At 70.1% G+C, this 57671-nt stretch carries 41 protein-coding genes and 1 pseudogene (2 of these 42 running past the window's edge); 24 read left to right on the top strand and 18 right to left on the bottom strand.

Going from position 1 to position 57671, the window contains the following annotated elements:
* Positions 1-350 carry the beginning of an NADPH-dependent 2,4-dienoyl-CoA reductase gene (locus OG206_RS03800; protein WP_327122175.1) on the bottom strand. It extends 1666 nt beyond the left edge of the window, so only the first 350 of its 2016 coding nucleotides appear in the window; its start codon is at positions 348-350; its stop codon lies beyond the left edge, outside the window.
* A gap of 249 nt (positions 351-599) precedes the next feature.
* On the opposite strand from OG206_RS03800, the gene OG206_RS03795 reads away from it, so the two are divergent.
* Together OG206_RS03795 and OG206_RS03790 are read left to right on the top strand one after the other, a co-directional pair.
* Positions 600-1145, top strand: a complete 546-nt coding sequence (locus OG206_RS03795; protein ID WP_327112143.1) for a DoxX family protein — start codon at positions 600-602, stop codon at positions 1143-1145.
* 90 nt (positions 1146-1235) lie between these two features.
* Entirely contained in the window at positions 1236-2078 is an 843-nt protein-coding gene (locus tag OG206_RS03790; RefSeq protein WP_327112141.1) for a DUF1206 domain-containing protein, read from the top strand.
* Positions 2079-2099: 21 nt separating this feature from the next.
* Here the strand turns inward: OG206_RS03790 and OG206_RS03785 are convergent, their stop codons facing one another.
* Positions 2100-3479, bottom strand: coding sequence for a cryptochrome/photolyase family protein (locus OG206_RS03785; protein WP_327112139.1), 1380 nt, complete (start codon positions 3477-3479; stop codon positions 2100-2102).
* On the bottom strand, positions 3476-5005 hold the full coding sequence (locus tag OG206_RS03780; protein WP_327112137.1) for an SDR family oxidoreductase: 1530 nt from the start codon (positions 5003-5005) through the stop codon (positions 3476-3478). Before OG206_RS03780 ends, OG206_RS03785 begins: the two co-directional genes overlap by 4 nt.
* 337 nt (positions 5006-5342) lie before the next feature.
* Here OG206_RS03780 and OG206_RS03775 point away from each other — a divergent pair, with 337 nt between their 5' ends.
* From OG206_RS03775 to OG206_RS03755, 5 genes are all read left to right on the top strand, one after another.
* Positions 5343-5837, top strand: a complete 495-nt coding sequence (locus OG206_RS03775) for a MarR family winged helix-turn-helix transcriptional regulator (protein ID WP_327112135.1) — start codon at positions 5343-5345, stop codon at positions 5835-5837.
* A gap of 105 nt (positions 5838-5942) precedes the next feature.
* A complete protein-coding gene (locus tag OG206_RS03770) occupies positions 5943-8078 on the top strand; it encodes an MMPL family transporter (RefSeq protein WP_327112133.1) in 2136 nt (711 codons plus the stop codon).
* Between the two features lie 9 nt (positions 8079-8087).
* Positions 8088-9056 (top strand): adenosine deaminase, encoded by a 969-nt coding sequence (gene add, locus OG206_RS03765; protein ID WP_327112131.1) that lies wholly within the window; start codon positions 8088-8090, stop codon positions 9054-9056.
* Positions 9057-9396: 340 nt separating this feature from the next.
* Positions 9397-10173, top strand: coding sequence for an SDR family NAD(P)-dependent oxidoreductase (locus OG206_RS03760; RefSeq protein ID WP_327112129.1), 777 nt, complete (start codon positions 9397-9399; stop codon positions 10171-10173).
* Between the two features lie 63 nt (positions 10174-10236).
* Positions 10237-11277: an NAD(P)-dependent alcohol dehydrogenase gene (locus tag OG206_RS03755; protein WP_327112127.1), complete on the top strand. Its 1041-nt coding sequence runs from the start codon at positions 10237-10239 to the stop codon at positions 11275-11277.
* A 129-nt stretch (positions 11278-11406) separates the two neighbouring features.
* Here the strand turns inward: OG206_RS03755 and OG206_RS03750 are convergent, their stop codons facing one another.
* Together OG206_RS03750 and OG206_RS03745 are read right to left on the bottom strand one after the other, a co-directional pair.
* A complete protein-coding gene (locus OG206_RS03750; protein WP_327112125.1) occupies positions 11407-12891 on the bottom strand; it encodes a SulP family inorganic anion transporter in 1485 nt (494 codons plus the stop codon).
* A 264-nt stretch (positions 12892-13155) separates the two neighbouring features.
* Positions 13156-13557, bottom strand: coding sequence for a hypothetical protein (locus OG206_RS03745; protein WP_327112123.1), 402 nt, complete (start codon positions 13555-13557; stop codon positions 13156-13158).
* A 535-nt stretch (positions 13558-14092) separates the two neighbouring features.
* Between OG206_RS03745 and OG206_RS03740 the strand changes: the two genes are divergently transcribed.
* The 6 genes from OG206_RS03740 (at position 14093) to OG206_RS03715 (ending at position 20039) form a co-directional block, all read left to right on the top strand.
* Positions 14093-14512, top strand: coding sequence for a helix-turn-helix transcriptional regulator (locus OG206_RS03740; protein ID WP_327112121.1), 420 nt, complete (start codon positions 14093-14095; stop codon positions 14510-14512).
* 10 nt (positions 14513-14522) lie between these two features.
* Entirely contained in the window at positions 14523-14939 is a 417-nt protein-coding gene (locus OG206_RS03735; RefSeq protein ID WP_327112119.1) for a VOC family protein, read from the top strand.
* 204 nt (positions 14940-15143) lie between these two features.
* The gene (locus OG206_RS03730; protein WP_327112117.1) at positions 15144-17528 is read left to right on the top strand and encodes an excinuclease ABC subunit UvrA; all 2385 of its coding nucleotides are present in this window, start codon (positions 15144-15146) and stop codon (positions 17526-17528) included.
* A 386-nt stretch (positions 17529-17914) separates the two neighbouring features.
* On the top strand, positions 17915-18322 hold the full coding sequence (locus OG206_RS03725; protein WP_327112115.1) for a PPOX class F420-dependent oxidoreductase: 408 nt from the start codon (positions 17915-17917) through the stop codon (positions 18320-18322).
* Positions 18323-18540: 218 nt separating this feature from the next.
* Positions 18541-18969 carry a universal stress protein gene (locus OG206_RS03720; RefSeq protein WP_327122174.1) on the top strand — a complete coding sequence of 143 codons (429 nt, stop codon included), beginning with the start codon at positions 18541-18543 and terminating at the stop codon, positions 18967-18969.
* Positions 18966-20039, top strand: a complete 1074-nt coding sequence (locus OG206_RS03715) for an adenylate/guanylate cyclase domain-containing protein (RefSeq protein ID WP_327112113.1) — start codon at positions 18966-18968, stop codon at positions 20037-20039. The genes OG206_RS03720 and OG206_RS03715 overlap by 4 nt, the downstream gene beginning before the upstream one ends.
* On the opposite strand, the gene OG206_RS03710 is transcribed toward OG206_RS03715, so the two are convergent.
* A complete protein-coding gene (locus tag OG206_RS03710; RefSeq protein ID WP_327112111.1) occupies positions 20028-20576 on the bottom strand; it encodes a GNAT family N-acetyltransferase in 549 nt (182 codons plus the stop codon). The genes OG206_RS03715 and OG206_RS03710 overlap by 12 nt on opposite strands.
* Before the next feature lie 797 nt (positions 20577-21373).
* On the opposite strand from OG206_RS03710, the gene OG206_RS03705 reads away from it, so the two are divergent.
* Both OG206_RS03705 and OG206_RS03700 read left to right on the top strand, forming a co-directional pair.
* Entirely contained in the window at positions 21374-23656 is a 2283-nt protein-coding gene (locus OG206_RS03705; protein ID WP_442805792.1) for a M4 family metallopeptidase, read from the top strand.
* A gap of 77 nt (positions 23657-23733) precedes the next feature.
* On the top strand, positions 23734-27630 hold the full coding sequence (locus OG206_RS03700; protein WP_327112109.1) for a S8 family serine peptidase: 3897 nt from the start codon (positions 23734-23736) through the stop codon (positions 27628-27630).
* A gap of 1041 nt (positions 27631-28671) precedes the next feature.
* Here OG206_RS03700 and OG206_RS03695 read toward each other — a convergent pair.
* Positions 28672-32091: a glycosyl hydrolase gene (locus tag OG206_RS03695; RefSeq protein ID WP_327112107.1), complete on the bottom strand. Its 3420-nt coding sequence runs from the start codon at positions 32089-32091 to the stop codon at positions 28672-28674.
* A 284-nt stretch (positions 32092-32375) separates the two neighbouring features.
* On the opposite strand from OG206_RS03695, the gene OG206_RS03690 reads away from it, so the two are divergent.
* The 6 genes from OG206_RS03690 to OG206_RS03665 all read left to right on the top strand — a co-directional run bounded on the left by OG206_RS03690 (position 32376) and on the right by OG206_RS03665 (position 39441).
* Entirely contained in the window at positions 32376-33425 is a 1050-nt protein-coding gene (locus OG206_RS03690; RefSeq protein WP_327112105.1) for a LacI family DNA-binding transcriptional regulator, read from the top strand.
* Complete coding sequence (locus OG206_RS03685; RefSeq protein WP_327112103.1) at positions 33373-34014, top strand: substrate-binding domain-containing protein; 642 nt, start codon at positions 33373-33375, stop codon at positions 34012-34014. The genes OG206_RS03690 and OG206_RS03685 overlap by 53 nt, the downstream gene beginning before the upstream one ends.
* 143 nt (positions 34015-34157) lie before the next feature.
* Positions 34158-35609 (top strand): L-fucose/L-arabinose isomerase family protein, encoded by a 1452-nt coding sequence (locus OG206_RS03680; RefSeq protein ID WP_327112101.1) that lies wholly within the window; start codon positions 34158-34160, stop codon positions 35607-35609.
* Positions 35610-35691: 82 nt separating this feature from the next.
* The gene (locus tag OG206_RS03675) at positions 35692-37839 is read left to right on the top strand and encodes a family 43 glycosylhydrolase (RefSeq protein WP_327112099.1); all 2148 of its coding nucleotides are present in this window, start codon (positions 35692-35694) and stop codon (positions 37837-37839) included.
* A gap of 785 nt (positions 37840-38624) precedes the next feature.
* Complete coding sequence (panD, locus tag OG206_RS03670; RefSeq protein ID WP_327112097.1) at positions 38625-39050, top strand: aspartate 1-decarboxylase; 426 nt, start codon at positions 38625-38627, stop codon at positions 39048-39050.
* Between the two features lie 34 nt (positions 39051-39084).
* Positions 39085-39441, top strand: coding sequence for a GNAT family N-acetyltransferase (locus OG206_RS03665; RefSeq protein ID WP_327112096.1), 357 nt, complete (start codon positions 39085-39087; stop codon positions 39439-39441).
* A 322-nt stretch (positions 39442-39763) separates the two neighbouring features.
* Here the strand turns inward: OG206_RS03665 and OG206_RS03660 are convergent, their stop codons facing one another.
* From OG206_RS03660 to OG206_RS03635, 6 genes and pseudogenes are all read right to left on the bottom strand, one after another.
* Complete coding sequence (locus tag OG206_RS03660) at positions 39764-41056, bottom strand: diaminopimelate decarboxylase (RefSeq protein ID WP_442805936.1); 1293 nt, start codon at positions 41054-41056, stop codon at positions 39764-39766.
* A gap of 138 nt (positions 41057-41194) precedes the next feature.
* A complete protein-coding gene (locus tag OG206_RS03655; protein ID WP_327112092.1) occupies positions 41195-41992 on the bottom strand; it encodes a family 1 encapsulin nanocompartment shell protein in 798 nt (265 codons plus the stop codon).
* Entirely contained in the window at positions 41992-43059 is a 1068-nt protein-coding gene (locus tag OG206_RS03650; protein WP_327112090.1) for a Dyp-type peroxidase, read from the bottom strand. The genes OG206_RS03655 and OG206_RS03650 overlap by 1 nt, the downstream gene beginning before the upstream one ends.
* A gap of 148 nt (positions 43060-43207) precedes the next feature.
* A pseudogene (locus OG206_RS03645) lies at positions 43208-44260 on the bottom strand (LLM class flavin-dependent oxidoreductase); the annotation flags it as partial.
* A 420-nt stretch (positions 44261-44680) separates the two neighbouring features.
* On the bottom strand, positions 44681-46525 hold the full coding sequence (locus OG206_RS03640; RefSeq protein WP_327112088.1) for an ABC transporter ATP-binding protein: 1845 nt from the start codon (positions 46523-46525) through the stop codon (positions 44681-44683).
* Between the two features lie 481 nt (positions 46526-47006).
* Positions 47007-47465: a DUF5709 domain-containing protein gene (locus tag OG206_RS03635; RefSeq protein WP_327112086.1), complete on the bottom strand. Its 459-nt coding sequence runs from the start codon at positions 47463-47465 to the stop codon at positions 47007-47009.
* A 503-nt stretch (positions 47466-47968) separates the two neighbouring features.
* On the opposite strand from OG206_RS03635, the gene OG206_RS03630 reads away from it, so the two are divergent.
* Positions 47969-49471 (top strand): UDP-N-acetylmuramoyl-L-alanyl-D-glutamate--2,6-diaminopimelate ligase, encoded by a 1503-nt coding sequence (locus OG206_RS03630; protein ID WP_327112084.1) that lies wholly within the window; start codon positions 47969-47971, stop codon positions 49469-49471.
* Positions 49472-49542: 71 nt separating this feature from the next.
* Here OG206_RS03630 and OG206_RS03625 read toward each other — a convergent pair whose 3' ends face one another.
* Positions 49543-50190, bottom strand: coding sequence for an HD domain-containing protein (locus OG206_RS03625; RefSeq protein ID WP_327112081.1), 648 nt, complete (start codon positions 50188-50190; stop codon positions 49543-49545).
* 518 nt (positions 50191-50708) lie between these two features.
* On the opposite strand from OG206_RS03625, the gene OG206_RS03620 reads away from it, so the two are divergent.
* Both OG206_RS03620 and OG206_RS03615 read left to right on the top strand, forming a co-directional pair.
* On the top strand, positions 50709-51845 hold the full coding sequence (locus tag OG206_RS03620) for a S1 family peptidase (RefSeq protein WP_327122172.1): 1137 nt from the start codon (positions 50709-50711) through the stop codon (positions 51843-51845).
* A 753-nt stretch (positions 51846-52598) separates the two neighbouring features.
* Positions 52599-53738 (top strand): DUF1996 domain-containing protein, encoded by a 1140-nt coding sequence (locus OG206_RS03615; RefSeq protein WP_327112079.1) that lies wholly within the window; start codon positions 52599-52601, stop codon positions 53736-53738.
* 235 nt (positions 53739-53973) lie between these two features.
* Here the strand turns inward: OG206_RS03615 and OG206_RS03610 are convergent, their stop codons facing one another.
* The 4 genes from OG206_RS03610 to OG206_RS03595 all read right to left on the bottom strand — a co-directional run.
* Positions 53974-54363: a hypothetical protein gene (locus OG206_RS03610; RefSeq protein WP_327112077.1), complete on the bottom strand. Its 390-nt coding sequence runs from the start codon at positions 54361-54363 to the stop codon at positions 53974-53976.
* Between the two features lie 151 nt (positions 54364-54514).
* Positions 54515-55873, bottom strand: coding sequence for a GH1 family beta-glucosidase (locus tag OG206_RS03605; protein ID WP_327112075.1), 1359 nt, complete (start codon positions 55871-55873; stop codon positions 54515-54517).
* A 20-nt stretch (positions 55874-55893) separates the two neighbouring features.
* Complete coding sequence (locus OG206_RS03600; RefSeq protein WP_327122171.1) at positions 55894-56733, bottom strand: carbohydrate ABC transporter permease; 840 nt, start codon at positions 56731-56733, stop codon at positions 55894-55896.
* 28 nt (positions 56734-56761) lie between these two features.
* Positions 56762-57671, bottom strand: partial view of a carbohydrate ABC transporter permease gene (locus OG206_RS03595; protein WP_327112073.1) — the 3' portion only. Its footprint extends 98 nt past the window's final position; 910 of the gene's 1008 nt are visible here — the last part of the coding sequence; its start codon lies off the right edge, out of view; it ends in the stop codon at positions 56762-56764.

The raw sequence follows: 57671 nt of genomic DNA, 5'->3' as shown, positions 1-57671 counted from the left end.
GCCACCAGGTCCGGGTGGTGGGCGTACCGTCCGAAGTGCAGGATCTGCATCGCGATCCGGCCGCCTGCCGCGTGGACGGCCGCGGTGACCTGCGCGTGCTGTTCCGCCTCCGCCTCGGTGGTCATCCTGGCCCCGCCGGGGAAGGAGCACGCCCGGTCGCTGGGCGCGATCCCACCGGTGACGATGAGGCCCACCCCGCCGCGCGCGCGGGCCGCGTAGAAGGCGGCCATGCGCTCGAAACCGCGCTCGACCTCCTCGAGGCCGATGTGCATCGACCCCATCAGCAACCGGTTGGGGAGCGTGGTGAATCCGAGGTCGAGCGGGCTCAGCAGGGTGGGATACGGGCTCATCCGGGTCTCCTCGCAGGTGTCGTCGAGCCAGTTGTAGACCACCCGAACGGCCTTATGCAACTAGTTGCACAATGACGTACGTCGCAGTCACCGCACGGCTGATTCGCAGTCGCCGCAGGACTGCGTCCCGGTCCTCGCAAGGGCGGCCCACGAATGGAGTAACACTTTCGGACTCCCGAGCCCAGGCCGAGGAGAGTGGATCGCGTACGGCTCGGCGCCGTTACTCCTCCTCGTCGACAGGAGAAACCCATGACTTGCAGCTGCATCAACCGGCGTGATCTCGGACTCCTCGTGCTCAGGGCCGGTACGGGCGCCGTCCTGGCCGTCCACGGCGCCCAGAAGCTGAGCCACCTTTTCGGCGGCGGAGGAATCGAGGGGACCACCGCGGCCATGGAAGCCATGGGCTTCCACCCGCCGAAGCACAGCGCCCTGGCGGCCGGGCTGGGCGAGGCGGGCGGAGGAGTCCTGCTGGCCCTCGGTCTCGCCACTCCCGCGGCGGGTGCCGCGGCAGCCGGCACGATGGCGGGAGCCGTCGCCGTGCACGCGCCCGCGGGCTTCTTCTCGACCGGCGGGGGATACGAGTACCCGGCCTTCCTGGGCTTCACCGCCGCCGCCATCGGGCTGACGGGCGCCGGACGATACTCCCTGGACCATGCCACCCGGCACGTGTTCGACCAGTCGTGGTTCGTGGCTCTCGCGTTCGCGGGCAGCGCTCTCGCCGCTGCCGCCGTGGTCGGCCGCCGGGCCAAGGGGCAGGCGGCGCAGGCGCAGGCGGCCACCGACGAAGACGCGTGATCAGGCGTGTGACCTCCGAGGCGGACGTGCGGCACTCCCACGCGGTGGCTCTGCTGCATTGATCGCCGTTTCAGGGGCATCAGGCAGTGCATGAATGCGAACGCACTGTCGACGAACGCGCGAGGTCAGGCGAGAAGAGCCGCGCGGAGCCGCGCCATGGACGTCGGGGCCCGCGCGGGCTTCGTCGCGCGCGGCGTGATCTACCTCCTGGTGGGGGTCCTGGCCCTGCGCATCGCCTTCTCCGACGGGGGAGGAAAGCAGGCCGACCGCGGCGGCGCCATCGCGGAGATAGCCGAGAAGCCTTTCGGGAACGTGCTGCTCTGGGCGCTCGGTGTGGCGCTGGTGGGGATGGCCCTGTGGCGCCTCTCCGAAGCGCTGTTCGGCCAGGCCGGCGCCGACGGAGACAAGCCCGGGAAGCGCGCCATGGCTGCGGCGCGGTTCGTCTTCTACGCCTTCGTCTCCTACTCCGTCCTGTCCTACGCTGCCGGCGACAAGTCGAGCGGCAGCGGGTCCAGCGACCGCCAGACCGACGACGTCACCGCGCGTGTCCTCGAATGGACCGGCGGCCAGTGGATCGTGGGGATCGCCGGAGCCGTGGTGACGGGCGTGGGCCTCTGGATGGCCTTCCGCGCTCTCGCACGCAAGTACCACAAGCATCTGAAGATGGCCGAGATGTCGAAGAGGACCCGTCAGGCGGTCGACGTCGTAGGCGTGTTCGGCGGCACCGTCCGGGGCGCGGTCTTCGCCACGGCGGGCGGATTCGCCATCGCCGCGGCCATCCAGCACGAGCCGGGCCGGGCCAAGGGCATGGACGACACCCTGCGCTCCTTCACCGAGACGCCCGCGGGCCCCTGGCTGCTCGTCCTCATCGCGCTCGGGCTGGCCGCCTTCGGCCTGTTCTCCTGGGCCAACGCCCGCTGGCGCAAGGTCTGACCGGAAGGCGGCTCCGGCCCGTCAGTCGAGGCCCCTGGCCTCCTTGAAGCGGGCCAGCCCCTCCGACAGCCCGACGACCGGCTCCGGATAACCGGAGCCGGACCGCTCCCTCGCCGGCCGTTTCCAGGGCTCGAACACCGCGGAACCGGAAACCCCGGCCAACTCGGGTACCCAGCGCCGCACGTATGCGCCGTCCGGGTCGTACCGCCTGGCCTGCGTCACGGGATTCAGTACCCGGTTGGGCCGGCTGTCCGTCCCGGTGCCCGCCACCCACTGCCAGTTGAGCTGGTTGTTGGCGATGTCCCCGTCGACGAGCAGGTCCAGGAAGTGACGTGCTCCGGTCCGCCAGTCCACGTACAGCGTCTTGGCGAGGAAACTCGCCGCGAGCAGCCGTCCACGGTTGTGCATCCACCCCTCATGGCGCAGTTGCCGCATCGCAGCGTCCACCAGCGGGTAGCCCGTGCGGCCCTCCTTCCAGGCGTCCGTGTCGCCCGCCACCGCGTTGTCCGTGCGCCAACGGTCATGCCGGGGGCGGTAGTCCGTCCGGGACGCGCCGGGGCGGGCGGAGAGAACCTGATGGTGGAAGTCCCGCCAGCACAGTTGCCGTACGAACGCCTCCGCGCCGGCGCCTCCGGCGGCGCGGGCGAGGTGCACCAGCTCGACGGACGACAGGGTCCCGAAGTGCAGGTGGGGCGAGAGCCGTGAGGTCGCGTCTCCCGCGAGGTCGTCGTGGAGGTCCTCGTACGCGGTGATTCCGCTGCGGCGCCACGCGTTGACACGCTTGCGGCCCGCCACCTCGCCGCCCTCGGCCAGGCCGGGGGAGAGCCCCTTGACACCGGTCCGGGAAGGCAGCGCGAGTGACCCGGGGCCCTCCGGCACGCGCACGGTGCGAGGGGCCCGGAACGGCTCGCGCAGCCCTTCGGCGGACCACTTGCGGAAGTAGGGCGTGAACACACCGAAGTGGTCCTTCCCGGAGCCCGAGGGAACCAGGGCTCCGGGGGCGACCGCGGTGATCACAGCATCGTGCACCCGCACACTGCAGCCCGTGGACCCGAGCGCCTCGCGGAGCCGTTCCTCGCGGCGATGGGCGTAGGCGCTCACGCCTGCCGCCATGTGCACCGAGCCCGCGCCGGTCTCGGTGACGACGCGGCCCACCTCCTCGGCCACGTCGCCCTTCCGCACGATCAGCCGCCCACCGCGCTCGCGGAGCCCCGCGTCCAGGTCGCGAAGACAGTCGGCGAGGAACGCACGCCGGTTGGGGGCGTCGAACCCGGCGGCCTTCACGGCCTCGTCGAGGACGAACAGCGGCACCACCTCGTCGGCGGACGCGAGCGCGGCGTGCAGCGGCGGATGGTCGTGGAGACGAAGGTCGGAGGTGAACAGGACGACGGCGGTGGTCATGCCGGACCACCCGACCTTCCCTGATTCGCCGCCCGCGCGATGTTGCGGGCCATCCCGCCGAAGACCACGGCGTGGAACGGCGAGACGCTCCACCAGTAGGCGTGGCCGAGGAGCCCGAGAGGATGGAAGATGGCCCTCTGCCGGTAGTGCGACCGGCCGTCCTCGCTCGTCTCCGCGTACATCTCCAGCCAGGCCAGGCCGGGCAGCCGCATCTCGGCGCGCAGCCGGAGCAGACGGCCAGGCTCGATCTCCTCGACCCGCCAGAAGTCCAGCGAGTCCCCGACCCGCAGCCGCTGGGCGTCGCGCCTGCCCCGGCGCAGCCCCACACCACCGACCAGCCGGTCCAGCCATCCTCTGAGGGCCCAGGCAAGGGGGAAGGAGTACCACCCGTTGACCCCGCCGATGCCCTCGATGACCCGCCACAGGGCCTCGGGCGAAGCGTCCACGTCGAGTTCGCGGACGTCCGTGTAGAGGCTGCCTCCCGCCCAGTCCGGGTCGGTGGGGAGCGGATCGCTGGGAATGCCCGGGGTGGAGGCGGAGGACCACCGCGTGGTCACGTTGGCCTCGCGCACCCGCTTCAGAGCCAGGGTCAGGGCCTTGTCGAAGGAGAACGGCTGCCCGGGGCCGTCCGGGACGTACTGGGCGATGTCGTGTTCGTTGCACACCACCTCGTACCTCAGCGACTCGGCGAGTGGACGGGCGAGCTGACGGGGGACGGGGGTGACCGCGCCGATCCAGATGCTTGACAGCCCCGGACTCAGCATCGGCACCGGCAGGATCACCCGGCGGAGACCGGCCACCCGTGCGTACTGCTCCATCATGTGGCGGTACGTGAGGACGTCGGGACCGCCGACGTCGAAAGCGCGGTTCACATCGGCGGGCATGTGCGCGCTGCCGACGAGGTACCGCAGGACATCCTCCACCGAGATCGGCTGGATCCGGGTGGAGACCCAGCTGGGGGTCACCATCACCGGCAGTCGTTCGGTGAGGTAGCGCAGCATCTCGAAGGACGCCGAGCCCGAACCGAGAATGACCGCCGCGCGCAGCACGGTCGTCGGCACGCCGGAGTCGAGCAGGATGCGCCCGACCTCCGCGCGCGAACGCAGGTGAGGGGACAGCTCCCGCGCCGGTACGTCGTCGGGGGTGAGCCCGCCGAGGTACACGATGCGTCCGACGCCCGCTGCCCGCGCCTGTTCACCGAAGATGCGGGCGGCCTCGCGGTCGGTCTTCTCGAAGCCCGGCCCGCCGGCCAGCGCGTGCACCAGGTAGTAGGCGACGTCGATGTCGCGCATCGCCGCGGCGACGGAGTCCGCGTCGGTGACATCCCCCTTGGTCACTTCCGCGTCCCCCGCCCACGGGTAGTCGCGGAGCTTCTCCGGGCTGCGTGCCAGGCAGCGCACCCGGTGGCCGGCCTCCAGGAGCTCGGGCACGAGCCGGCCCCCGATGTATCCCGACGCGCCTGTCACCAGACACCGCAATACGCCGCTGTCGTCCTTGCCGCTGTCGTCCTTGCTCTCGCTCTCCATGACCCCTCGCTCCGGCTGGTGTGTCCTGCGTCCACCGTGTCCCGGTACTGAGTATTCCGCTTGTCGATGGCACTCCAACACGCCGAAGCCCACCCCAGGGATGGCGGAGTGGACATCAGTGCGGGCGGGGAGGGTGGCGGGCTCGCGGGTCCTCCTTCTTGAACACCATCGTGGCGTTCACTCCTTCTTCCGTACGCGGGAACGCGTTCGGCCGTTCTTCTAGGCGGCTGTCGAAACGTAAAGGCCGGATGAGCTGCGCAAGCGGTCTTCGCGTGATCTCCGTATGCGTCCTGCCGAGGAAGTCCGGAAGTCATCGCACCCGGCCTAGAATGAGGCGGTGGACAGAGCAGACGACGCTCGCGACGTATCGCGCTCGGAAGCGACGGGAGTGTCGGACCTTCAGGCCCTCGCCGTGGAGCTGCGCCGGATGAACGGCGAGATCAACCGTCTGGTCCACGCCTTCGCGCATGCCCAAGGTCTCCACGCCACCGACGTGCAGGCGCTCGGCGCGATCCTCGACTCGGAGGAGCCCCTGACCCCCGGCCGGCTGCGCGAACACCTAGGCCTGACCTCCGGTGCGGTTACCGCGTGCCTGGACCGGCTCGAACGCGCCGGCCATATCCGGCGCGCGCGCGAGAGTGCGGACCGGCGGGTCGTGCATCTCCATTACGAGTCCGGGGCCAAGGCGGCCGCACGCTCGTTCTTCATGCCCCTCGCCCAAGCGGCTGCGGGTGCGCGCTCCCGGTCCGAACCGCAGGAGCTCGCGGCGGCGCTGCGTTTTCTCGGTCGTATGAACGAAGAACTTTCCGGGATGCAGGTCCCCCGGCGCTGAGTCGGGGCCATTCGGGTAGGCGGTGGAGAACGACTCGGTTCGGCATGTAATCTCAATCATTGAGATACATCACTATTGAGAGATCGCGGCCGACCCTGGAGTGCCATGTCCACCGCATCGAAGCCGGTTCGCCGGCTGATTCTTGTACCCGTCTTCCTCGTCCTCGCCTGGCTGGTCGTCGGGGGAGCGTTCGGCTCGTACGCCGGGAAGCTCGGGGAGGTCGCCACCAACGACCAGGCGGCGTTCCTGCCGCAGAGCGCCGAATCCACCCGTGTCATCGGCGCCCAGAAGGCGTTCAGCAAGCAGGAGACCGTACCCGCGATCGTCGTCTGGACGTCCGAGGAGGACGGCGAGCCGCTCGGCGCGGCGCAGCGGAAGGCTGCGACCGCCGCGCTCACCTCGGTCGAGGGCGGGCCCGGAGTGGCCGGCAAGGTCAGCCCCGCGCTGCCGTCCAAGGACGGCAAGGCGCTGGAGGGCGTCGTCCAGCTCCGGCCGGACCTCGGGGACGAACTCCCCGACGCACTCGCGGACATCCGGACCGCTGCCGAGCGCGTCCCGGGGACGGTGGTCCAACTCGCAGGCCCCGCCGCCTCCCAGGCGGACCTGTCTGACGCCTTCGCAGGCATCGACGGACTGCTGCTCGGAGTCGCCCTGGTCACCGTGCTCGTCATCCTGCTCCTGGTCTACCGGAGTGTCCTGCTCCCCCTGATCATCATCATCGGTGCGGTCTTCGCACTCGGTGTCGCCTGCGCGATCGTCTATGTACTGGCGGATCACGATGTCGTCCGGGTCGACGGGCAGGTCCAGGGCATCCTGTCGATCCTCGTCATCGGTGCCGCGACCGACTACGCCCTGCTGCTCACCGCCCGGTTCCGCGAGGAGCTCGGACGACTGCCCGACCGGTGGACCGCGATGCGCGCCGCACTCCGCGAGTCCGCCGGCCCGATCGTGGCCAGCGCCGCGACCGTGGCACTGGGACTGCTCGCCCTCCTGCTCAGCGACCTGACGAACAACCGGGCATTGGGGCCGGTGGGTGCGATCGGCATCGTGTGCTCCGTCCTGAGTGCTCTCACCTTCCTGCCTGCCGTGCTCGTCCTGCTCGGCCGGGCTGCGTACTGGCCCTCCGGCCCGAAGAAGGGGGAGACGCAGCCCGATTCCGGTTCGACGGGGATCTGGTCGCGGATCGCGGCGCTGGTCGACCGTGCCCCGCGCAAGGTGTGGGCCGTCACGCTGATCGGCCTGCTCGCCTGCGCGGCGTTCATGCCGACCCTGAACTCCAAGGGCGTGCCGCTGGAGGAGATCTTCGTCAACGACGCACCGTCCGTCGCCGCGCAGGAGACCTTGAGCCGGCACTTCCCCGGCGGCTCGGGCAACCCCGCCGTCGTCATCGCCGACGCGAACCGGTCGCAACAGGTCGTCGAGGCCGCCGAGAAGGTGAACGGCGTCGCGAGTGCCTCCGTGCTGACGACCTCGGGCCGCCCGGGTGGTGGGGAACCGCTCGTCGTGGACGGCCGGGTGCGCATCGACGCCACGCTGTCCGCCGCGGCGGACAGCGACGCCGCCAAGGAGACGGTCACACGACTCCGCGAGGCGGTACACGCCGTACCCGGGGCCGAGGCGCTCGTCGGTGGCTACACGGCGCAGCAGTACGACACGCAGAGGACCGCCGAACACGACCGCAACATCATCGTGCCGGTCGTGCTCGTCATCATCCTCGTCATCCTGATCGGCCTGCTGCGGTCCCTGCTGATGCCGGTGCTCCTGGTGGCGACGGTAGCCCTCAACTTCCTCGCCACCCTCGGAATCTCGTCGCTGGTGTTCCGCCATGTCTTCGGGTTCAGCGGCACGGACTCCTCCGTCCCGCTGTACGGATTCGTCTTCCTGGTCGCGCTCGGCGTCGACTACAACATCTTCCTGATGTCCAGGGTCCGGGAGGAGTCCCTGATCCACGGCACCAGGCAAGGTGTGCTGAGGGGACTGACCACCACGGGTGGAGTCATCACGTCCGCCGGTGTCGTCCTGGCGGCGACCTTCGCCGCCCTTGGCGTCATTCCGCTCGCCTTCCTGGTCCAGATCGCGTTCATCGTCGCCTTCGGTGTCCTCCTGGACACCCTCGTCGTGCGGTCCCTTCTGGTGCCCGCTCTGGTCAGGGACATCGGGCGCACCGCATGGTGGCCCGGCGCACTGAGCCGGGACGACAAGGAGACGCAGGCACCTGACGGAGTGAAACCTGTGGCATAGCCTGGCCCGATGCCGACCGGGAAGATCGAACTGCACGTCCATCTCGAGGGTGCGATACGTCCGGCCGCGCTGCTGGAGATCGCCCGGCGCAACGGGGAGGCTCTTCCGGCGGACACGGTCGAGGGCCTCACCGCGCTCTACACGTTCACCGACTTCCGGCACTTTCTCGACGTGTGGCGGATGACCACCAACTGCCTGCGCAGGGCTGACGACTTCCGCCAGGTGGTGGTGGACTACGCACGAGAGGCGAGCGGCCACGGCGCCGTGTACATCGAGGCAATCTTCTCGCCGGCCGAGCGGATGGAGTCCCACGGCATCGCGTGGGACGAGATGTACACGGGCTACGCCGAGGGGGCGGTCGAGGCGCGGGAGAGGTTCGGGGTGACGGTGACGTTCACCCCGGACCTCTACCGCGGCTGCCCGGTCGAACTGGCTGAGGAGTGTGCCGTGGTGTCCGCGCGCTACCGGGACCGGGGAGTCGTCGGAATCGGCATCGGCGGGGATGAACGGCGAAGCGCGCTCGCCCCGTACACCACCGCCATACGGATCGCGCGGGACGGCGGCCTCGCGTTCGTCCCGCACGCGGGGGAGACCGACGGGCCGGAGTCCGTGCGGGAGGCGCTCGCCCTGGGCGCAGCCAGGGTGCGGCACGGATTTCGGGCGGCCGAGGATCCGCACCTGCTTGCGGAGATCGCCGAGCGTGGTGTCGTGCTCGATGTCTGTCCGACGTCCAACCTCCGCACCGGTGTGGTCGCGGACCTCTCCGGGCATCCGCTGCCCCGGCTGCGCGCAGCCGGAGTGCACTGCTCGATCAACACGGACGACCCCGCCATGTTCGGCACCGATCTCGGCCGTGAGTACGAACGTGCCGCACGGTTGGGTGTGACCGCCCAGGACGCCTATGCGGCTGGCCTCGCCGGAGCGTTGTGCGACGACGGCACCCGGCAGAGGCTCCGGCGCGGGGGAGCCGCGACCTGACCGTACTCCGCGGAGCACAGGCCCTTCCGCGACGCGGCGGAACATGACCGGGGCGCTGCGCAAGTGAGGTGCGGGGCTCAGCAGGTCCGTGCGGTTGCGTTCGTCGTTGCTCATGAGCCAACCGTGACAGTGGCGTGCGCGCCGTACCTCCCCAGCGAGTGGGACGCGTCTCCCTCCGGCGGGGGAGGCCCCGGCGGAGGACGACCGAGAGCATTGACCAAGAAGCTCCCGCCGCTCTTCCCGAATGCGTCGTACAAGCCTTCGACGCTCTCTCCGTGAACCTGCGGGAATCCGCGCAGGCCGGGTCCGCGCCGCACAGCACCGAGCAAGGAACTACCTGATGACCACCAACCTTCCCACCGCTCAGCAGGCGGAGTTCGACGGCAGAATCGCCCTCGTCACCGGCGGCGCCTCCGGTATCGGCCTGGCCCTCTCCCGTCGGCTCGCCGCGAGCGGCGCGACCGTCGTCGTCGCCGATCACAACGAGGTGAGCGCCCGCAAGGCGGCCGATGGTCTGGTGGCCGCGGGCGCCCGTGCGGCCGCCGTCGTCCTCGACGTCACCGACCCCGCCTCCGTCGAGGCCGGCGTGCAGTTCACCGTCGACACCTTCGGAGCCCTGCACCTCGCCGTGAACAACGCGGGCGTCGGCGGTCCCGCCCAGCCCACCGGCGCGTACGGCATCGAGGACTGGAACAGGGTCGTCGCCACCAACCTCAGCGGCGTCTTCTACTCGATGCGCTACGAGATCCCCGCCATCCTGGCCGCCGGAGGCGGCGCCGTCGTCAACATGTCCTCGATCCTCGGCACCAACGGCTTCGCGAACTCCCCGGCATACGTCGCCGCCAAGCACGGTGTCGTCGGTCTCACGAAGACCGCCGCACTCGAATACGCGGCCCACAACATCCGCATCAACGCGGTGGGGCCCGGCTTCATCGACACCCCCCTGTTGCGTGACACCGACGGTCCGGCCCGCGAGCACCTGATATCCCTGCACCCCGCGGGCCGCCTCGGAACCTCGGAGGAGGTCGCCGAGCTCGCCGCGTTCCTGCTCTCCGACCGGGCGTCCTTCATCCACGGCAGTTACCACCTCGTCGACGGCGGCTACTCCGCCTCCTGAGCCCCGAGTGGCACGCCGCCGTCACGGGGGTCACAAAGGAAGCACGGAGAACGAAGGAGAGTCATGAAGGCCGTCCAGTACCGCACCGTCGGCGCAGCCCCCGAGGTCGTCGACATACCGGAACCCGTAGCGGGCCCGGGACAGATCCTGCTCAAGGTCAGCGCGGCGGGTGTCTGTCACTCCGACATCGCCGTGATGAGCTGGCCCGCCGAGGGGTTCCCCTACGACCTTCCGCTCACGCTCGGTCATGAAGGGGTCGGCACGGTCACCGCGCTCGGTGAGGGTGCCGTCGGTGTGTCGGTCGGCGACGCCGTCGCCGTCTACGGCCCCTGGGGCTGTGGCACCTGCGTGAACTGTGCGGAGGGCCGGGAGAACTACTGCCTGCGGGCCGCGGACCTCGGCATTCACCCACCCGGGCTGGGCAGTCCGGGTGCCATGGCCGAATACATGATCGTCGATGACGTCCGTCATCTGGTGCCGATCGGCGGCCTCGACCCGGTCAGGACGGTCTCCCTGACCGACGCGGGACTCACGCCTTACCACGCCATCAAGCGCTCGCTGCCGAAACTGTGTCCGGGTGCCACAGCGGTGGTCATCGGCACCGGCGGCCTCGGCCACGTCGCCATCCAGCTGCTGCGGGTCATGACGGCGGTACGGGTCATCGCCCTCGACGTCACCGAGGAGAAGCTCGCACTCGCGCGCGCCGTCGGCGCCCACGAGACCGTGCTCTCCGACGAGAACGCCGCCGCCGCGGTCCGCGAGCTCACGGGCAGCATCGGTGCGGAGGTGGTCCTCGACTTCGTCGGCGCCGAGCCGACGGTGAAGACGGCGGGCGCGGTCGCCTCCATCGACAGCGACGTGACCATCGTCGGGATCGGTGGCGGGCTGCTGCCCGTCGGATTCGGAGTCCTGCCCTTCGCCACGTCGGTCAGCGCGCCGTACTGGGGGTCGCGCAGGGAACTCGCCGAGGTCATCGAGCTCGCCCACGCCGGCTCCGTCGAGGTGCACGTCGAGACGTACTCCATCGACGAGGCCCCGCTCGCCTACGAGCGGCTGCACGCGGGCAAGATCAACGGCCGCGCGGTGATCCTGCCCAACGGCTGATCGCGGACCGACAGCCCGCCGGGCTCCCTTCAGGGCCTCCCGGCGGGCCGTTCGTCTGCCCGCACACTGCTGGTGCAGCCGTCACCCTGCCCGCCGGCTCAGGGGCTGCCGTCATCGCATCGGTCCGGGTCAGGGGGCTGTCGTCACCGCATCGGTCCGGGTCAGTCGCACCGGCTCGGTCCCGGACGCACTGTGCCGTTCCGCCCAGTTCTCCAGGGCCGTGCGGCAGGCATGGTCCAGGTGACTCAGGCCGGACAGGTCAAGTGAGATGGGCCGGTCGTCGGGGAGGGCCTCCAGGCTGTCGAGTATCTTCGGCAGGCGCAGGAAGGTGGCGTTGCCGGACAGCCGTGCCCGAATGCAGCCGTCGCTGCGGTCGACGACCTCCAGCTTGATGTGCGAGGCGTCCCAGGCGGCCTTGGCGACCGATAGTGCCAGTCCGGTCAGAACCCCCTCGAACATGTTGACCGCAACGATCGCCACGGCGGTGACGACGAGGATCAGCGCCTCGCCCCGGTGCTCGCGCCACAGCGTCACGATCGCGCGCAGCGGGATCAGCTTCCATCCGGCGTGGATGAGGATGCCGGCCAGCGCCGGAAGGGGGATGAGCTCCAGCGCGGAGGGAAGCAGGGCTGCGAAAAGGAGCAGCCAGACACCGTGCAGCACGCGTGAGGCCTTGGTCCGCGCACCTGCCCGCACGTTGGCCGAACTACGGACGATCACGGCGGTCATCGGGAGTGCGCCCAGCAGCCCGCACACCGTGTTTCCGGCACCCTGGGCCATCAGTTCCTTGTCGTACCGGGTGCGGGGTCCGTCGTGCAGCCGGTCCACCGCGGCCGCGCTGAACAGGCTCTCGGCCGAGGCGATCAGTGTGAACGCGGCGATGGTTCCCAGGAGCCCGAACATCGCCGCCCCGCCGAGCTCGTCGAAAGCGGGGAGTTGGACGGCGTCGAGCACGCCCTGGACCCGCACGGTGGCGACGGGCAGACCGAACACCAGCGTGAGCACCGTGGCCAGGGCGACCGCGGCGAGTGCGCCCGGAACGGCGCGTACTCGCTTCGGCGTCCTGTTCCACGCCGCCACCAGGACGATGGTCCCGGCACCCATCGCCAAGGACGTGAGTGCGGCTGTGCTGGACGCCGCCTCCGCGACCATGCCGGGAAGCCCGGTGATCTTGCCGGTTCCGGTGCGCGGGGCCACGACGCCGGCGGCGGCGTAGAGCTGGCCTGCGATGAGGACGAGGCCGATGCCCGCCAGCATGCCCTCCACGACGGAGACGGAGATGGCCCGGAACCAGCGGCCGAGCCGCATCGCACCCATGGCGAGTTGCAGCAGCCCCGTCGCCAGCACGATGACACCGAGTGCGGCCGGCCCGAAGGACTGCACCGCCTCGAAGACGAGCACGGTCAGGCCGGCGGCAGGCCCCGAGACCTGCAGACTGCTGCCACGCATGACGCCCGTGACGAGCCCGCCCACGATGCCGGTGATCAGCCCCAGCTCAGCGGGAACCCCGGACGCCACGGCCACGCCCACGCACAGGGGCAGCGCGACGAGGAAGACGACGACGGACGCGGCGAAGTCCTGCCGCAGATAGGGAAACTTCGTTTCACGGTCCATGGCGGCGCTCACCCCGTGGGGCGGGGCGCCGGGCGGACGTCGCCGGGCGGGCGCGCCCAGGCAGCGGTGTCGCTGAAGCGTGGGACCTCTGAGGTTGAGGGATCGACGAGATGTTGCATACCAGTGGTTCCTCCTGGCGCGCCGAAGGACGGCACGTCGGTGTACGTACGAACTGGGGCTCGGGAGGGCCGCAAGACACGGCTCCGCGCCGACGTGTCACAGGGGACGCCGGCAGGAGCGGGTCTTCGAGCGCCTCGGGTCAGCTCAGCAGCGGAACACTTGGAGTACGTGCGAGGAGTGCGCGGTCGAGGATCTGGAGGTGTGCTGCGCGTTGCCCATCGCCGCGACGGCGGCGGGAGCGAGCAGGCCGGCGGTGTCATCCGCGACGGCGGACCGCGCCGGTGTGTCGACGGCGGATGCGGTGGTGGACCGATGGCGGTCCCGGTGGCGCAGGAGGCCGTTCGGCTCGCCCCGGCGATCGGGCGCGCCGCACGTGCCGTATTCCCGGTTCGGCTTCTCGGGAGCCGTTTCCGGGATCCGGTCCGCGTCAATTCCCTGAGCGGAGGCGTGGCTATGGGGGCCGGATGTACCGGCGAGCGGGAGTTGCGGCGCGAGGAGGAGGCTCATAAGGAGCGCGAGTACGAACCGGACTGCCGCTGCCCGCACTTTTCTCCTCCTCCCTCGCTCCGCACCTTCCATGCCTACTTCGTGACGCTAACAGGCGGAAGCGCTTATGGAGTTAACCCTTTGTGAAGAGTCCGGAAGTCGACGCGCGAACGAGTTGGCACGTGCGCCGGGGTGCCGATGGCCTGCGCAAGTACCACCGGCCGCGCCCTCGGTCCGCGACGACGCCTGAGACCGGCGGCGATGTGCGTGGTCACTGAATCCGGAGGTGTGTGCGGAATGCGTGATATTCGCACATCGGTTCGGTGGCACGTAGGGGGCAGTGGGCGCGACATGGCGCAAACGGAATGAAGAGCCGGTGGTCCGGAACACCTGAAGCCGAATTCGCCGTCGAATATTGGCCGCAAGGTGGAGTGCTGTGGCCGGAAATGCATGTCGGTGGGGTTCGCGTCGAGTACGTCCCTTCCTCGGCGCCCTCGGCGGGCCGATACGGGGGGCGACTGAGTTTCGCGGCCACAGCCCTCAGGCCCTGTGGGATGGCGGCCACAGCCCTCAGGCCCTGTGGGATGCTGGGCGTGTGAACCTGGAGGACCTCGTCCGGCTCCGTCGGGCCCGTGACCGGATGGACCGTGACTACGCGGGCCCGCTGGACGTGCCCGCCCTCGCGCGCACGGCCCTGATGTCGCCCGGTCACTTCTCCCGCAGCTTCCGGGCTGCTTACGGGGAGACGCCGTACAGCTACCTGATGACGCGCAGGATCGAGCGGGCCAAGGCACTGCTCCGGCGGGGTGACCTGTCGGTGACGGACGTCTGCTTCGCGGTCGGATGTACATCGCTGGGATCGTTCAGCTCCCGGTTCACCGAGCTCGTCGGCGAGAGCCCCAGCGCCTACCGGGCCCGCGACCACGTCGACGGCGCCGCCATCCCGGCTTGCGTCGCCAAGATCCGCACGCGACCGGTCAGGAATGGAGAAGCAAAACCCGAACCCCGCCCGTAGCGTGACGTGCATGGACATCAAGCTCTCGCAGTGTTTCATCGCCGTCGACGACCACGACAAGGCACTCGCTTTCTACCGGGACGTTCTCGGCCTGGAGGTGCGCAACGACGTCGGGTTCGAGGGAATGCGCTGGGTGACCGTCGGGCCGCCGACGCAGCCGGGCGTCGAGATCGTCCTCGAGCCGCCGCTCGCGGACCCCAACGCGTCGGCCGCCGACAAGGAGGTCATGGCGGAACTCCTGGCCAAGGGCCTGCTGCGCGGTGTCATCTTCAGCACCGACGACGTCGACGCCACCTTCGAGCGGATCCGCGCCGCCGGCGCCGACGTGCTGCAGGAACCGATCGACCAGCCCTACGGCGTCCGCGACTGTGCGTTCCGCGACCCCGCGGGCAACATGCTGCGCTTCAACCAGCCCCGCGAGCGGTGATTCCTCGCCCCGCAGGGGGGCGGGCGCTACGCTTCCGGGCCTGAACGCCCGGGCGGCGCCCCCGTGCACACCCCCGGGCGTCCTGGGAAAGGGACGCACGGAATCGGACGAGCCGTGCCCGGTGCGGGTCCCGCACCGGGCACGGGGCTGTATCTGCGGAGACCGCTGCCGCGGCCCCGCGTGACGGATGGAGACAGGAAGAGCATGGCCACGAGGACGGGCACGCCTACGCCCGAGCTGGACGCCGCCGACAGCCACGATCTGATCCGTGTGCACGGCGCGCGGGTGAACAACCTCCAGGACGTCAGCGTCGACATTCCGAAACGGCGGCTGACGGTGTTCACCGGAGTTTCCGGATCGGGCAAGAGCTCCCTGGTGTTCGGCACCATCGCCGCCGAGTCGCAGCGGCTGATCAACGAGACCTACAGCGCCTTCGTGCAGGGTTTCATGCCGACACTGGGACGTCCCGAGGCCGATGTGCTGGACGGGCTGACGACCGCGATCACCGTCGACCAGCAGCGGATGGGCGCCGACCCCCGCTCCACGGTCGGCACCGCGACGGACGCCAACGCGATGCTCCGCATCCTCTTCAGCCGTCTCGGCAAGCCGCACATCGGACCGCCCAGCGCCTACGCCTTCAATGTCCCGTCGGTCCGGGCGAGCGGTGCGATCACCGTCGAACGCGGGGCGAAGAAGGCAGTGAAGGCGACCTTCAACCGCACCGGCGGCATGTGCCCGCGCTGCGAAGGCAGGGGCACGGTCTCCGACATCGACCTGAGCCAGCTCTACGACGACTCGAAATCGCTCTCCGACGGTGCTTTCACCATCCCCGGCTGGAAGTCGGACAGCTTCTGGACCGTCCGGGTCTACGCCGAGTCCGGCCTCCTCGACCCGGACAAGCCGATCCGCAGGTTCACGAAGAAGGAGATGCACGACTTCCTTCACCACGAGCCGGTCAAGGTGAAGGTCGAAGGCGTCAACCTCACCTACGAAGGTCTCATCCCCAAGATCCAGAAGTCGTTCCTGTCCAAGGACAAGGAAGCGATGCAGCCGCACATCCGGGCGTTCGTGGAGAGGGCGGTCACCTTCACCACCTGCCCGGAGTGCGACGGGACACGGCTCAGCGAGGGAGCCCGGTCGTCGAAGATCGGGCGGATCAGCATCGCCGACGCGTGCGCGATGCAGATCAGCGACCTCGCGGAGTGGGTCCGCGGCCTGGACGACCCGTCGGTCGCTCCGCTGCTCACCGCGCTCGGCCGGAGCCTCGACTCCTTCGTGGAGATCGGGCTCGGCTACCTCACGCTCGACCGGCCGGCAGGCACACTGTCGGGCGGTGAGGCGCAGCGCGTCAAGATGATCCGCCACCTCGGGTCCTCGCTCACCGACGTCACCTACGTCTTCGACGAACCCACCATCGGACTGCACCCCCACGACATCCAGCGGATGAACAACCTGCTCCTGCGGCTGAGGGACAAGGGCAACACGGTCCTGGTCGTGGAGCACAAGCCGGAGACGATCGCGATCGCCGATCACGTCGTCGACCTCGGTCCCGGCGCCGGGTCGGAGGGCGGCACCATCTGTTTCGAGGGCTCCGTCGAGGAGTTGCGCGCCGGAGACACCGTCACCGGCCGTCACTTCGACGACCGGTCCGTCCTCAAGGAGACGGTGCGCAAGCCCACCGGCACGCTGGAGATCCGCGGCGCGACAGCGCACAACCTCCAGGACATCGACGTCGACATCCCCCTGGGGGTGCTCGTCGTCGTCACGGGTGTGGCCGGCTCCGGCAAGAGCTCCCTCGTGCACGGGTCGATCCCGGCCGGCGAGGATGTCGTGTCCGTCGACCAGAGTCCGATCAAGGGATCGAGACGGAGCAACCCGGCGACGTACACCGGACTCCTCGACCCGATCCGCAAGGCGTTCGCCAAGGTCAACGGCGTCAAGCCGGCACTGTTCAGCGCCAACTCGGAGGGTGCCTGTCCCACGTGCAACGGGGCCGGCGTCACCTACACCGACCTCGCGATGATGGCCGGCGTGGCCACCGTCTGCGAGGAGTGCGAGGGCAAGCGGTTCCAGGCGTCGGTGCTCGACTACCACCTCGGCGGACGCGACATCAGCGAGGTGCTCGCGATGTCGGTCACCGAGGCCGCCGACTTCTTCGGCGCGGGGGACGCCCACACGCCGGCCGCGCACCGCATCCTCGGCAGGCTCGCGGACGTCGGACTGGGGTACCTCCGCCTCGGCCAGCCGCTCACCACGCTGTCCGGCGGCGAGCGCCAGCGGCTCAAGCTGGCGACGCACATGGGCGACAAGGGCGGCGTGTACGTCCTTGACGAGCCGACCACCGGCCTTCACCTCGCCGATGTCGAGCAGTTGCTCGGCCTCCTCGACCGGCTCGTCGACTCGGGGAAGTCGGTCGTCGTGGTCGAGCACCACCAAGCGGTGATGGCCCACGCCGACTGGATCATCGACCTCGGTCCCGGCGCCGGACACGACGGTGGGCGGATCGTCTTCGAGGGCACCCCTGCCGACCTGGTCGCCGACGGTTACACCCTGACCGGCGAGCACCTCGCGGCCTACGTGAAGGCCTGACGGCCCGGGCCTCCGGGCCGTAGGCGTCGAGGGGTCCGTGACCGTCCGGTCATGCACCCCTCGACCCGATGGGGAGCCCGGCCGGACTCAGCGGCAGCGCGCGGTGAACCAACGCGCCACCGGGCAGGCGACGGCGGAGCGCCCGGGCCGTCCGGATGCGGCCGGACGGGTGAAGGCCGGCGGCCATGTTCCGGCGCCGAGGGCGCGGGGGACCGCCCCCGTCCAGGTGTCGAGGCGCTTCGGGCCCGTGGTCCGGCCCCGTGACGGCGTGGGCGGAGATTTGCCGAGGGAAGCCGCGACTTTGCAGGCTGTCCGTTGCTGATCCCCTCGGACGGGCAGTCGGTAAGGGGACAGCAGCAGTCAGCCTAGGGAAGGAAAACCGCCCCGTGTCCACCGGACTCTCGGACGACCTCAAGAAGCTCATCGACGACACCCCGGTCTTCGCCACCCTGGCCACGATCCAGCCGGACGGCAGCCCCCAGCTGTCCGTCACCTGGCTCGGCCGGGACGGGGACGACCTTCTGGTGTCCACGACGGTCGGCCGCCGGAAGGAGAAGAACCTGCGCGCCGACCCCCGGGTCAGCGTGATGATCAACCCGCCGAACGCGCCCTACACCTACGCCGAGGTGCGGGGCTCGGCCGTGCTGACCACCGAGGGCGGGCAGGAGCTGATCGACGTGCTCTCGCGGAAGTACACAGGCAAGGCCTACGCCGACTTCAACCCGGCCTCGCACGAGGACGCCGAGCGGGTCGTCGTCCGCATCACCCCGCGCAAGGTGGTGGGCTCGATCTGACACCACGGCCGTCGCGCACGACGCCGCCCGATGTGTGGCCGGTCGGCGCCGCTCCCGTCCCGTGGGTGACGGCGCGGCGCCGTCGCCGGTGCCGGTGGTGTCCTCAGTGCTCGCCGCGGATCCTGCCCTCTTGCCCGCGGGACGGCCTCGCTCTACCTTACTCCGAAGTAAGTTTACTTTCTGGTAAGGGGGTTGTCGCGGTGGCCTATCGGACTGTCATGGTCGGCACGGACGGATCGGAGTCGTCGTTCGCGGCGGTCGAGGGCGCGGCCCGACTCGCCGCCGTGTGCGAGGCCGAACTCGTCATCACCTGCGCGTACATGCCCATGCGCGGGCCCGAACTGGCCGTGGCGCAGGACCAGCTGGGCTCCGAGGCGTACCAGGTGGTGGGCTCGGCACCCGCCGAGGACACCCTGCGTATCGCCAGGGACCGGGCTCGCGGCCAGGGTGTGGTGACGGTGCGGTCGGTCGCGGTGCAGGACGAACCGGTTGCCGCCCTCGTGCGGGTCGCCCGGGAGACCTCGGCCGATCTCCTGGTCGTCGGCAACCGCGGACTGCGCTCGCTCGCGGGGCGCATCCTCGGCTCGGTGCCCGCCGACATCGCCAGGAAAGCGGGCCTCGACGTGCTGATCGTGCACACCACATGAGTGCGCCGGAGGACATACCCGCCTCGTCCGTCCCCGGCGAACCGCACCTGACCGTCGAGAAGGTCCTGCTCGGCGGTGGCCGCGTCTGGACGAGGCGGGACATCGTCGAGCGGTCCGGTGTAGGGCCCGGACGCACCGTGCAGATCTGGCGTGCGCTCGGCTTCCCCGTGGCCGACGACGACGCGAAGGTGTTCACCGACGCCGACGTCGACGCCCTGCGGGCGGGGGAGCGGCTCATCGAGGCCGGACTCATCACCGAGGAAAGCGAGACGATGATGGCGCGCGCCCTGGGACACCACCTGTCCCGGCTCGCCGAATGGCAGGTCTTCGCCCTCCGGTCCTGGGTGAACCGTGACGCCGGTGACCCCGCCGACGAAAGCGCGTGGCTGGAACGCGCGGGGCAACTGCTCCCGGAGCTGGAACTACTGCAACGGCATGTGTGGCGCCGGCACCTCGCGGCGTATGCCGGGCAGGTGCTCGCCGCGGCGGAGGACACGCCGGCCGGACACCGGGTTCCCGGACCGGGAGACCAGGGGGAAGCCCGGCCGGCGCCGTCCCACGAGGACGCCGACGTCCGCGACCGGGCGGTGGGCTTCACCGACATGGTCGGTTACACGCGCATGACCCGGGGACTGGACAGCAGGGCACTGGCCGGGGTGCTCGACCGCTTCGAGAGCCTCACGGGCGACGTCGTCGCCGAAGGGCACGGCCGTGTGGTGAAGACCATCGGCGACGAGGTGCTCTTCGTCTGCGAATCCGCTTCCGCGGCCGCCGACATCGCCCTGGAACTCACCGCGCGCGCCGCAGCCCAGCACGGCCTGCCGCAGATGCGGACCGGACTGGCGCACGGTGCCGTCCTCGGCCGCTACGGCGACGTGTACGGAGCGGCGGTGAACATCGCGGCCCGCCTCACCGCGGTGGCCCGCCCCGGCACAGTCCTGGTGGACACGGCCTTCGCAGGTGAACTCGCCGGCATGACGGCGTACGCGCTCAGGGGACTCCGCCCCGTGTCGGTGCGTGGGTACAGCAGGCTGCGTCCGGTGTTGCTGCGGCCCGCCTCAGCCCGCTAGGGGCTCCCGGGACCACACACCGAACCACTGCTCGGCGCCGTACTCCTCGAACCGCTCCACCTCGGTGAACCCCAGTCTCGCCGCGAGGCGCAGCGCGCGGTCGTTGGCTGCTTGCGTGGACAGCACCAACGGCTCGCCGGGAAGGGCGGCGGCGAACCAGGCGAGTGCGGCTGCGCAGGCCTCGGAGGCGTAGCCGCGTCCCCACGCCTCCGGGAGGAACATGTAGCCGAGCTCGGCCTCCCCGGCCTCCGGACGGACGTGGCCCGGACGTTGTGCGTCGCGGCGATCGAACGTGATCATGCCGATCATCACTCCGTCGAGGTCTGCCACGAAGAGACCGGGGCGCCGGCCGGGCACCGCGGGCACCGCGCGCTCGAGCTCATCACGACGCCGCGGGCCACCGATGTGCGTGCCCACCTCAGGCGAGGCGAACAGCTCGATGAAGGCCGCACGGTCCCGGGCCTCCGACGCGCGGAGTACGAGCCGCTCCGCCCTTATCGGGGCGGGCGGCCAGGCGGCGGGCCCAAGTGCAGTCATGGCGGGCAACCTATCGCACACCCCCATGACACCCTTCCCGGCTCAGAACCCGGGAGCAGAACTCCGGCACCTCGTTGAACACCCTTCCGAGGGCACGCTGCTCGGGCTGGCCGTCGCACCACTCTGCTGAGACTGTCGCCGACGAGCCCGACCCGGGAAAGGGCCGGCGAAGCGCTGCACAATTCCGGCCCCAACTATGCTTCGACGTTAGCTAGTTGTGGGGCCATAACATTCGGTGACGGCATTCGTCCCGGCCGACGTCGCCAGGATCTGGCTGTATTACGGGATCGGGTAACCCCGCGGGGGACGGCGCCGCGCGCCACGTCAGTGGCCGGTATGTGATTTCTGTCCGGCCGGAGCATTGCTCAGCAGGGCATCCGGCATTGCGGAGAGCACGCACGTGGCATCAGACCAGGCCGGATGAGGGCAACGGCCAGGAGAGGCGATGGTGCGGATCGCCTCGGAGAGCGGATCGCGGCCGGCCCGGCAGGCGGCTTTATCGGGACGAGACACACGTAATACCTGACGGTCCCCGTCCCGCTGGCAATGTCGCGGCGGCGGGCGGGGCGACGCGTGTCGCTGATGAGACATGTCGCAGGGTCGACACCCGGCACTAGTGACGATTCGGGCGCTGTTAGCCAATCCTTGCGGAGGGTTTCATGTTTAGCCGTACGCATCGTTTCTTTTCAGCGCAGTAGTCGCCACCACAACGGCCACGTCCGGCCTGTCTGCGCCGTCAGGTCCAACCGGGCAGCACCGAATGCCCCCTACGCAAGCTGTTCGTCGGCCGCCACCCCATGGCTGCCGCAGAAGGAGTCCGAGTGAGACCATCCCCTCGCAAGTCGGTCGCAGGCGCGCTGATAGCCGGCGCAACGGTGCTCGCTGTCACCGCGTCGTCCGGCACCGCGATGGCCGGTACGGCCCAGGCGCACGCCGGTGCGGTCCGGGTCCAGCCCCGGGCGGGCGCACTGCCCGTCCAGCTCTCAGCCGCGGAGCAGGCGAGGCTCCTCGGAGCGGCTCTGACGGGCCGGGCGGCAACCGCCCGGTCGCTGCACTTGGGAGCACAGGAACAGTTGGTCCCCAAGTCGGTCCTCAAGGACGCCGACGGCTCCGTGCACACCCGCTACGAGCGCACCTTCGCGGGACTCCCGGTCCTCGGCGGCGACCTGGTCGTGCACACGGCTGCCGACGGGGCTTCGAAGGGGGCCGACAAGGCCACCGAGGCGCGCATCAGCGTGCCGAGCACCACCGCGACCCGTTCCGCCGCATCGGCGAAGACCCTCGCGCTCGGCCGCGCCAAGGCGAAAGGGGCCACCAGCCCGACGGTGACCAGCTCCCGCAAGGTGGTCTGGGCGGCCTCCGGAGCCCCGGTCCTGGCCTGGGAGTCCGTGGTCGGTGGCCTGCAGGAAGACGGCACCCCGAGCCGGCTGCACGTCATCTCGAACGGCGAGACCGGCACCAAGCTGTTCGAGTACCAGGAGATCAAGACCGGCGTCGGCAACAGTGAGCACAGTGGCAAGGTCGACTTGGGGACCACGCTGTCGGGCTCGACGTACAGCATGACCGACAACACCCGTGGCGGTCACAAGACGTATGACCTGAGCCACCGCACCTCGGGCACCGGAACGCTGTTCACCAACTCCACCGACATCTGGGGCGACGGCACGGCGTCCAACGCCGAGACCGCCGGCGTGGATGCCGCCTACGGTGCCCAGGTCACCTGGGACTTCTACAAGGACGTGCTGGGCCGCAACGGAATACGCAACGACGGAGTCGCTGCCTACTCCCGCGCCCACTACGGCGTCGCCTACAACAACGCCTTCTGGGACGACGGATGCTTCTGCATGACGTACGGCGACGGTGACGGCGACAAGCACCCGCTGACCTCGCTCGACGTAGCCGCCCACGAGATGAGTCACGGCGTCACCAGCGCCACCGCGAATCTGGCGTACGGGGGTGAGTCCGGCGGCCTGAACGAGGCGACCTCGGACATCTTCGGCACGTCGGCCGAGTTCTACGCCAGTAACGCGAACGACGTCGGCGACTATCTCATCGGCGAGAAGATCGACCTCTACGGTGACGGCACCCCGCTGCGCTACCTGGACAAGCCCTCGCGCGACGGCCTTTCGCCGGACAACTGGTCCGCCGGTCTCGGCAATCTGGACGTGCACTACTCGTCCGGCCCTGCGAACCACTTCTTCTACCTGCTGTCCGAGGGAAGCGGGGCGAAGGTGATCAACGGCGTCAGCTACAACAGCCCCACCGCCGACGGTGTGGCGGTGCCCGGCATCGGCAGGGAGAACGCCGCCAAGCTCTGGTTCAAGGCCCTGACCGAGCGCTTCACCTCCACCACCGACTACTCAGGCGCCCGCTCCCAGACCCTGCAGGCCGCTGCCGACCTCTGGGGGGCAGGCAGCGCCACCTACAACACGGTCGCCAACACCTGGGCTGCCATCGGCGTCGTCGCCCGCGTCACGGTCAGCAAGCCCGCGGACCAGAACACGGTTGTCAAGACCCCCGCGAGCCTGCAGGTCGAGGCCGGCAGCAACAACCCAGGAGCGCTGTCGTACTCCGCCACCGGTTTGCCGGCGGGTCTGTCGATCAACGCGACCACGGGTCTGATCTCCGGGACGCCGACCGCCACCGGCCTCAGCACCGTGACGGTCAAGGTCAAGGACTCCTCCAAGGTCGCCGGTTCGGCGACCTTCGGCTGGGGGGTCTCCACGGCCGGCGGCAATGTCTTCACCAACACCACCGACGTGCAGGTGCCGGACGCCGGTGCGGCCGTGTACTCCACCGTCAAGGTCTCCGGTCGGGCCGGTAACGCGCCGAGCAGCCTGGCGGTCGGCGTCAACATCGTGCACCCCTACCGCGGTGACCTGGTCGTCGACCTGGTCGCCCCCGACGGCAGCCTCTACCACCTGAAGAAGTCCAACGGCTTCGACTCTGCGGCCAATGTCGTCGCCACCTACACCGTCAACGCCTCCAGCGAGACCGCCAGCGGCACTTGGAAGCTGAAGGTCCAGGACGCGTACCACCATGACAGCGGCCACATCAACAGCTGGAAGCTCACCTTCTGAGTGGTGCCCCGCCCCCCAGCCGGACAACGCTGGTGATCGCAGCCGATCGCCCCAGCCATACGAGAGGTGCCTTACTGATGTCTAGAATCCGCCTGATGGCGGCGACGTCGACAGGATTGATACTGGTTGCCGGAGTCGTGCCGGCCGCGTTGGCGGCGCAGCCGGACCGCACCGGGACCGCCACCCGTCCCACCGCCGCGCCCGCGGCCCACTCCGCGACCGTACGTCTGGTGACCGGCGACCGGGTGACCGTGACAACGCTCCCCGACGGCCGGCACACCGCGTCGGTGCAGCCCGGCCCCGGACGCGAGCACATCCCGTTCCGGACGCTGGAGGGGGACGACAAGGCGCTGACCGTGATGCCGTTCGACGCCCAAGGGCTGGTGTCCGCAGGAACCCTGGACCGACGCCTCTTCGATGTGACGGCGCTGATCGCCGATGGCTACGACGAGGCCCACACCTCCGCGCTGCCACTGATCGTCTCCTCGCAGCCGGTGCCGACGCGCGCCGGGGCCAGAGTCACGGCGCAGGCGTCGAAGGCCGCCACGGCCACGGCCGACCGGCTCGTGGCACTCAAGGCTGCCGCGACCCCCTTCCGTGACCTGGAGAGCATCCACGCGCGATCGCTACGGATCGCCGACGACGACCTGGGCACGTTCTGGAAGACCCTGAACCGGGGCGGATCGTCGGACGCCACCCGCTCGGCAGTCACCCCGCGGATCTCACTGGACGGCAAGGTGAAGGCGCTGCTCGACCGCAGCACCGCGCAGATCAACGCCCCCACCGCGTGGAAGGCGGGCTACGAGGGCCAGGGCGTCAAGGTGGCCGTGCTGGACACCGGCGTTGACGCCGGCCACCCCGACCTCGCCGGGCGCATCTCGCAGGCCAGGGACTTCTCCGGCAGTGGGAACACCGGTGACCACTTCGGGCACGGCACGCACGTCGCCTCGATCGTCGGCGGCAGCGGTAGCGCGTCCAGCGGGACCCGCCGCGGTGTCGCCCCCAAGGCCGACCTGCTGATCGGCAAGGTGCTGGACGACAACGGCTACGGCGACGAGTCGGGCATCATCGCCGGCATGGAGTGGGCGACCGACGAGCGCGCCAAGGTCGTCAACATGAGTCTCGGTGCGCCCATCGAGACCGACGGCACCGACCCGCTGAGCGAGGCCGTCAACACCCTGACCGCCTCCACCGGAACGCTCTTCGTCGTCGCGGCCGGCAACGACGGCCCGGGACCGTCCACCGTCGGCACGCCGGGCGCGGCTGACTCCGCGCTTACGGTGGGGGCCGTCGACCGTGACGATTCCCTCGCCCCCTTCTCCAGCCGTGGCCCGCGCTTCGGCGACGGGGCGGTCAAGCCCGACGTGACGGCCCCCGGCGTCGGCATCGTCGCTGCCCGCGCGGCCGGCACCACCCTGGGCGACCCGGTCGACGCCGACTACGTCTCGCTGTCCGGGACCTCCATGGCCACCCCGCACGTCGCCGGCGCCGCCGCCCTGCTGGCCCAGCAGCACCCCGACTGGCAGGCGCAGCAGCTCAAGGACGCACTGACCAGCACCGCCCACATGGTCGCCGGCACCAAGGTGACCGAGCAGGGTGGCGGTCGCATCGATCTCGCCACAGCCATGGGCTCGGTCAGGGCCACCGGCTCCGTCACCCTCACCCCGCTGCACATCGGTGGCGCGGCAGGGCAGCAGCAGACCGCCACCGTTCGCTACACCAACACAGGCGATCAGCCGCTCACCCTCTCCCTCGAGGCCGGCCTGGCAACCGACACCGGCAGAGCACTCCCGCCCGGAGTGGTCAGCCTGGGCTCCAGCACCGTGCAACTGGCCGCCGGCGCCACCGCCGACGTGCCGCTGCGCGTCGATGCGACGAACGCCGTCCGCGGCAACTTCTACGGATACGTCACCGCGAAGTCCGCGGCCGGCGACGTGGTCGCGCACACCACGGTCTCCCTCGTGGTGCACGCCCCGCAGCACCGGCTGACCGTGGTCGTGCGGGACCGCAACGGCAAGGTCACGCCGGGCGTGCTGCCCAACATCTGGAGCCCCGCCGGCTGGGTGCCGTACGCCGACAGGGACAATGCGGTCGCCGTCGTGGAGGAAGGGACGTACTACCTCAACGCCGGTTTCTACGACCAGACGCCGGACGGTGACCAGGTGGGCGACATCGTCGTCCCCGAGGTCAAAGTCACCAAGGACATGACGGTGACGCTGGACGCCGCCGACGTCACGGAGGTGAAGATCCGCACGCCGCGCCCCGCCGAACAGCACGGCGTCATCAGCACCATGCTGTACCGCCAGATCGACGGTCACGGTCTGCTCCAGGGCGCCCTGTACTTCGACACCGTCAATCATCTCTACGTCAGCCCCACCGCTCCGGTCACCGACGGTGCCTTCGAGTACACCTCGCGCTGGCAGATGGTGGCCCCCCAACTGCAGGCGAAGATCGCCGGCAGCTCGCAGAAGTTCACTCCGAACTACGAGCCGTTCTCCCCGGTCTTCGGGGACAAGGGTGCACGGCTGACCGCCGTGGACGCCGGGTCTGTGACGGTGCCAGATCTCCGCAATGTACGCGGCAAGCTGGCTGTGGCCCGATACACCTGGCCCGAGGGCGACTACGCCGGGTTCTCGCGGCTCGCCGCTGAGGCGGGGGCGAAGGCGGTGCTCTTCGCCTGGGAGCCGGTCGGAGGTGCCGCCTGGACCCGGTGGCAACCGGACGGTGACCGCCTGGAGCTGCCGTCGATGCGGACCAACTGGAAGAACGGGGGCCCACTGCTGGATCGCATCAAGAAGGGCACCACGACGCTGGAGTTCTCCGGCACGGTTCGCAGCCCGTATCTGTACGACGTGATGCCGGTCTCGAAGGGCTCCATCCCTCAGCGGATGGTCTACATCGTCTCGGATCGCAACACCGCGCAGGTCCGTGCCACCTACACGCGCACCGGCGCCTCGACGTGGGCGAGCGAGCAACGGTTCGGATGGCGCAAGTACCAGGACACCGCGTGGAACCAGTACAGCCGCTACGTGCCGGTGGGTCAGGAACGCCTCGAGTACGTGAGCAGTGACGCGGACACGCTGTGGAGCCACACGGTGCACCACAACGTCGTCCCGAATCCCGACCTCGCCCTGGGCGCCGGGTCGCAGGACTCCCCGCACACCTACCGGCCCGGCCAGCGCGCCACGGAGCGATGGTTCGGAGCTGTGGTCCGCCCCTCGATCCCCCGCGGCTTCTCCTCGAAGTCGGTACGCAACGGCGACACCCTGTCGGTGTACGTGCCGGAGTTCACCGACTCCGGCCCCGGACACTGGTCGTTCTCCGAGCTGCCGGCCTTCGGCGGCGGCATCGGCGACGGCGTCGGCGGCGAGGGCGGCGCAGGCACGGCCACGGCGGACAACAGCAGGCTCGACACGGTGCCCGACACCGCCAAAGCGGTGCTGTACCGCAATGGCAAGCAGATCGCGGTGTCCGACCTGGGCGCCTGGGGCAATTTGGAGGTCCCCCCGGGCAAGGCCACATACAAACTGGATCTGACGACGACACGCGAATCGGACGACTGGCAATTCGCCACCGACACGCGCACGTCGTGGACGTTCCGCTCCGACACCGTGGCACGCCCGACCATGCTGCCGCTGCTCCAGCTCGACTACGACGTACCGGTCGACGTCAAGAACGCGGTGGACCGGGCACGCACCCACAAGGTCGGCTTCAACGTTCGCATGCAGGACGGGATGCCCGCCCCGCGATGGGTGAAGATGAAGGTCGAGGCGTCCTACGAGGACGGGAAGAACTGGACAACGGTGCACGCGACGCAACGCGGCAAGCGCGGGCAGTTCATCGCCGACCTGCAGCGACCGTCGTACATACACGGCGACGCTTACGTGACACTGCGGGTGACCGCGACGGACAGGGAAGGCAACGGCATCCAGCAGACCGTGGTCCGCGCGTTCCTGCAGCGCGGCCCCAAGTGAGTCGCCGGCAGCCACCGGTGACGTGAACCGCCCCGGCGCAAGAGGCGGGTGCCAGGGCCTTCGGGCCCTGGCACCCGCCTCTTCGTCCGGCAGCGCCCAGGACGCCCGGCGAGATCACTGTCCGTAAGGCCGGGCGCGACGCCAGTCAGCAAGTGGTCAGCACAGATTCTGAGAAACTCCCGCCACGCTGACATCCTGATGCCGGTGCTCGCAGCCCGTCGGACCTACAGCAGCGAGACGTGGTGGCGCTGTCCTGGACCTTCGCCGACGGGCGAGGTATCAGATGGCGCAGGCGGTATGACGGCATCGGGGGTTGCTGCAGTGGTGCCGGAGCTCGTGCTCGGCCGGGAGGCTGAGCGCCCGCACCGCGGGCCCCCTCGAAGTGTGTGCAGAGGTCGGCGGAAGCCTCACCATGCTCCCTGACGGTGCGTCAGGACAGTCGGCATTGGGTTCAGCATCAGTCCTGAAAAACCTGCTGACCCTGCCCGGACATGCGACTCGTAGTACTCTGGCCGCACCGCCCTTGACCTGCAAAAACGCAGGCAGGGAGCCTAGTCGACGGAGTGCCCGGGTCAGGGGCATCATGTGCCCCCTTCAGGTCAGCACGCGTCCCGGACGTGTCCCGCTTGCTGACCTGTGACCTGCAGTGCGGCGCCTGGGCATGATTCTTGGGCTGGAGCGGATGGCGCGTCACATGGCCCGACGGCAGGCGGTCCCTGTCCGACTCAGGCCACGGGGGCGGCGCAGCGCAGCACGCAGGAAGTGCAACGTGCCGTGTGTCGGGAAGGGAAAGAGGTCACGCAGCCGGGACTGAGCATGGCTGTGGTGGTCGGGCTCCGACGCCACCGAAACCACCGTCGACCTGCTCTGGCAGGCATTCCTGCGACGCTTCGACATCGAACACACCTTCCTTCTCCCGTCGGCAACATCTGGGCGTCCTACTCTCACCGTCGGCGAGCCTCCGAATGCCGGCCCCTCGGAACTGGTCGCTACGAGCGAGCGGGGTCGCCCACGAGGATTCCCCAGGAACACGCGGTGGGCCTACTCGTTGCCGCCGACGGACCGTACCGGCGCCAGCGGCACCTCCACCTCGCGCCAGGGGTGCATCTCCACCGGGCCGATCAGTCCTGAGACGACCTTCTCACCGCGGGTATTGGCGCCCGTGTTGGTCACCCGAACACGCACGGTATTGCGTCCCGGGCGCAGCGCCTCGGTGATGTCGATGCGGTAGGGGGGCCACAGCCGCGAGCCCAGCGGTTGGCCGTTGACGACGATGTGGGCCATCTCCCGGACCGTACCCAAATCCAGCGTCCAGCGTCGGCCGGCCAGGGTGGCCGCATCGACTTCGACGGTCTTCTCGTAGTCGGCCGACCCTGAGTGCCGGGCGTCGAGCTCGGTCCAGGAGCCCAGCGGCCGTGTGAGGCTCTCGGCCCCGTCCCGGTCGAGGCGGATGGTCCAGTCCCCGTCGAGGGCGACCGGAGAGAGCGTGTCGGTCACCTCGGCGCTTCCCTTGAAGCGGCGGTGGCCGTCGGTCGCGGTCACCGTGACCGTACCGGGCAGCTCCGCCCGGACCGTCGCCAAGGCGCTGCCTCGGTCCGCTCTGCGTATGTGCTGTACGGGCGCGGAAGCCGACTCCGCGTGGAGGGGTTCGCGGGATTCGGCCCGCACGACGACGAGCAGGGTGGCCTTCGACTCGATGCGCAGTTCCACGGCTGTTCCCGCGGCGCGTTGGCCGGGGAAGGGAGCGGAGCGCCATACGCCCGCCGGTGCGGTGCTTCCGGTGTCCGGGTCCCAGAGCTCCGGCACTCCGGACGCCGGGAGCGTGAGGGTGGTTTCCACCGTCTTCTCCGCTTCGTTGGCCACGACGAACGCGGTGTCCCGGCCGTGCTGGAGCCGCATCACCCGTACGTCGGCTGTGTGCGGGGAAAGCGACGCGGCGGCCGCGCCGGCGGACACCACCGCGGTGGCCGCCGCCGTCGCGTCGGATACGCGGTGGACCGACTGCTCATATGCGAACAGGCGGCGCAGGGCTGTGCGCAGGGCCGTGTGGTCGCCGCCTGCCTCCCGTTCGGGTGGGGCCCCGACGGCCACCACCGTGCCTCCGCCCCGCGCGAAACGCCGCAGTGTCTCGACCGTGCCCAGAGCCAGGGTGTGGGTGGGAGGAAGCACCACCACACGGTATTCCTGTCGGCCGACGACCAGTCGCGGCCCTTCGGGCCGCGCGGTCGCCCGAAGCGCGGGGTCGTCGTCGAGGGCGCCCTCGTCGAGGAGGTCGAAGTCGACTTGACGGTCCTCCAACGCGTGGACAGCGGCGGTGAAATCCCGGTCGAGCTGTTCGACGGCGGCTGTGTCCTGCGAGCCCTCGGCGGCTCGCTGAGGTTGCACCAGCGCCGTGCGCGGGCGCGCCGGGGCCCGACAGGCTTCCATCAGCCGACCGATCCACTCGTTCAGTGGCGCCGACTTGTCCCACCAGGGGTTCACCGGCTGGAACGGCGGCGGGTAGGCGATCTGCTTCTCGTCGCTGAAACTGGCGTGCAGGAGCGTGTGGTTGACGCCGCGCACCGCGAACGCACCGACGACCGCACGGGTCAGAGCCGGGGTGACCGGCCAGCCGGTGCCTCCCATCGCCTCCAAGTAGACACGTTCCTTGCCCAGTTGGTGGGCGGCGCTGGCGGCCCACCGCGGCAGGGTGCGGTGATAACCGCGCTGATAGTGGTCGAAGATGAGGTCCGTGCCCGGAACCTGTGCCCACTGGTGGCTGGTGTTCAGGTTGCCGGAGCTGCGCACCTGCTCCGCCGGGCCGTACTCGTCCCACAGCGGGTTGGAGATGAAGCGCAGGTCCCGCTTGTCCATCCACTCGCCCTGGCGGCGGTAGTACGCGGCGGAGAACCGGTTCGACACCGCACGCCAGAACGCCCCGCGCAGCTGTTCGCCCTCAGCGCCGAGGTCGGTGTGGACCGCCGACAGCGCGGGCCCCGGCCGCACACCGAGCCGGTGAAGTTCCTTGTTCAGAGACGGTGACCAGGGGACCGTGTTCAGGTGCGCGTCTGCCGATGCGAGGAAGGGCTCGTCGTCGGCGAAGCCGCGCAGCACCCCGCCGATCGCCCACGGGAACCGGCGGACGTACTCGCCGGGGACGGTGTCGAGGAACAGGTCGACCGCCTTGTCGTCCAGCAGGTCCAGGTAGTGGTGGCCGACTCCCGGACCTTGGGCGAGGTCCCGCAGCGGGAACAGCTCGACCCGCCACTTGCCGGGCGGCGCCTTCCACGTGTCCCCGGCGCGGGCGGCGTCGGTGAGGTCCACCAGGTCGTCCAGGGACGTCGACGTCGAACCCTGGGGCCGGGCGGTCGCCGCGACCAGTGGGGCGGGCTTGGGCAGAGCGAAGGTCTCCAGGGCATCGGAGGCGTCGAACTCCTCGCGGTACAGCTCCGCGCCGTCGGCGTCGCGCACCGACAGGGCGTTCCATGCGGAGCGCTGGTCCGCGGTGGCCCGGACGCCGACCTTGCCGGAGGTGAAGACGGCGTCATCGAGGTGGGGCAGGTCGGTCCCGTCCAGGGAGATCTGCACGCGGGCGCCGCGCAGCACAACCGCCAGGCTGTGGTCCTTGGAAGGGTCGAAGCCACTCACGGGTGAGCCTTCGCGGGCGTTCTCGAACCGTCCTTCCCGCTGGCGCCACACATCGATACCGCCGTCCGCGCGCAGATCGACCAGCAGGCCGTTGGCTTCGTCGGCGCTGCGCACCATCAGCCCCGCGGTGCCCTTCTCGATGCGAACGGTGGCGTGCACGTCGTAGTCCCGCCAGTCGGATCCGTCGCGCAGCAGGGTGACGCCGTCTCGCGCCTGGGCGTCCACCAGGAGCCGGCCGTCGGTGACCGACAGACCGCGGGCGACGAGGGGCACGCTGGCACCTCCAGCAACGTCCAGGTGCGTGAACCCGACGCCCTTCAGGCCATGTTCCGGTCGCGGCGGCAGTTCACGGCCCCCCACTCGGCCGCCGCCGACGACCAGTCCGCCCGCCCTGCCGCTCGGGAAGTGGCCGTCGTTGAACAGCCACAGGTGCATGTGGTGGCGCTCTGCCTCGCGGAGGGTGAACTCGATGATCGAGAACCACTCCTCGCTGAAGAACACCGGGCGCAACTGCTCGGTCTCGAAAGGGAAGACGAGCACTTCGTGGATCCCCTTGTCCCGCATGTCGGCAAGCTGCGCGCGGACGAGGTCGGTGGTCACGGTGCCGTTCCAGTACCACAGGATGGTGGGTCTGCTGTCGGGGCGCGGGTCGGCGAACCAGTCCGTCCGAAACGCTCCGGCGGCCGTCGCCGATGCGGTGGCCGCCGAAGCGGTGCCGGTGAGAGGGATGCTCGCGGCCAGTGCGGCTGCGCCTGCCAGCGCGAGTACCGACCGGCGAGAAAGTGGGGGGCCGTCCGCCGTGGTCACGATCCGTACGGCTGGAGTGTCGTTCAATGTCGCTCCTCGGAGAAGAGGGTGGCCGGCATGCGGAGGGCTCCAGTAGCAGACGTCCGGCAGCGGTAGGGCCCGGTGCGGGGCGAGGGCACATCAGGGCAGTGAGAGGCAGCACGACCCGGGCTCTTGAAACGTTTTACAAGACCTGAACCCTAGGACCGCGCATCATCAGCGTCAACGGGTACGGCGGTGTCCACCCGCTGCAGCCGATCCGGCCGAGGGGGCGCTGGTCCGGGTCCAATAGGGTGTGCAGCTGTACGGTTGGGAGAAGGTGGGTTGGCGGCATGACGAAGAAAGCCGGCGGGTCGACCTCCGCGCGGCGGACAGCCCGGATTCAGGACGTCGCCGCCCTGGCCGGAGTGTCGGTGGCCACGGTGTCGAACGTGCTCAATCGTCCCGGACGTGTCACCGCCCAGACGTCGGAGCGCGTGTTGCGAGCCGTACGAGAGCTGGACTACGTGGCCCACCCGGGGGCGGTCGGCCTGCGCAGCGGCCGGGTACGCGCGCTGGGTCTGGTGGTGCCCGACATCGTCAACTCCTTCTACGCGCGGATCGCGGGCAGCGCAGCCGACGCCGCCTACGAGCGCGGTTACTCACTGACCTTGTGCCACAGTGGCGACGATCCCGAGCGTGAGCAGTCGTACTTCGACATGCTCGCCAACCAGCGGTCCGCCGGCGTGATCGTCGTCCCGGTGGCCGCCGACCCCGGCCGCCTTGCCCGGCTGCGTCGGCGCGGCATTCCGCTGGTCACCACCGACCGCGCGGGTTCCACCGCGGACGGTTGCTCGGTCGCCGTGGACGACGTACGAGGGGGCCGCACTGCCGTCGAGCAACTCCTCGCGCACCGTGGCGGGCAATCCGGCGGTGCGACGGTCGTGGTGGTCAACGGCAGCCGGGACATCCAGCAGTGTGCCGACCGCTACCGGGGCGCCGAGGAGGCGGTCCGGGACCGGCCGGGAGTCCGGCTGGTGGAGGTCACCGTGCAGGAGATGACGCTCGCCACCGGAGCGGCCGTGGCCCGCACGCTCGCCACGGCGCCCGAACCGCCCGTCGGTGTGTTCTGCACCAACGACTTCCTGGCGGCAGGGCTGGTCCGCGGGCTACTTGAGTACGGCGTACAGGTGCCGGCGGACATCCGTGTGGCCGGGTTCGGCGACCTGGACGTGGCCATGCTGTCGGGGTTGCCGCTCACCACCGTCCGCCAGTCCGTCGAGGATCTGGGCCGCACTGCCGTCGAGCTGCTCCTCGACGAGGTGGAGGCGCCCCCGGGCGAACATACCCATGCCTCCCGGGTGTTCGCCCCCACCCTCGTCGTCCGCGACTCCGCTCCCTGACCAGGTCGCGCGCCGCGGGCACGCCCGGCGCCTGCCGTTTCCTGAGCCGTTCGGCTTCGTCGAGCGTATCGCGGTAGGCCAGCGCCAGGCTGTCCAGGACACAACGCACCAGCGCCGCCTGCCCGTACGCCAGTTCGGTGCCGCGCTCCCGGTAGACCTCCCGGATACGCGCGGGCATGTCACCCGGCGGCAGGAACCGCGGGTCGCCGCAGTCGACGACGGGACCGCCGGCGGGCAGCGCACCGGCGGCGGCCAGCAGTGCGTCCAAGTCGGCCGGGCCAATGACCTGCTGGCGATCGGCGCGGTGAACGCGGCGACGCGGCTGGGCGTTGCCGTTCCGGACGACCTGACGATCGTCGGCTATGACGACATCGACTTCGACTTCGACTTCGACGAGACCGCAGGCGTCGCCCTCACCACGGTGCGCCGGCCCGCTCGTGCGATCGGCAGGCAGGCTGCCGAAATCCTGCTGCGCGAGGTCACGGACGGGGCGGCGCCGACCGAGCCGGTGTTCAAGCCCGAGCTGGTGATCCGCCCTTCGAGCCTGCCGGTGAGGGCCGGCGTCACCGGGACCACGGCCGGACTGTAGTCCCGCAGCACGGCAGGGCGCCCAGGCATCCTGCACCGACCCTTGACGCCTCACCGTGTGCGCCTTACGGTCCTCTGAGCCCGCGATTGAAACGTTTTACAACTTCGTATTCCCCTGGCAGTAAGTCCTGAAGGAGCCGAACCGTGACCACGGAGACCCCCGCACCGGCTGAAGCGGGGCTTCCCCGCACGATCCCGCGCAAGACCCGGATCGGCCTCGTCGCCGGCGGACTCGGCGCGTACTGGCCTCAGTTCCCGGGCCTTCTGGAGCAACTGCAGCACTCGGCCCGCGAAGTCAGCGAACGGTTCTCCGGCATGGGATGCGAGGTCGTCGACGTCGGCTTCGTATCCGACCCGCAGGAGGCTGCCCACGCCGCCGACAAGCTGCGCACCGCCGACTGCGACCTGATCGTCACGTTCCTCACGACCTACCTGACTGCTTCCATGGTCCTGCCGGTTGCCCAGCGCAGCCAGGCTCCAGTGCTGCTCATCGATCTGCAGCCGACCGCGTCGATGGACCACGCCACGTTCGACACCGGCAAGTGGCTCGCCTACTGCGGCCAGTGCCCGCTGCCTGAGATCGCCAACGTCTTCCGCCGGGCTCGTATCCCCTTCCGGTCGGTCTCCGGCCATCTGCAGGACGAAAACGCCTGGATCCGCATCGAGCGCTGGATCCGCGCCGCCGGTGTGCGCGCCGCTATGCGGCACGGACGGCACGGCCTGATGGGGCACCTCTACCCCGGCATGCTCGATGTCTCCACCGACCTCACCCTCGTCTCGGCCCAATTCGGCTCGCACGTGGAGGTCCTCGAAGTCGACGACCTGCGGGTCCGCGTCGCCGAGATCACCGAGCAGCAGGTCGACGAGCGCGTCGCCCTGGCCCGTGACGTGTTCACGCTCGACACATCCGTCGACGAGGAGGACTTGCGCTGGGGCGCCAAGGTCTCAGTCGGTTTGGACCGCCTGGTCGACGACTTCGCCCTTGACTCCCTCGCCTACTACCACCGCGGCCTCGACGGTGAACTCCACGAACGCCTGGGGGCGGGGATGATCCTCGGTGCCTCACTGCTCACCGCGCGCGGCATCCCCGTGGCCGGTGAGTACGAGCTGCGCACCAGCCTGGCCATGCTCATGGCCGACCGGCTCGGTGCGGGCGGCTCGTTCACCGAACTCCAGGCACTGAACTTCGACGACGGCGTCGTCGAGATGGGCCACGACGGTCCCGCCCACCTCGCCATCAGCAGCGCCGACCCGTTGCTGCGCGGCCTCGGCGTCTACCACGGCAAGCGCGGCTGGGGCGTGAGCGTGGAGTTCGACGTACGACACGGCCCCGTCACCACGTTCGGACTCGGACAGGACGCGGACGGCACCTACATGGTGATCGCCTCGGAGGGCGAGGTCGTTCCCGGCCCGCTGCTGGAGATTGGCAACACCACCTCCCGCGTGGACTTCGGCTGCGATCCCGGCGAATGGACCGACGCCTGGAGTGCGTCGGGCATCGGCCACCACTGGGCCCTGTGCGTCGGACACCGCGCCAAGGATCTCCAGGCCGTCGCCGATCTGCTCGGATTGCCGTTCGTCCGGGTCACCGTCTGACGGCCGAGCAGGTACGACGCCGACGCTTCCGAGTGAGTCCGGCAATTCTGCTGCTTCTGATCTGACCTCCGGGAGGAATGACATGACGAAGACCACGCAATTTCGAAGGCGGCTGGCCGGGCTCGGGCTGCCCCTCATTCTGGCGCTCTCCGCGACGCAGGCGACCTATGCAGCTCCAGTTGATTGGGGCAAGCCCAGTGCGGGGCCCGGCGAAAGCACAGTCACCTTGGTGAACCAGGACGCCGACGGGAACCCCGCCATCCGATTCGACGTCAACGGCAACGCCATCGACGCCCACGACGGCCAGATCCAGCGCTTCGGCGATACCTACTACCTCTACGGCACCAGCTACGGCTGCGGGTACGAGTGGAACACCCCTGGGGCTCCTTTCTGCGGCTTCGTCTCCTACAGCTCGCCCGACCTGGTGCACTGGACTCCGCGCGGCCCGCTGTTCGACGCCTCCACGAAGACCTGGCAGAAGCAGTGCGACGGCGGCACCTACGGCTGCTACCGCCCCCACGTCGTGTTCAACAAGAAGACCCGGAAGTACGTGCTCTGGATCAATTCCTACGACAACGGCGTCGGCTACCACGTTTTCACCTCCGACCACCCGACCCACGGGTTCAAGGAGATGGACGTGCCGGACCTCGCGGCCCCCGAAGGTGCGCCCGGCGGCGTGAACTACGGCGATCAGCACGTCTTCGTCGACCACGACGGGACCGCCTACCTCTCATTCACCGACTGGACCCGGGGCGGCGACATCATCGTCGAGCGCCTTGACGACACATACACAACAGGCACCGGCGACTGGACCCGAACGAATCTACGCTCGACCGAGGCCCCGACGATCTTCGAGCGTGGGGGCACCTACTACCTCACCTACTCCGACCCCAACCGTGGGTACGCGACCACCGGCACCGGCTACGTCACGGCGCCCACGCCGCTCGGGCCGTGGTCGGGGACGGGCACCAGCCGCGACGCCTGGTCGGTCTCCGACGGGATGCTGAACATCGAGGGTGGTGACATTGGTCTGAGCCGCGGGGGCGAGGCCTGGCGGGACTACTCCTTCGAGGCCAAGGTCACGCCGCAGCGGGCTGAGAAGGGCGACTACGCGCAGGTCGGTCTCGTCGTGCGCGGATCAGCCGCGGGCAGTTACCAGTGGCTCATCGGCAACTACCCCCACGACGGAGCGACCGGTGGCAACCTCACCAAGTTGGTGCCGGGCAAGCCGGCTACGACCGAGAAGCTGCCCATGCCGATCGTCACCGGCCAGTCCTACGATGTGAAGATCACCGTCAAGGGCTCGCGAATCGAGACCCGGATCGATGGCCAACTGGTAGACACCACCGAGGACACCACGAGCGACCACGGTCGCGTTGGATTCCGCGAGAGCCAGGGCGACGGCGAGAAGGCGCGCATCGACGACGTCACCGTCACCGCGGCTGACGGAACGGTGCTGCTGTCCGATGACCTCTCCGGCGGGCTGGAAAAGTGGGACCGCCCGGCGTCGACCATCACCGGGACCAACATCACCACGACCTCGTGCGGTGGTCAGCCGACGGACGTCCTGCCGCTCAAGACCGGTTCCGGCACTATGTACCTCTACCAGTCGGACGTGTGGATGAATGCGAAGGCGAACGAGGCGCTCGCCAAGCACTACTGGCAGCCCCTGGAGTTCAACGGGGACGGCTCCATCCGGCCCATCGAGTGCGGCCGGTCCTACGACGTAACCGTGCCGGTCCGCCCTTATAGCGCGCAGAAGCGACCCCACGCGGTGGAGACCGGAGACGCCGGCTATCGCACCCACTGGGACGTCGCGGGTGGTCTCGAACGCGCGCAGGAGATCACGTTGCCGGGCGCCGGGCGACTGCGGGCGGTGCGCTTCACCACCTTCCAGTCCGGGCACCCGAACGCGCCGCTCGTCCTCGACCTGCGCCGCACCGGGGCCGACGGCGGTGGCGCCACCGTGGCCTCCGTGGAAATCCCCGCCGATGAGGTCTCATGGGCCGCGCAATGGGCCGAGTTGAAGCTCGATCGGCCGTTGCAGGTCCACGCCGGTGACCGATTCGCGCTGGTGGTTCGGTCCGCTACGACACAGGGCGCCTACGGCATCGCCTACAGCGACACTACGCCCTACGAGGGGGGTCGGGCCCTGATCAGCCACGACGGTGGCGAGAACTGGACCGCGGAGCCCGGCCGTGTGCTGCACGTCGAGGCCGACGTCTCGTGATGGCGCGCCACTGAGACGGGGGCCCCTGAAAACGTCAGGCCGGAGCGCTGGTGTCGATCTTGCTCAGGTCGCATAGCCGGGTACTGCTCACACGCCGTTCCCACGCCCTTGCTGGGGGCCGGGCGGCCGCCAGCCCCAGCCCTGGCCGACGGCGTGGCTGGGGCTGGTTGCCTCGCACATGATGCGGTGTCCGGAGAGCAGCGGGGTCCCTTGCCCCAGGCTGGCGCGGTGCTGGCGGGTGTTGATGGCGACCTGTTGACGACTGGTTCCAGCCGCCGGGACGCCGGCAGCCGGGTCCGTACCCGCTTCCGCTCTCAGGGCCGAAGTGGTCCGTGCGTCGCCGGCCTGCTCGGTTCGTACCGAGCCTCCGGCTCGCGAGTTCCACATTGCCGAGGGGCCTCGGGCAGACGGCAGGCAGCACTTCTGGGACGGTCGAGCGTCGACCGGGCGATGGCCGAACGGACTGTGTTCCATGAACCTGGGCGATGCCGGTTCCCGACAGGTGGGTGACGCGTGGACGCAGGTCGTCAGTGTGTGTGGAGGGGGCTCCCGCATGCCTGATGGCCCATCAGGTAAGTCGGCGTTCGCTCAGCATGAGTCGCCGGGCATTCCCGGAGGATTGCATGAACAGGCGTCGGTGACGGCATGAAAGCCCAGGTGAGGGCTCGTATCGCCTGACCGGGGCGATGTTCCTCACAAACATCGTTCGGCGCGTGCCGGTGTACAGTCGATACCGCCCTTGACCTGCAAGAAGCGGGCAGGGAGCCGTCTCAGAGGAGTCCAAAGTGCTGCGTACGATGTTCAAGTCCAAGATTCACCGGGCCACCGTCACCCAGGCCGACCTGCACTACGTGGGTTCCGTGACCATCGATGCCGATTTGATGGACGCCGCCGACCTGCTTCCGGGCGAGCTGGTGCATATCGTGGACATAGACAACGGTTCGCGGCTCGAGACCTACGTCATCGAGGGGGAGCGCGGCTCGGGCGTCATCGGGATCAACGGCGCCGCCGCCCACCTCGTGCACCCCGGTGACCTGGTCATCCTCATCAGCTACGCCCAGGTCGACGACGCCGAGGCGCGTGCGCTGGTGCCGAGTGTCGTGCATGTGGACGCCCGGAACCGCATCATCGAACTGGGCGCCGACGCGTCGGCGCCGGTGCCGGGCACAGGCACCGAGCGCAGTCCGCACGCCGTTCCCGCACGGAGCTGACCCGCCCCGCGCGCAGCAGCGAGGAGCACCCGCCATGGCAGCACAGCATGCCGCAGTCGACATCCGGGACGACCGGGAGAGCGGGAAACTGGTGGCCTACCTCGATGGTGCCGCCGCCGGGGTCGTCGCGTACTTCGTGATGGACGCCGGGCCCGGTGCCCTCGTGGCCGTGCACACCGTCGTGGAGCCGGAACACGAGGGCCGAGGCATCGCCGGTGCCCTCGTGCGTGAGTTCTACTCGATGGCGGCCCGTGAAGGGGTGCCCGTCGTGCCGCTCTGCCCCTACGCCGCCGAATGGGCCCGGCGCCACCCCGATCAGGCTCCGCAGGTCTCCGAGGAGCTCGTGCGGAGCGCCGGGCTACAGCTCGGAGCGCACCCGGAGCTGTTCTGAGGCAGCCGGCCGGGCACAGTCCGACGTCGTGTACGTGTGGACTCGGCAGGCGAGGGCAGCCGCACGGGGAGACGGTGGAGAGGAGATCCACTCGTCCTGTCCGATGCACTTGGAGGCACGACATGACGCACCCGTATCCCGATCCCGTACCGCCCGGGCCGACGCCCCCGCCCGTGCCTGGGCCGCCCACACCGGTCCCTTCCCCGCCGCCGGTGCCGCCGGGCCCGGTCCCGCCCGGTCCCGCGCCGGACCCGATCCCGCAGCCGCCGGGCCCCAATCCCGACCCGGTGCCCGAACCGGAGCCCTCGCCCCAGCCCGCGGGCTAGCCCGCCCGGGGGTCCTCGGGCGGCCCGAAGAGCGCGGTCAGCGCCTCGGCGTGCCCCAGGCCGCTCTCCGCCGCCACCGAGTCCAGGGACTGCGCGTCGCGCACCGGCGCGAAGCGCAGGGCGCCGGGTTCCCCGGCGAAGCCGTACACGGCCGGCCGGGGGAGACTGTTGTACGCCCACGGGGTGGAGAAGTAGTACGCCCCCGTGTCGTAGAGCGCCACGAAGTCGCCCTCCCGGAGTTCCGGCAGTTCCCGGGCGTGGGCCACCACGTCCCCGGCGAAGCAGCACGGTCCCGCGATGTCCTGGACCATCACCGGACCGTTCCGGGGGTGGCCCTCCGCGTCGAACGCGCCGACCCTGAGCGGCCAGGCGTCGGGCATCAGGACGGTCCGGGTGGCGATCTGCGCTCCCGCGTGGGTGAGCGCGACACGGCGCCCGCCCGCGTCCTTCGTGTACTCCACGCGGGCGCCGATGAAGCCGTTCTTGGCGAGCAGGGACCTGCCGAACTCGGTGACCAGGTCGTACCGCCCGTCGAAGAGCCCGGGAACGGCCGTGCGGAGCGCCGCGACGTACTCGGCGAACAGCGGCCGGGTCTCGTCGTCGTCGAAGTTGACGGGCAGCCCGCCCCCGATGTCGATCCCGGTGATCCGGCGCGTGCCCAGCCCGCCGTTGATCTCCTCGGCCAGGGCGTACGTCTCGGCGATCCCCGCCGCGATGAGCTCCAGGGGGCACCCCTGGGATCCGACGTGGGCGTGCAGCCGGGTCAGCCAGGGCCGCTCGGTGAACGTGCGCACGACCTGCTCGCGGGCGCCGGGGTCGCGCAGTGCCACGCCGAACTTCGACGTCGGCGTCGCCGTGCTCATGGCACCGATGGAACCGCCCCCGACCTGAGGATTCACCCGCAGCCCGAGGACGGAGGCCGAGCCGGAGGAGCGGAGCCCGTCGATGCGGCGGATCTCGCCGAAGCTGTCCGCGTTCACCGCGACCCCGAGAGCCAGAGCCAGCCGCAGTTCGTCGCGGGTCTTCGCGGGCGAGTCGAGGACGATCCGTTCGGGAGGGAAACCGGCCTCGAACGCAAGCCGCAGTTCGCCCGGCCCGGCCACCTCGCACCCCATGCCGCAGTCGGCGAGCAGCCGCAGCACGGGGATCAAGGAGGCGGCCTTGGCGGCGAAGGTGTGCAGCACGCGCACGCGAGGCTCCGCCGCGAACGCCTCCCGCAACGAGGCGACCGAGGCGCGCACCCCGTCCGCGTCGAGGAAGCCCGCGAGGGGCCGCGTCTCACCGAGCATCCCCTCCGCGACGGCCAGGCGTAGGGCCTCGGCGAACCTCGCCGAGCGCTGTGCGTGGACAGCGCCCCGGGCCGGCGCGGGGTGCGGCGGCGTACGGCGGGTCTCGTCCATGGGAGCCTCCCGGGTCGGCCTGCGTGCTCAGGCGATGAGCGGGACGACTGCCTCCGGGGTCAGCATCCGGAAGGTGAACGCCTGTTGGAAGTAGAGACGGATGTTCCTCGCGTCGTGATCCAGATATCCGATGGAGAGGTCCTGGCCCAGGCACAGTTCGAAGTCACCGCCCCGGGTGGACAGCAGCACACCGCCCGACACGGCGGGCGCCCACAGGATCGGGTCCTCCAGGATCCGGGCCAGGTGGGTCGCCACCGGGTAACCGTGGTCGGAGGTCTCGGTCGCCTCGGTGAACGCCTCGGCGCCGAGCAGCAGCCGGTACGGTCCGTCGACGCCGGCGAGCCGCAGCCTGGTCAGCGCCTGGCTCACCGTGGCCGGGTAGTCGCGAGCGTCCGCGGGCAACGGCAGCGGGCTGTGCGAGGAACCGTCGCGCAGTCCGGTGATACCCGCGGCCGCGTACCCGTCGATGACGGCCATGTCCTCGGCGAACGCGCAGGTCCGCGCACCGTCCTTGACGGGCTGCCAGTCACTGTCCTCGGAGCCGCGTTCGACGTCGTCGACGGCCGCCCTGGAGACGGTGAACGGCACCCGCCACTCGATGACCGGGGTCGCGGTGCGGGCGTGGGCGATCACATCGGGGGTGGGCGGGTCGATGTCGCGCAGGTGCCCGTCACCGACGGCCGAGAACTCCGGCCCCTGCGGATCGGTCACGTCCACGACCCGGCGGGCCGCGACATGCCGGCTGAACGTGCGCCGGGCCTCCTCCTCGATCTGAACCCAGGCGGCTTCGGTGACGGGGGCGAGTTCACGGTGGAGGTTGTTCATCACGGGGCGCTTTCTTGCAGGCTGCCGATGCGCAGCGAACCGTCCCGCACCACCGTCGGGTCCACGGGCCGTGACTCGGCGGTCTGCGGCTCGGGAGCGGCCGCGGCCGCCGTGGGTGAGGGCGGTGGGGGAGGGGCGTCGAGGAAGTCGGCGCTGGGGGCGTGGAAGAGGGTGCCGGTGACGGCGGTCGAGAAGTCGAGAATGCGGTCGTGGGTACCTGGTGGGCTGCCCAGGAACATGTTGCGGAGCATCTGTTCGGTGACGCCCGGGTCGGCGGCGTATCCGATGAAGTACGTCCCGAACTCGCCCTGTTCGAAGCTGCCGAAGGGCATGTTGGCGCGCAGGATGTCGTGTTCGGTGCCGTCGGCGTCCGTGATGGTGTTCAGGGCGACGTGCGAATCAGCCGGTTTGACGTCGTCGGCGAGCTCGATGTCGGAGAACTTGGTGCGTCCGATGATCCGTTCCTGCTCCTCCGTGCTGATCCGGTTCCATCCGGGCAGGTCGTGGATGTACTTCTGCACGACGACATAACTGCCCCCTTCGAAGTCGGGGTCCTCGGGTCCGACGACGGCCGCCATCCGGGCGTCGTCGCCCACCGGGTTCTCCGTACCGTCGACGAAGCCGAGCAGGTCGCGATGGTCGAAGTAGCGGAAGCCGTGGACCTCGTCGACGACCTTCACGGCGCCCCGGAGCCGGTCGAGGAGGTGCGAGGCCCACTCGTAGCAGACGTCCATCCGCTCCGCCCGTACGTGGAACAGCAGATCACCCGGCGTGGCCGGTGCACGGTGCAGCGGACCCCGCAACTCCTGGAACGGGTGGAGATGGGCCGGCCTCGGACCGGCGAAGAGGCGGTCCCAGGCGTCCGAGCCGAAGCCCGTCACACACGCGAGGCCCGCGCTCGGAACCCGGAAGCCGACCGACCGGGCGAACGCCGCGAGGTCCGGCAGGACGTCCCGTACGGCCGGCTCGCCGCCCGGCTCGATCGTCGCGACCAGGACCAGTGCGGCGCTGGTCAGCGGTGCGACGACGGGCTGGACCGCGACGGGGTCCGGTACTGCCTGGGACATGCGCGCACTCCGTGGGTGGTGGACGGGACTCCCTGCCACTTATCCACACCACGGCTCCCGCCGCATCCCACGCCGGTCCGGCCGGGCGACGCCCCCCCCTGCGGTTCGTGCCCTCCCGTCGGCGTACGGGGCCGCCGCGCGGACGGGATCACGTCCTTCCGGATCCGTCCGACGGCTGGTGCGGCACCCCCTGGGCGGACGGTTCGCGGAGCCTGGGGAGCAGGTGCCCGCCGATGCGTGCGATCTCCTGCTTGTGGGGGGTGTCGGACAGGACGAAGTGGGTGACCCCGAGCTTGCGGTAGTTCACCAGCGCGGCGGCCACCTCGTCCGGGGAGCCCACCAGCCAGGTGGCCGCTGCTCCGCCGCCACCGAACCTGCCGGGGGTGGTGTAGAGGCAGGTGTCGAGCACCTCGCCCCGGGCGGCGAGGCCGAGGAGCCGCTGCTGCCCGATCGCGTCCCGCTGGTTCGGGGCCCAGTGGACCCCGTCCGTGCGGGCCATCTCCGCCACTTTCGCCTCCGCCGCCCGCCACGCCTCCTCGGCGGAGTCACGCACCAGTGTGGTGATCCGCAGACCGAACTCCAGCGGTCGGTGACGGCGGCCGACGTGCTCGCTCAACGCCTTCAGCCGGTCGACGCGTTCGGCGATCCCGTCGAGGGGCTCACCCCAGAAGAGCTGGACGTCCGCCTCGGCCGCCGACACGCGTTCGGCGGCCGGGGACGCGCCGCCGAAGTAGAGCGTGGGGTGGTGCCGGTCGCCGTTCACGTAGGGGCGCGGTGCCACGGTGGAGGCGGTGACCTGGAAGTACTCACCGGTGTACGTGACGTTCTCCTCCGTCCACAGGCGCCGCAGCAGATGCATGAACTCCTCGGTGCGGGCGTAGCGCGCCGCGGGATCGACGTTGGTGTCGCCGTACGCACCCAGGTTGTCCTGTCCGCTGACGATGTTGAGGAGGACGCGCCCCCGGCTCAGCTGGTCGAGGGTGGCCGCCGCACCGGCGAGCTGCGCGGGCTGCCAGTAGCCCGGGCGGACCGCGATCAACGGTTCGAACGCCGTGGTCCGGGCCGCCAGGGCGGTGGCGACGGTGAAGGTGTCCGGCCGTCCCCACCCGGTGCCGATCAGGGCACCGCTCCAGCCGTGCGCCTCCGCCGCGCGGGCGAGGTCGGTGGAGTACTCGACGGACCCCCAGCCGGACGCCGTGTGATCGCCGCGGTGACCCGGCTCGACGGTGTTGGGGACGTACCAGAGGAACTTCGGGCTCGTCGTGTCTTCCGATCACTGATCGCCCGGACCGGGAGCGACGGACCGGGCCGTTGGTGCCGAGGAGGCAGGGGGCGGTTCCTGCCCGTGCCCGGACCGCTGCGCGGGGAGGCGTTGCCGTACCGCGTCCGGTCAGGGACGGCGGCATACGGGGCTGGACGCGCCGCGCGACCAGCCGGCGGCCGGCACGTCGGCGTGAACGGTCAGGACGCGACCGTGAAGCGGACGGGCGGAGGCGCGTGGAGGGGTGGGGTGAAGGTCAACACCCGGCGCCGAAGGCGCGGACGAGGTCGGGACAGCGCTCGCTGGGAAGGGGCTGAACCTCGGTCATGCGGTCGAGTCTCGGTGTGATCGTCCGGATTGTCAACGAACCCCGGGGCCCTCGGGGGACGCTGCGGCCGGCTGAACCGTGGTGGCCGTCTCGACGAGGAAGCCGCCGGACTGGTGGTGCCAGAGTTTGGCGTAGGCGCCGTCGGTGAGCAGCAGTTCATGGTGCGTGCCCTCCTCGACGATGCTGCCGTGGTCGAGGACGATGAGGTGGTCCATCGCCGCGACCGTGCTCAGCCGGTGGGCGACCACCAGTGCGGTCCGGCCCTCCATGAGCTGCCACAGGGCCTGCTGGACGAGGGTCTCGCTCTCCGAGTCCAGCGCGCTCGTCGCCTCGTCCAGCAGCAGGACGGGAGCGTCACGCAGGATCGCCCTGGCGAGAGCGACGCGCTGGCGCTGCCCGCCGGACAGCTTGACGCCGCGCTCCCCGACCATCGTGTCGAAGCCCTGGGGGAGCTGATCGGCGAACTCGGTGACGTGCGCCGCGTCGGCAGCGGCCCGGATCTCCGCGTCGGTGGCTCCCGGACGTGCGAACAGGATGTTCTCGCGCAGCGTGCGGTGGAACATCGCCGGTTCCTGGGGTACGTACGCGATCAGGCTCCGCAGGTCTGACTGGCGCATCCGGCTGATGTCCTGACCCCCGATCAGGATGCGGCCCGACTGGACGTCGGCCATGCGCAGGAGCAGCCGCGTGAGCGTGGTCTTGCCGCCGCCGGAGCGTCCGACGAGGCCGAGCCTCGTGCCACTGGGTACGTCCAGGTCGAGCCCCTCGAAGATCGGCCGGCTCCCCGTGTGTGCGAAGCCGACGTGCTCGAAGCGAACGTCGGCGGATCCCGGACGGACCGCCTCGGGGACCGGCGGATCGAGCACGGTGGGCGGTTCGACGAGCAGCTCGGTGAACTGCGCGGCCTCCGTCATCGAGCTTTCGAGCCGACGGTAGATCTGGTTGAACTCGAACATGATGCGCGTCGAACCGGTGTAGTAGGTGAACGCGACCACGATCGCCTCCACGCTTCCCCCGCCCGCTCCGAAGGAGACGGCGAGGAGCAGGCCGAGACCGTTCGTCAGCACCGACATGGGGGCGACCAGCGTGTCGATACGGAGGTTGCCGTAGTCCCACGAGCGCAGTGTCAGTCTGCGTGACTCCGCGACCCGGGACCGGTGTTCGGCGGCTTCCCGCTCCTCGGCGGCGAACGCGCGCACGGTGTCCATGTTCATCAGGGCGTCGGACACGTGCCCCGAGACCCGTGCGATGGCCTCCTCGCGTTCGTTGACCAGTTGCTGACGACGACGGATGAGAGGTGCGGCGCAGAACGCTGTCAGGACGATCATCGTCAGCAGGCCGGCGACCAGCAGAGGGTCGTAGTGCCAGAGGATCACCGTGCCGAACAGCAGCGGGGCCAGGCTCCCCACGACGTTGAAGGTCAGCGTATCGACGAACTCCTCGAAGCGGGCGGCGAAACTCAGCACCCGCTTGGTCAGCGAGCCGGCGAAGTTGTCCTGGTAGAACGACGCGTCCTTGGCGAACAGTGCGTCCATGCCGGTGACGTACAGGTGCTCGATGCCGCGGGCGTCGACCCGGTTCAGGCAGTGCAGACCCAGCCTCCACAGGGTCTCCGCGAGGAGCAGGACCCCGGCGAACACACCGACGTAGGGGAGCGCGTCGTGCAACCCGATGGCCCCGTCCTCCGCGATCCGGCCCACCAGCTTGGCGACGACCAGCGGAGCGAGGTAGGTGATCCCGATGTTGCCCAGTGCGGGGAGCAGGAGAGCCGGAAGGGACAGGTTTCGTTGGCGGGACAGTTCGTTCAGGTAGTGGCGGAGTGCGAGCCGGACCGGGCCCCTGTCCGGTCCGGTGCCTTGTGCGTGCTGCGATCCCATGCCGACCTCGTGTCGTTGCGCGGGCAGTTGCGCCGGGCCCCGCCACGGTGGCCGGCCTCCGCCCCGGGGCGCAGCGAACCACCGGGCACATCCGCGCATGGTGCGTGCGCGGCGAGGTGTCCGGGGCAGAGAGTCTTCCGTGACCGTGCGTCCGGCGTCCAAGTGTTTTCGGGGTGCACCGGTGGGTTTCGGCCTCGTTACCCGCGAGCCCCCGCACCACCCCGTGCGCCGCGCCCCGGCGTGTCCGCGCGGGGTCCTCGCGTGCCATGGAACGCCCCCGGCGCTCGCTCCGGTCCCACGGGGCACGCCGGGAGCGTACGGGTGCGCCGGGAGCGCTGACGGCCGCGCGGAGGGCGGAGGGCCCGGAGCCGCCTCCCGCAGCGGCTGCAGGGGTTCAGGCCCGGAAAAGGTCTGTCGGGGGCGTGCTGCGCCCCAGGGGTGTCAGGACCCGGCCTGCCGTGTCCGAGGGTCCGGCCCCGTCCTAACCGAACAGATCCTCCTCCTCGGGGATCAGATGCATGGCGGCTTCCTCCGCCGAGGCCGCGGCGCCGTCGATCCCCACGTCCTGCGCGGTGAGTGTGGAGGCCACGTGCCCGTCACCCTCCTGCGTGAGGCGGCCCGCCCGGTCGGTCCCGACTTCGAGGTCGTAGGGCTCCCCGTCTCCGTCCTCGAGATCACCGATGCCGTCCCCTGTGTCCGAGGTTTCCGGAACCTCCCTGTTCAAGCGGCTGTCGAGGGACTCGCCCGACTGCTGTTCCGCGGCCGTCGTGCCCTTGTCGTCGACCGCCCAGGGCCGCTCGGGCGGGGAGTACCCCTCGTCCAGGACGTCGGTGATCCCGGAGGTGTCCAGGGTGTCCTCCACGTCCAGCAGGTCATCGGGGTCCGAGGCCTCCGGCTCCTGCGGCTGGTAGACGTCGTCCCCCCGGTCGCTGACGGTCATGGCGTGCCCCTTCCTCCGGGTGCCCCTCTACGTCATTCCACTCCGGTCGGGCGGGAGGCGCAACGGAAGCAGTTTCCCCACGCGGATGACGCTGTTTCGGATGACAACGAAAACGATTGCCGATGACGTGAGTGGCGCCGGGCCGGGCGGCGAGTCGGCCGGGAGCGGCCGGCCGGCCCTGAAGCGGAATCCCGTACCCCCTTACGGCCGTACACTCGGCCACATGAGTCGCACCGCCGTCAGTGGGAAGTGCCTGCACCAGGCCGCCCCCGGTGTGCTCGCAAGCCGCCGTACCGCCCTTCACGGGCACGGCTAGCGACTTACCGAGGTTCACCTCACCCCGGCCACCCCGCCCCGCCCGTCCGCCGTGCCCTGCGCCCTCCTCGCGCGCACCGCGTCGACGTCGTACCCGCCTTACGTCACCACCGCAGCTCGGCGTACCGCCGTTGCCGCGCTCCGGCGACGGCCGCATCACGGCCCGAGCCACCCTCGAAGGGACCATCGTGAAGCTGAGCGAGCTGTTGGCCGGACAGAACCACCGCATCCTTCAGGGCGACCCCGGGGAAACGCACATCACGGCGGGAACCGCCTTCGACGCGGACCGGGCAGTGCCGGGGTCGCTGTTCATCGCGGTGCCCGGCCACCTGGAAGGCGGTCCGGGCACGGTCGCCCCCGTCCTGGCCCGCGGCGCGGCGGCGGTCATCGTGGAGGACGGCTACGAGCTGCCGGGTACGGTGGAAGGTGCCTGTGTCGTGCAGGTGCCGGACGTCCGGTCGACAGCCGCCGTCGTCACGTCCCGCTACTTCGGCGAACCGGGGCGGCGCATGGACGTGGTGGCTGTCACGGGCACCAACGGGAAGACGTCGGTCTCGTACATGGTCGAGTCCGTGCTGCGCATCTCGCAAGGCGTGAGGGCCGGAGTCATCGGGACCGCCGGGAGCCGGATCGGCGACGAACTGATCCCCATGCCCCGCACGGTGCTGACGACCCCCGAGTCCCCGGACCTCCAGTACCTCCTGGGGTGCATGCGAGACCGTGAGGTCGGCACCGTGGTACTCGAGGCCACATCGATGGGCCTGCTGACCCACCGGGTCGACCGCACCTTCGTCGACGTGGGGGTCTTCACGAACCTGAGCCAGGACCACCTGGACGACCACGGCACGATGGACAACTACCGTGATGCCAAACTCCGCCTCTTCCAGGGGCTCTGCCGGCACGCCGTGGTCAACGCCGACGACCCGGTGGGGGCTCGTATCGCGACGATGATGCCAGGTGCGGTGGCCACGTACGCCCTCGACGCCGAGGCCGACTACCGTGCCACCGATCTGGTCGTGGACGCCTCGGGAACCCGTTTCACGCTCCACCACGCCGGCCGTAAGTACCCCGCCGCCATCCCGGCCCCCGGCAGGTTCTCCGTCGCCAACGCCCTGGCCACGGTGGCTGCCTGCCACTTCCTCGGGCACGATCTGGCCGGGCTGGTCTCCGCGCTCGAACGCATGCCGCAGATCCCGGGCCGCTTCGAACGCGTCACGACCACCGGCGGTACTTCGGTGATCGTGGACTACGCGCACTCCCCGGACTCCCTGGACAAGGTGCTCGGCACCATCCGCGGCTTCGCCCGTGCCAAGGTCATCACCGTCTTCGGCTGCGGCGGGGACAGGGACACCACGAAGCGGGCCGAGATGGGCACGATCGCCGGGACGTACTCGGACCTGTGCGTCCTGACCTCTGACAATCCACGCAACGAGGACCCCGAGGCGATCCTGGACCAGGTCGCACCGGGCATCGAGGGGACGGGCACGCCGTACGAACGCCTGGCGGACCGCCGCCGGGCCATCGGCTTCGCGCTCTCGGTGGCGGGCCCGGAGGACGTCGTCCTGATCGCCGGGAAGGGCAGCGAGCCCTACCAGATCGTCGGTGACACCCTGCTGCCCTTCAGCGACATGGCCACCGTGCGGGAACTCGCCACCGTCACGCCGGCTCCGCCTCACCCGTCCCTGCGGTAGGTGCGTGTGGAGTACGGCCGGCGGGCCGAGAACGGCGGATCCTGCGTCCACTCACAGGCCCGGTGCCCGGCTCACTCCGGCCACGGCGAATCGAGGATGGCGCGGACGAAGTCACCGCGCTCGAAGCCGGGGACGTAGTGCTGGAGTACGTCGGCCTTGACGTTGCCGAAGGTCGTCTCCGGCCGGGGCCGGATGCCGTCGGTGAACGCCGCGAGGATCCGCCGCTTGAAGTCCGGCCGGGGGTGGAGTGCCACGATCGCGGCGCGGTCGGCGTCGGAGACCTCTCCGTAGCCGAGGCCGAGGACGTCGTACTCCACACCGGCGCTCACGAGGGCGACCTCCGGCTCCATGAAGGCGGGGATCCCGGGAGTGGTGTGGAGGGCGATGGCCGTCCACACCCGTCGCACACTGTCCTCGGGAACGCTGTGGGACCGGAGGAAGCGGCGTGCCTCGTCCGCGCTGTCCACCTCGAAGCGCCGGCCGCTGGAGCGGAAGCGCTCACCGAGGCCGAGGTCGTGGAACAGGGCGGCGACGTACAGTAGTTCAGGGTCGAAGGAGAGGTCCCGCTCGCGCCCTCGCAGGGCGCCGAACAGATAGACGCGGTGCGAGTGGTGGTAGACGAGGTCGTCGGTCGTGTCCCGCACCAGCTCGGTCGCCTCGATCGCGAGCTTCGTATCGGGTGCGTGTACGCCGGCTACCGGAGGCGGATCGGTCGGCATGGTGTCACCGGGCTTCCTGTGCGAATGATCCGGACTCTCCCAGGATCGGCGACGGGCACGCCGCGCCCCGGCCGACAGGCCGCACGCCGCCCGGCGGATCCACCTCGCGGGTGCGGGCGGAGACGACCTGCTCCCCGTGCTCGTGTGGATCCATGGTGGCGCGTACGTGTTCGGCTCCACCGCGGATCCTGGCCGACCACGGGGTCGTGGCCGTCACGCTCAACCACCGCCCCGGGTTCGAGGGTTCCGGGCACGTCCTGGCACCCGCGGATGACTGGGGGCGTCCTTCGTGCACCCTGGAGCGCCGCGGGACTTCCGCTGCTCTCGCCCTGAGCGCCCGCCCGAGGGGCAGAAGGCCGCCGAATCCCTTGACGTCATTGGCATGGACCTGCCTATCGAACTGGACTACAGTCCGTAGTGGCACCTCTGAGAGCGCTCTCACGGCTCTGGGGTGCTTCCTGTTCCACCCCCACGAAGCTGGAACAACAGAAGGGGCAACTCCCTTGAGACACACGACGATGGTGCGGACCGGTCTCTCCGCACTGCTCATCATCGGTACATGGGCGACGGCCGGCCTCACCCAGGCCTCCGCGGCGGACTCCCCCTCGGCCTCCGCGGAACCGCAGGCGTCCGCGGGGATCATCGAAGCCATGCAGCGCGATCTCGGGCTGACGAAAAGCCAGGCGCGGGCCCGGCTCACCGCCGAGAAGGCGGCGACGGCGCTGGAGGGCACGGCGCGGGGCGCGGCCGGAGCGGCATACGGCGGATCCTGGTTCGACTCCGGCAGTGGCAGGCTGACGGTCGCGGTAACCGACAGCGGCGCGGCGCGTGCCGTCCGGGCGACGGGGGCCGAGGTCCGGGTGGTCGACCACACGGCGCGCCAACTCGACGCGGTCAAGAGCCGGCTGGACGCCCTCTCCGCACCGCAGGGCATCAGCAGTTGGCACGTCGACCCCCGCGCGAACACGGTCGTGGTCAACGTGGTCGCGTCCGAAGAACGTGACAACGATGTCCGCGCCTTCGTCGCGAAGGCCCGCGAAGCCGGTCCCGTCGCGGTGGAGCGGACCGCTGAGGCGCCCCGGACCTTCGCCGCGGGAACGGTCGGCGGCGACCCGTACTACACCGGCAACGTCCGCTGTTCCATAGGCTTCTCGGTGCATGGAGGTTTCGTCACCGCAGGGCACTGCGGCCAGGCGGGTGGCGCCGTCAGGGGCTGGGACGGCTCGGCCATCGGCAACTTCCAGGGGTCGTCGTTCCCCGACAACGACTACGCCTGGGTGAACGTCGGCAGCGGCTGGTGGACCGTTCCGGTGGTCCTCGGCTGGGGCACCGTGTCCGACCAGTTGGTGCGCGGCTCGAACGAAGCCCCCATCGGCGCCTCTGTCTGCCGCTCCGGTTCGACCACGCACTGGCACTGCGGCAGCGTCCTCGCGAAGAACGAGACCGTGAACTACAGCCAGGGCGCCGTCCATCAGATGACCAAGACCAGCGTCTGCGCCGAACCGGGCGACTCCGGTGGCTCGTTCATCAGCGGTGACCAGGCGCAGGGTGTCACCTCCGGCGGCTGGGGCAACTGCAGCGGCGGCGGCGAGACGTGGCACCAGCCCATCAACGAGATCCTCAACCGCTACGGGCTGACCCTCCACACCGCCTGACGCAAGAACTCCGCCGGCTCCGGACGGACCGACGGAGCGTGACCGGTCTGCTGCGGCAGCAGGGTGGCCCCCTGCCGCAGCAGACCCGCGTGCGGGCGGCTCCGTCGTCCACCGGGGCCAGGGGCGTGGTGTGCCGTGACGTCGGAAGTCGAGCCCGGCGTCTACCGGCACGTCTGCGCAACCGCGCCCCGGCGAGTGCGCGGGCCGGAGCTGCGTCTCCGCGCGGACCCCCGGCGAGTACGCGGGCCGAACGGCCGCCCCTGTGCGGGCGGCTTCCGAGCGGTGGGGCGTTCCCCCCGGCCACGCCGTCACCGAGGTCGGCGACCGGGCCCCGTACGCCTCCCCGTGCCGTACGGAATCGTCGGACATCCCGAGCGAATCGTTCTCCATGCTCCGACGCCGCGCTTCCGGTGGCGATGCCCGGCCGCCCTCTCGCCGGCCTCCCCCTGCCGTCCCCTCGTTCGCCCGCGGGAGCGGCGCTCTGAACGCCCCCCGGCGGGAGCCCCGTTCACCAACTCTTGACATGTTCTCGGCAGTGGCGTAACACTTGGCAACGTCTGGGAGAGCGCTCTCCCGCAGTATTCGCAGGGCACGTTCTCGTCCCGCGTGTTCTCCCCAGGCGCGTTCACGCATGGCAGGTCTCGCACGGCGGCGCACCCCTGAGGGCTCTTCCGTCGCGACGCAGCATCCAGCTCCACTCTCCCCCCGCCGCGCACCCGATGTGCGCGGATGCAGAGCGGCACGGAGGTCCGCATGGCCGAAAGATTCAGCAGAAGCACCCTGATGTCCGCCCTCGTCGTCGTCGCGGCCCTGGCCCTGGTGGTCATGGGTCTCACCGCGATCACGGACGCCGGCGCGACAGCACCCGGTGGTGCTCCGACGGCAGCCGGTGAACCGGTTGCCGTCTCACAGGTCGCGCAGGGAGGTTCGGGACAGCACGTACAGGGCCACGTCATGGCCGCGGCCGCTCCCGTCCCCTCCGGTGACGACCCCGACGGTGACGGGTACATCCCGGCGAACCCGCCGGTCACCGGGGTGGTGCCGTCGACCGAGATCCCGCCCCACCGGTACTTCCACGAGTTCCAGGCGAACTGCTCGGTCAACCACACCGGATCGGTCGACCCGATCGTCTATCCGGGGCAGACCGGCAAGTCCCACAACCACACGTTCATGGGGAACAGCACCACGAACGAGAACAGCACCACCGCGTCACTCGGAGCGGGCGGCACCGTGTGCAGGGCGCCGGGCGACCGGTCCGCGTACTGGATGCCGACCCTCTACAACGGAAACCAGGAAGTGCGGCCGGTCGGTCCGCAGACCATCTACTACAAGGCGGGCGTCACGGACTACCGGACCGTGCGGCCGTTCCCCAAGGGGCTGCGTTTCGTCGTCGGCAGTCCGACGCAGACGGTCGACCAGTTCCGTGACCACCCGGGCACGGTCGAGGGTTACGAGTGCGGTGAGAGCTACCGCAACTTCGAGTTCCCGGCCACCTGCCCGACGAGCCGGGACACGCAACTCAACCTGCGCATGCAGGCACCCAGTTGCTGGGACGGCACGCACCTCGACACGCCGAACCACCAGGCCCACATGGCCTATCCGATCGTGATGGGCGCCAACCAGGACGTGTGCCCCGCCAGTCACCCGGTCGCCCTGCCGATGATCGAGTTCAAGATGGCCTGGCCGGTCAACGGCGACATGTCGCAGGTGAGGCTGGCCAGCGGCACCGGCCACTCCTTCCACTACGACTTCTTCAACGCCTGGGACGACGCCACGCTGGCCGCCATGGTCCGCCACTGCGTCGTGGGCGGGCTCCAGTGCGACGCCCGGGGCTATGACCAGAACAACCCCGGCGCCGGGGCCGCGCTGAACGCGAACTACGAACTGCCCTGATTCCCGGACCCTCCGGGTCTCCCCGCTGGGCGTGGATCATTCGCGCCCAGCGGGGAGAGCGCTCTCCCCGCTGGCGGCTCGGCGGAGCCGGCGGTCGGCTGCACCGGCCCTGTCGCACCGTCCCACTCCCCGCCGGCGGCGCGGCCGCGAAGTCTGCGGCGGGCCAGAGAATTCCTTGGCCCGCCGCGGACTTCGTGCAGGGGCGACGCGGGCCGGTGCGGGCGTGCCGCGCGGGTCAGGCGGACCCCTCGGCCCCGTCGGGGCCCTCGTCGTCGGAGCTCAGTTCCTCCGCCCGCAGTGCCAGGTCCTGGAGCACATCGGCGGATGTCACGTCCTGCTGCCCGGAGTCGTGGATCTGTGCCAGCGCGATGAACGCCAGGGTGAAGGCGCCGACGAGCTGCTCGACGGCGCCGCCCACCTCACGCCCGACCAGGACCGCCATCTCCTCGACGCTGGCGTCGGAGGGAACGGCGATGTGCGGCATCGTCTCGTTGAGGAGGGTCGTCACCATGCTTCCGCCCGCGTCCAGGTCGCCGCTGCCAGTGTCCTCCTCGGCCTGGCGCTGCATCTCGCCCGCCTCCGTGAGGATGCCGATCACTCGCTTGAGGACTTCGCTCTGCTCCATACGGTGAGCATATGTGCCGGGGCCTCCCGCCCCCCACGCATGCGGATGGTGCCCCCGAACGGCTTCCGGCGGTGCGCGGAAGGGCGGAGCCCCCGGTCACCAGCGGTCGGGGCCGCTGGGCCGGGGGCGCGGGCTCGGCCCGGAGACGGGGTCACACCGCCGTGCGCGGCCTGTCGCCGGTGAGCTCGCGGATGAGTTCCGCGTAGCGACGTCCGCTGCTCTTCACCGTGCGGCGCTGTGTGGCGTAGTCGACGTGGACCAGGCCGAAGCGCTTGTCGTAGCCGTACGCCCACTCGAAGTTGTCCAGCAGCGACCAGGCGAAGTAGCCGGCCAGCGGCGCTCCCCGGCCGACGGCGCGTGCGCAGGCGGCCAGGTGTTCCTCCAGATACCGGGTGCGCTCCGGATCGTGCACCGAGCCGTCGGCCAGGACGACGTCCTGGTAGGCCGAGCCGTTCTCGGTGACGTAGATGCGCTGCGCGCCGTACTCCTCGGTGAGCCGCATCAGCAGCTGCTCCAGGCCCTCGGAGTGGACCTCCCAGTCCATGTGGGTGTGCCGCGCCCCGGGGAGGTGGATCTGCCGGGCGTGCGGCACGGGTCCCTGGGGGTCAGCGGTGACGATCTGGCGGAAGTAGTAGTTCAGCCCGATCCAGTCGAGAGGAGCCGCGATCGTGTCCAGGTCGCCGGGCAGCACGGGCAGCTCGACGCCGTACAGGTCGAGCATGTCCTGCGGGTAGCCGCGGCCGTGGATCGGGTCCAGCCACCAGCGGTTGATGTGTCCGTCCGCGCGTACGGCGGCGGCCAGGTCGGCCGCTCCGGCGCTCGCGGGCTCGATCGGGCTGAGGTTGTTCACGATGCCGACCCGGGCATCGGGGGACTGGGCGCGGATCGCCCGTACGGCCAGTCCGTGCCCGAGGTGGAGGTGGTAGGAGGCGCGCACGGCTGCCGTGAGGTCGGTGAGGCCCGGGGCCATCTTCCCCTCGAGGTGGCCGATCCATGCCGAGCACAGCGGCTCGTTGAGGGTCGCCCAGTCCTTCACGCGATCACCGAGGCGTTCCACGACGGCGGAGGCGTAGGCCGCGAAGTGCTCCGCGGTCTCCCGGACGGTCCAGCCGCCCCGGTCCTGAAGCGCCTGCGGCAGGTCCCAGTGGTAGAGCGTCGCGAACGGGGTGATCCCGGCCTCCAGGAGGCCGTCCACGAGCCGGTCGTAGAAGTCGAGGCCGGCCTTGTTCACCGGTCCGTCGCCGCCGGGCACGACGCGGGGCCAGGCCACCGAGAAGCGGTAGGCGCCGGCGCCGAGCTCCTTGATCAGCCCGATGTCCTCCGGGACCCGGTGGTAGTGGTCGCACGCCACGTCGCCGTTGTCACCGTTGTCGATGGTGCCGGGCGTGTGCGAGAAGGTGTCCCAGATCGACGGGGCGCGGCCGTCCTCCGCGACGGCCCCCTCGATCTGATAGGCGGCCGTCGCGACGCCCCAGGTGAAGTCGGCCGGGAGGGCGTTGAGGTCGTTCACTGACTGCCTTTCCTTGTCGGTCACTTGACTGCCCCCGCGGTGAGCCCGGCGACGAGATAGCGCTGCAGGAGCAGGAATCCCGCGACGACGGGCACGCTGACGACGAGCGACGCGGCCATGACCTGGTTCCAGTACACGTCGTTCTGGGTGGCGTAGCCCTGGAGGCCCACTGCCAGGGTCCGGGTGGCGTCGTTCGTCATCACGGAGGCGAACAGCACCTCGCCCCACGCCGTCATGAAGGCGTACACCGACACGGCGACGATCCCCGGCACCGCGGCCGGCACCACGACACGGAACAGCGCGCGGATCGGGCCGCAGCCGTCCACCAGCGCCGCCTCGTCGAGGTCCTTCGGGATGGAGTCGAAGTATCCGATCAGCATCCAGATGGAGAAGGGCAGCGAGAACGTCAGGTAGGTGAGGATCAGCCCGCCCCGTGAGCCGTACAGGGCCAGGCCGGTGCTGTTGCCGATGTTGACGAAGATCAGGAACAGGGGGAGGAGGAAGAGGATCCCCGGGAACATCTGCGTGGAGAGCACCGTGACGGTGAACGCCCGCTTCCCGCGGAAGGTGTAGCGGCTCACCGCGTACGCCGAGAACACGGCGATGGTGACGGAGAGCGCCGTCGCGGCCCCGGCCACGATCAGGGAGTTCACGAAGTACTTGGCGAGCGGGACGGTGTCCCAGATGTCGAAGTAGGGCTGGATCGTCAGATCCCCCGGGATCCACTGGAACTTCCCCGACACATCCTGGAGCGGCTTCAGCGAGCTGCTGACCATGACGTAGACCGGCAGCAGGACGAAGCCCGCGAGCAGGGTGAGGACGATGCGGCGGGTCCAGAGGAAGGACTGGGGTGCCGCCATGGGGGACCGGACGCGTGACCGGGCGGGGCTAGGCATCAGCGCCCTTCCTTCCGCGTGAGGTGAAGAACAGGTAGACGGCCGTCACGACCAGGAGGAACAGGAGCAGCAGGACGGACATCGCCGATCCGCTGCCGAAGTTCCAGGTGACGAACGACGACTGGTAGATGTGGATCGAGATGAGGTCGGCGCTCTCCGGCGCCGACTTCCCGAACAGGACGTACGGCGTGTTGAAGTCGTTGAACGTCCAGAGGAACAGGACCAGCACCAGGACCTGGTTGACGGGCCTGAGCGATGGCAGCGTGATCCTCCGGATCTGCTGCCAGATGCCGGCACCGTCGATCGATGCGGCCTCGTAGAGCTCGCGCGGGATGTTCTGCAGCCCGGCCATGAGCATGAGGAAGGCGAACGGCCAGCCCTTCCACACGGAGACGATGATCAGTGCGTAGATGCTGTTGTCACCGATCAGCCAGAAGGACGGCTGGTCGGTCAGCCCCAGCTGGTCGTGGAGGACGTGGTTCACCAGTCCGTTGTCGCGCTGGAACATGAACGCCCACGTGATGACGGCGGCGTAGACGGGCAGGGCGTACGGGACGAGGAAGACGGCCCGCAGGAAGCCCCGGCCCCGGAAGCTCTCCTGCAGCATGATCGCCGCGGTGATCCCGAACAGCCACGCCAGTCCGACGGCGAAGAACGTGAAGACGCAGGTGACGAGGAACGAGTGGAGCAGGGCCTCCCCGATCGGGGCGTCGAAGTCGACGGCGATCCGGTAGTTGTCGAGGCCGCTCCAGGGCGCCCCGCCCCAGTTGTTGATGAAGAACTGTGTGAGCTGGCGGAAGCTCATCACGATCCCGATGATCATCGGGATGATGTGGATCAGGAGTTCGAGCAGGACGGCGGGGAGCAGTAGGAGGTAGGGCAGTCCGCCTTGGCGGATCCGG

It is taken from the genome of Streptomyces sp. NBC_01341 (assembly GCF_035946055.1).
Taxonomy (GTDB): domain Bacteria; phylum Actinomycetota; class Actinomycetes; order Streptomycetales; family Streptomycetaceae; genus Streptomyces.
Note: the sequence above shows the minus strand (reverse complement) of the source record. Positions and strands in the feature narration are given on the sequence as shown.

Excerpts from the sequence above, each read along its gene's own strand:
- OG206_RS03720 (WP_327122174.1), top strand. The coding sequence starts at position 18,541 with ATGGTCGGCACGGACGGATCGGAGTCGTCGTTCGCGGCGGTCGAGGGC.
- OG206_RS03785 (WP_327112139.1), bottom strand. The coding sequence starts at position 3,479 with ATGACCACCGCCGTCGTCCTGTTCACCTCCGACCTTCGTCTCCACGAC.
- OG206_RS03715 (WP_327112113.1), top strand. The coding sequence starts at position 18,966 with ATGAGTGCGCCGGAGGACATACCCGCCTCGTCCGTCCCCGGCGAACCG.
- OG206_RS03760 (WP_327112129.1), top strand. The coding sequence starts at position 9,397 with ATGACCACCAACCTTCCCACCGCTCAGCAGGCGGAGTTCGACGGCAGA.
- OG206_RS03660 (WP_442805936.1), bottom strand. The coding sequence starts at position 41,056 with ATGCTCGGTGAGACGCGGCCCCTCGCGGGCTTCCTCGACGCGGACGGG.
- OG206_RS03685 (WP_327112103.1), top strand. The coding sequence starts at position 33,373 with ATGCCTCCCGGGTGTTCGCCCCCACCCTCGTCGTCCGCGACTCCGCTC.
- OG206_RS03790 (WP_327112141.1), top strand. The coding sequence starts at position 1,236 with ATGAATGCGAACGCACTGTCGACGAACGCGCGAGGTCAGGCGAGAAGA.
- OG206_RS03710 (WP_327112111.1), bottom strand. The coding sequence starts at position 20,576 with ATGACTGCACTTGGGCCCGCCGCCTGGCCGCCCGCCCCGATAAGGGCG.
- OG206_RS03730 (WP_327112117.1), top strand. The coding sequence starts at position 15,144 with ATGGCCACGAGGACGGGCACGCCTACGCCCGAGCTGGACGCCGCCGAC.
- OG206_RS03675 (WP_327112099.1), top strand. The coding sequence starts at position 35,692 with ATGACGAAGACCACGCAATTTCGAAGGCGGCTGGCCGGGCTCGGGCTG.
- OG206_RS03625 (WP_327112081.1), bottom strand. The coding sequence starts at position 50,190 with ATGCCGACCGATCCGCCTCCGGTAGCCGGCGTACACGCACCCGATACG.
- OG206_RS03640 (WP_327112088.1), bottom strand. The coding sequence starts at position 46,525 with ATGGGATCGCAGCACGCACAAGGCACCGGACCGGACAGGGGCCCGGTC.
- OG206_RS03750 (WP_327112125.1), bottom strand. The coding sequence starts at position 12,891 with ATGGACCGTGAAACGAAGTTTCCCTATCTGCGGCAGGACTTCGCCGCG.
- OG206_RS03700 (WP_327112109.1), top strand. The coding sequence starts at position 23,734 with ATGTCTAGAATCCGCCTGATGGCGGCGACGTCGACAGGATTGATACTG.
- OG206_RS03690 (WP_327112105.1), top strand. The coding sequence starts at position 32,376 with ATGACGAAGAAAGCCGGCGGGTCGACCTCCGCGCGGCGGACAGCCCGG.
- OG206_RS03610 (WP_327112077.1), bottom strand. The coding sequence starts at position 54,363 with ATGGAGCAGAGCGAAGTCCTCAAGCGAGTGATCGGCATCCTCACGGAG.
- OG206_RS03665 (WP_327112096.1), top strand. The coding sequence starts at position 39,085 with ATGGCAGCACAGCATGCCGCAGTCGACATCCGGGACGACCGGGAGAGC.
- OG206_RS03615 (WP_327112079.1), top strand. The coding sequence starts at position 52,599 with ATGGCCGAAAGATTCAGCAGAAGCACCCTGATGTCCGCCCTCGTCGTC.
- OG206_RS03780 (WP_327112137.1), bottom strand. The coding sequence starts at position 5,005 with ATGGAGAGCGAGAGCAAGGACGACAGCGGCAAGGACGACAGCGGCGTA.
- OG206_RS03655 (WP_327112092.1), bottom strand. The coding sequence starts at position 41,992 with ATGAACAACCTCCACCGTGAACTCGCCCCCGTCACCGAAGCCGCCTGG.
- OG206_RS03635 (WP_327112086.1), bottom strand. The coding sequence starts at position 47,465 with ATGACCGTCAGCGACCGGGGGGACGACGTCTACCAGCCGCAGGAGCCG.
- OG206_RS03755 (WP_327112127.1), top strand. The coding sequence starts at position 10,237 with ATGAAGGCCGTCCAGTACCGCACCGTCGGCGCAGCCCCCGAGGTCGTC.
- OG206_RS03650 (WP_327112090.1), bottom strand. The coding sequence starts at position 43,059 with ATGTCCCAGGCAGTACCGGACCCCGTCGCGGTCCAGCCCGTCGTCGCA.
- OG206_RS03735 (WP_327112119.1), top strand. The coding sequence starts at position 14,523 with ATGGACATCAAGCTCTCGCAGTGTTTCATCGCCGTCGACGACCACGAC.
- OG206_RS03795 (WP_327112143.1), top strand. The coding sequence starts at position 600 with ATGACTTGCAGCTGCATCAACCGGCGTGATCTCGGACTCCTCGTGCTC.
- OG206_RS03600 (WP_327122171.1), bottom strand. The coding sequence starts at position 56,733 with ATGGCGGCACCCCAGTCCTTCCTCTGGACCCGCCGCATCGTCCTCACC.
- OG206_RS03705 (WP_442805792.1), top strand. The coding sequence starts at position 21,374 with ATGGCTGCCGCAGAAGGAGTCCGAGTGAGACCATCCCCTCGCAAGTCG.
- OG206_RS03770 (WP_327112133.1), top strand. The coding sequence starts at position 5,943 with ATGTCCACCGCATCGAAGCCGGTTCGCCGGCTGATTCTTGTACCCGTC.
- OG206_RS03620 (WP_327122172.1), top strand. The coding sequence starts at position 50,709 with ATGGTGCGGACCGGTCTCTCCGCACTGCTCATCATCGGTACATGGGCG.
- add (WP_327112131.1), top strand. The coding sequence starts at position 8,088 with ATGCCGACCGGGAAGATCGAACTGCACGTCCATCTCGAGGGTGCGATA.